Origin of the sequence: Pantoea sp. B65, from assembly GCF_047308185.1 — a bacterium.
Taxonomy (GTDB): Bacteria; Pseudomonadota; Gammaproteobacteria; order Enterobacterales; family Enterobacteriaceae; genus Erwinia.
In genome coordinates this window covers 1-57,671 of sequence record NZ_JAHXPU010000041.1, presented here as the reverse complement: position 1 = coordinate 57,671, position 57,671 = coordinate 1, and the positions used below count along the sequence as shown (strand labels likewise).

General features: G+C 51.7%; 52 protein-coding genes, 1 tRNA gene, 1 other RNA gene and 2 pseudogenes (1 of these 56 running past the window's edge). 38 read left to right on the top strand and 18 right to left on the bottom strand.

The window, feature by feature from the left end; genetic code table 11:
* Both efeB and phoH read left to right on the top strand, forming a co-directional pair.
* Positions 1 to 66: the final stretch of an iron uptake transporter deferrochelatase/peroxidase subunit gene (gene efeB, locus JWF83_RS20650; protein ID WP_413652287.1), read on the top strand. The gene continues 1,218 nt to the left of window position 1, outside the view; the window shows 66 of its 1,284 coding nt (coding positions 1,219-1,284); its start codon lies off the left edge, out of view; its stop codon occupies positions 64 to 66.
* A 578-nt stretch (positions 67 to 644) separates the two neighbouring features.
* A complete protein-coding gene (gene phoH / locus JWF83_RS20645; protein WP_017800028.1) occupies positions 645 to 1,433 on the top strand; it encodes a phosphate starvation-inducible protein PhoH in 789 nt (262 codons plus the stop codon).
* A gap of 256 nt (positions 1,434 to 1,689) precedes the next feature.
* Here the strand turns inward: phoH and JWF83_RS20640 are convergent.
* Together JWF83_RS20640 and JWF83_RS20635 are read right to left on the bottom strand one after the other, a co-directional pair.
* Positions 1,690 to 1,828, bottom strand: a non-coding RNA gene (locus JWF83_RS20640) — RtT sRNA.
* Positions 1,829 to 1,875: 47 nt separating this feature from the next.
* A tRNA-Ser gene (locus JWF83_RS20635) sits at positions 1,876 to 1,963 on the bottom strand.
* A 280-nt stretch (positions 1,964 to 2,243) separates the two neighbouring features.
* Between JWF83_RS20635 and JWF83_RS20630 the strand changes: the two genes are divergently transcribed.
* From JWF83_RS20630 to arsC, 3 genes are read left to right on the top strand one after another with little or no spacing between them, the layout of a single operon-like run.
* Positions 2,244 to 2,594, top strand: coding sequence for a metalloregulator ArsR/SmtB family transcription factor (locus JWF83_RS20630; RefSeq protein WP_413652285.1), 351 nt, complete (start codon positions 2,244 to 2,246; stop codon positions 2,592 to 2,594).
* Positions 2,595 to 2,646: 52 nt separating this feature from the next.
* Entirely contained in the window at positions 2,647 to 3,936 is a 1,290-nt protein-coding gene (locus JWF83_RS20625; RefSeq protein ID WP_413652283.1) for an arsenic transporter, read from the top strand.
* Between the two features lie 20 nt (positions 3,937 to 3,956).
* Complete coding sequence (gene arsC / locus JWF83_RS20620; RefSeq protein WP_413652281.1) at positions 3,957 to 4,397, top strand: glutaredoxin-dependent arsenate reductase; 441 nt, start codon at positions 3,957 to 3,959, stop codon at positions 4,395 to 4,397.
* A 45-nt stretch (positions 4,398 to 4,442) separates the two neighbouring features.
* Here the strand turns inward: arsC and msrA are convergent, their stop codons facing one another.
* The 3 genes from msrA to JWF83_RS20605 form a co-directional block, all read right to left on the bottom strand.
* Positions 4,443 to 4,982 carry a peptide-methionine (S)-S-oxide reductase MsrA gene (gene msrA / locus JWF83_RS20615; RefSeq protein WP_413652280.1) on the bottom strand — a complete coding sequence of 180 codons (540 nt, stop codon included), beginning with the start codon at positions 4,980 to 4,982 and terminating at the stop codon, positions 4,443 to 4,445.
* Between the two features lie 116 nt (positions 4,983 to 5,098).
* Entirely contained in the window at positions 5,099 to 5,434 is a 336-nt protein-coding gene (locus JWF83_RS20610; RefSeq protein ID WP_413652279.1) for a nuclear transport factor 2 family protein, read from the bottom strand.
* Between the two features lie 43 nt (positions 5,435 to 5,477).
* Positions 5,478 to 6,374, bottom strand: a complete 897-nt coding sequence (locus JWF83_RS20605) for a LysR family transcriptional regulator (RefSeq protein WP_413652278.1) — start codon at positions 6,372 to 6,374, stop codon at positions 5,478 to 5,480.
* 102 nt (positions 6,375 to 6,476) lie between these two features.
* On the opposite strand from JWF83_RS20605, the gene JWF83_RS20600 reads away from it, so the two are divergent.
* A complete protein-coding gene (locus tag JWF83_RS20600; protein ID WP_413652277.1) occupies positions 6,477 to 7,016 on the top strand; it encodes an N-acetyltransferase family protein in 540 nt (179 codons plus the stop codon).
* 1 nt (position 7,017) lies between these two features.
* Here JWF83_RS20600 and JWF83_RS20595 read toward each other — a convergent pair whose 3' ends face one another.
* On the bottom strand, positions 7,018 to 7,581 hold the full coding sequence (locus JWF83_RS20595) for a flavin reductase family protein (RefSeq protein ID WP_413652276.1): 564 nt from the start codon (positions 7,579 to 7,581) through the stop codon (positions 7,018 to 7,020).
* Positions 7,582 to 7,762: 181 nt separating this feature from the next.
* On the opposite strand from JWF83_RS20595, the gene JWF83_RS20590 reads away from it, so the two are divergent.
* The 3 genes from JWF83_RS20590 (at position 7,763) to umuC (ending at position 10,324) form a co-directional block, all read left to right on the top strand.
* Entirely contained in the window at positions 7,763 to 8,323 is a 561-nt protein-coding gene (locus JWF83_RS20590; RefSeq protein ID WP_413652275.1) for a GNAT family N-acetyltransferase, read from the top strand.
* 109 nt (positions 8,324 to 8,432) lie between these two features.
* Positions 8,433 to 8,852 carry a translesion error-prone DNA polymerase V autoproteolytic subunit gene (umuD, locus tag JWF83_RS20585; protein WP_413652274.1) on the top strand — a complete coding sequence of 140 codons (420 nt, stop codon included), beginning with the start codon at positions 8,433 to 8,435 and terminating at the stop codon, positions 8,850 to 8,852.
* A gap of 206 nt (positions 8,853 to 9,058) precedes the next feature.
* On the top strand, positions 9,059 to 10,324 hold the full coding sequence (gene umuC / locus JWF83_RS20580) for a translesion error-prone DNA polymerase V subunit UmuC (RefSeq protein ID WP_413652273.1): 1,266 nt from the start codon (positions 9,059 to 9,061) through the stop codon (positions 10,322 to 10,324).
* Positions 10,325 to 10,336: 12 nt separating this feature from the next.
* Here the strand turns inward: umuC and JWF83_RS20575 are convergent, their stop codons facing one another.
* Entirely contained in the window at positions 10,337 to 11,209 is an 873-nt protein-coding gene (locus JWF83_RS20575; RefSeq protein WP_413652272.1) for a LysR family transcriptional regulator, read from the bottom strand.
* A 123-nt stretch (positions 11,210 to 11,332) separates the two neighbouring features.
* Between JWF83_RS20575 and JWF83_RS20570 the strand changes: the two genes are divergently transcribed.
* Positions 11,333 to 12,397 (top strand): alkene reductase, encoded by a 1,065-nt coding sequence (locus JWF83_RS20570; RefSeq protein ID WP_413652271.1) that lies wholly within the window; start codon positions 11,333 to 11,335, stop codon positions 12,395 to 12,397.
* An 85-nt stretch (positions 12,398 to 12,482) separates the two neighbouring features.
* Positions 12,483 to 13,178 carry a DUF2461 domain-containing protein gene (locus JWF83_RS20565; protein WP_413652478.1) on the top strand — a complete coding sequence of 232 codons (696 nt, stop codon included), beginning with the start codon at positions 12,483 to 12,485 and terminating at the stop codon, positions 13,176 to 13,178.
* Positions 13,179 to 13,257: 79 nt separating this feature from the next.
* Here JWF83_RS20565 and JWF83_RS20560 read toward each other — a convergent pair whose 3' ends face one another.
* Positions 13,258 to 15,417 carry a TonB-dependent siderophore receptor gene (locus JWF83_RS20560; protein ID WP_413652477.1) on the bottom strand — a complete coding sequence of 720 codons (2,160 nt, stop codon included), beginning with the start codon at positions 15,415 to 15,417 and terminating at the stop codon, positions 13,258 to 13,260.
* Positions 15,418 to 15,800: 383 nt separating this feature from the next.
* Here JWF83_RS20560 and JWF83_RS20555 point away from each other — a divergent pair, with 383 nt between their 5' ends.
* From JWF83_RS20555 to JWF83_RS20540, 4 genes are read left to right on the top strand one after another with little or no spacing between them, the layout of a single operon-like run.
* Positions 15,801 to 16,751 carry a siderophore ABC transporter substrate-binding protein gene (locus tag JWF83_RS20555; protein ID WP_413652270.1) on the top strand — a complete coding sequence of 317 codons (951 nt, stop codon included), beginning with the start codon at positions 15,801 to 15,803 and terminating at the stop codon, positions 16,749 to 16,751.
* A 9-nt stretch (positions 16,752 to 16,760) separates the two neighbouring features.
* Positions 16,761 to 17,720, top strand: a complete 960-nt coding sequence (locus JWF83_RS20550) for an ABC transporter permease (protein WP_413652269.1) — start codon at positions 16,761 to 16,763, stop codon at positions 17,718 to 17,720.
* Entirely contained in the window at positions 17,710 to 18,714 is a 1,005-nt protein-coding gene (locus JWF83_RS20545; protein WP_413652268.1) for an iron chelate uptake ABC transporter family permease subunit, read from the top strand. Before JWF83_RS20550 ends, JWF83_RS20545 begins: the two co-directional genes overlap by 11 nt.
* Positions 18,711 to 19,469 (top strand): ABC transporter ATP-binding protein, encoded by a 759-nt coding sequence (locus tag JWF83_RS20540; protein WP_413652267.1) that lies wholly within the window; start codon positions 18,711 to 18,713, stop codon positions 19,467 to 19,469. Before JWF83_RS20545 ends, JWF83_RS20540 begins: the two co-directional genes overlap by 4 nt.
* A gap of 65 nt (positions 19,470 to 19,534) precedes the next feature.
* Here JWF83_RS20540 and JWF83_RS20535 read toward each other — a convergent pair whose 3' ends face one another.
* A complete protein-coding gene (locus tag JWF83_RS20535; RefSeq protein ID WP_413652266.1) occupies positions 19,535 to 20,137 on the bottom strand; it encodes a glutathione S-transferase in 603 nt (200 codons plus the stop codon).
* 650 nt (positions 20,138 to 20,787) lie between these two features.
* Between JWF83_RS20535 and otsB the strand changes: the two genes are divergently transcribed.
* Positions 20,788 to 21,594: a trehalose-phosphatase gene (otsB, locus tag JWF83_RS20530; protein WP_413652265.1), complete on the top strand. Its 807-nt coding sequence runs from the start codon at positions 20,788 to 20,790 to the stop codon at positions 21,592 to 21,594.
* Positions 21,569 to 23,008 (top strand): alpha,alpha-trehalose-phosphate synthase, encoded by a 1,440-nt coding sequence (gene otsA, locus JWF83_RS20525; protein WP_413652264.1) that lies wholly within the window; start codon positions 21,569 to 21,571, stop codon positions 23,006 to 23,008. Before otsB ends, otsA begins: the two co-directional genes overlap by 26 nt.
* Positions 23,009 to 23,113: 105 nt before the next feature.
* Here the strand turns inward: otsA and uspC are convergent, their stop codons facing one another.
* Positions 23,114 to 23,533 (bottom strand): universal stress protein UspC, encoded by a 420-nt coding sequence (gene uspC, locus JWF83_RS20520; protein ID WP_413652263.1) that lies wholly within the window; start codon positions 23,531 to 23,533, stop codon positions 23,114 to 23,116.
* Positions 23,534 to 24,473: 940 nt separating this feature from the next.
* Between uspC and flhD the strand changes: the two genes are divergently transcribed.
* The 15 genes from flhD to flhE all read left to right on the top strand — a co-directional run bounded on the left by flhD (position 24,474) and on the right by flhE (position 40,698).
* Positions 24,474 to 24,827 (top strand): flagellar transcriptional regulator FlhD, encoded by a 354-nt coding sequence (gene flhD / locus JWF83_RS20515; protein WP_413652262.1) that lies wholly within the window; start codon positions 24,474 to 24,476, stop codon positions 24,825 to 24,827.
* Positions 24,827 to 25,405: a flagellar transcriptional regulator FlhC gene (flhC, locus tag JWF83_RS20510; RefSeq protein ID WP_413652261.1), complete on the top strand. Its 579-nt coding sequence runs from the start codon at positions 24,827 to 24,829 to the stop codon at positions 25,403 to 25,405. The genes flhD and flhC overlap by 1 nt, the downstream gene beginning before the upstream one ends.
* A 137-nt stretch (positions 25,406 to 25,542) precedes the next feature.
* Positions 25,543 to 26,430: a flagellar motor stator protein MotA gene (motA, locus tag JWF83_RS20505; RefSeq protein WP_413652260.1), complete on the top strand. Its 888-nt coding sequence runs from the start codon at positions 25,543 to 25,545 to the stop codon at positions 26,428 to 26,430.
* Positions 26,427 to 27,458, top strand: a complete 1,032-nt coding sequence (motB, locus tag JWF83_RS20500) for a flagellar motor protein MotB (RefSeq protein WP_413652259.1) — start codon at positions 26,427 to 26,429, stop codon at positions 27,456 to 27,458. Before motA ends, motB begins: the two co-directional genes overlap by 4 nt.
* Before the next feature lie 10 nt (positions 27,459 to 27,468).
* Complete coding sequence (cheA, locus tag JWF83_RS20495) at positions 27,469 to 29,472, top strand: chemotaxis protein CheA (RefSeq protein WP_413652475.1); 2,004 nt, start codon at positions 27,469 to 27,471, stop codon at positions 29,470 to 29,472.
* Positions 29,473 to 29,496: 24 nt separating this feature from the next.
* Entirely contained in the window at positions 29,497 to 29,994 is a 498-nt protein-coding gene (gene cheW, locus JWF83_RS20490) for a chemotaxis protein CheW (RefSeq protein ID WP_413652258.1), read from the top strand.
* A gap of 160 nt (positions 29,995 to 30,154) precedes the next feature.
* Positions 30,155 to 31,807, top strand: a complete 1,653-nt coding sequence (locus JWF83_RS20485; RefSeq protein WP_413652257.1) for a methyl-accepting chemotaxis protein — start codon at positions 30,155 to 30,157, stop codon at positions 31,805 to 31,807.
* Positions 31,808 to 31,918: 111 nt separating this feature from the next.
* Complete coding sequence (locus tag JWF83_RS20480; RefSeq protein ID WP_413652256.1) at positions 31,919 to 33,598, top strand: methyl-accepting chemotaxis protein; 1,680 nt, start codon at positions 31,919 to 31,921, stop codon at positions 33,596 to 33,598.
* Positions 33,599 to 33,883: 285 nt separating this feature from the next.
* Positions 33,884 to 34,759, top strand: coding sequence for a protein-glutamate O-methyltransferase CheR (gene cheR / locus JWF83_RS20475; protein ID WP_413652255.1), 876 nt, complete (start codon positions 33,884 to 33,886; stop codon positions 34,757 to 34,759).
* Positions 34,756 to 35,805: a protein-glutamate methylesterase/protein-glutamine glutaminase gene (locus JWF83_RS20470; protein WP_413652254.1), complete on the top strand. Its 1,050-nt coding sequence runs from the start codon at positions 34,756 to 34,758 to the stop codon at positions 35,803 to 35,805. The genes cheR and JWF83_RS20470 overlap by 4 nt, the downstream gene beginning before the upstream one ends.
* Before the next feature lie 41 nt (positions 35,806 to 35,846).
* On the top strand, positions 35,847 to 36,236 hold the full coding sequence (cheY, locus tag JWF83_RS20465) for a chemotaxis response regulator CheY (RefSeq protein WP_413652253.1): 390 nt from the start codon (positions 35,847 to 35,849) through the stop codon (positions 36,234 to 36,236).
* A 9-nt stretch (positions 36,237 to 36,245) separates the two neighbouring features.
* A complete protein-coding gene (gene cheZ, locus JWF83_RS20460) occupies positions 36,246 to 36,890 on the top strand; it encodes a protein phosphatase CheZ (protein ID WP_413652252.1) in 645 nt (214 codons plus the stop codon).
* A 184-nt stretch (positions 36,891 to 37,074) separates the two neighbouring features.
* Complete coding sequence (gene flhB / locus JWF83_RS20455; protein WP_413652251.1) at positions 37,075 to 38,226, top strand: flagellar biosynthesis protein FlhB; 1,152 nt, start codon at positions 37,075 to 37,077, stop codon at positions 38,224 to 38,226.
* Complete coding sequence (gene flhA, locus JWF83_RS20450) at positions 38,219 to 40,306, top strand: flagellar biosynthesis protein FlhA (protein WP_413652250.1); 2,088 nt, start codon at positions 38,219 to 38,221, stop codon at positions 40,304 to 40,306. The genes flhB and flhA overlap by 8 nt, the downstream gene beginning before the upstream one ends.
* The gene (gene flhE, locus JWF83_RS20445; RefSeq protein WP_413652249.1) at positions 40,303 to 40,698 is read left to right on the top strand and encodes a flagellar protein FlhE; all 396 of its coding nucleotides are present in this window, start codon (positions 40,303 to 40,305) and stop codon (positions 40,696 to 40,698) included. The genes flhA and flhE overlap by 4 nt, the downstream gene beginning before the upstream one ends.
* 51 nt (positions 40,699 to 40,749) lie before the next feature.
* Here the strand turns inward: flhE and argS are convergent, their stop codons facing one another.
* A complete protein-coding gene (gene argS / locus JWF83_RS20440) occupies positions 40,750 to 42,480 on the bottom strand; it encodes an arginine--tRNA ligase (protein WP_413652248.1) in 1,731 nt (576 codons plus the stop codon).
* Between the two features lie 648 nt (positions 42,481 to 43,128).
* Between argS and JWF83_RS20435 the strand changes: the two genes are divergently transcribed.
* On the top strand, positions 43,129 to 43,695 hold the full coding sequence (locus JWF83_RS20435; RefSeq protein ID WP_413652247.1) for a VOC family protein: 567 nt from the start codon (positions 43,129 to 43,131) through the stop codon (positions 43,693 to 43,695).
* Here JWF83_RS20435 and JWF83_RS20430 read toward each other — a convergent pair.
* The gene (locus JWF83_RS20430) at positions 43,692 to 44,834 is read right to left on the bottom strand and encodes a MalY/PatB family protein (protein ID WP_413652246.1); all 1,143 of its coding nucleotides are present in this window, start codon (positions 44,832 to 44,834) and stop codon (positions 43,692 to 43,694) included. The two genes, JWF83_RS20435 and JWF83_RS20430, sit on opposite strands and share 4 nt — an antisense overlap.
* Before the next feature lie 87 nt (positions 44,835 to 44,921).
* On the opposite strand from JWF83_RS20430, the gene cutC reads away from it, so the two are divergent.
* Positions 44,922 to 45,674, top strand: coding sequence for a copper homeostasis protein CutC (gene cutC, locus JWF83_RS20425; RefSeq protein WP_413652245.1), 753 nt, complete (start codon positions 44,922 to 44,924; stop codon positions 45,672 to 45,674).
* 436 nt (positions 45,675 to 46,110) lie between these two features.
* On the opposite strand, the pseudogene JWF83_RS20420 reads toward cutC, so the two are convergent.
* The 4 genes and pseudogenes from JWF83_RS20420 to JWF83_RS20405 form a co-directional block, all read right to left on the bottom strand.
* Positions 46,111 to 46,389: pseudogene (locus JWF83_RS20420) on the bottom strand (integrase core domain-containing protein); the annotation flags it as partial.
* Between the two features lie 29 nt (positions 46,390 to 46,418).
* The gene (locus JWF83_RS20415) at positions 46,419 to 47,687 is read right to left on the bottom strand and encodes a carbohydrate porin (RefSeq protein WP_413652244.1); all 1,269 of its coding nucleotides are present in this window, start codon (positions 47,685 to 47,687) and stop codon (positions 46,419 to 46,421) included.
* 84 nt (positions 47,688 to 47,771) lie between these two features.
* Positions 47,772 to 48,998: an MFS transporter gene (locus JWF83_RS20410; RefSeq protein ID WP_413652243.1), complete on the bottom strand. Its 1,227-nt coding sequence runs from the start codon at positions 48,996 to 48,998 to the stop codon at positions 47,772 to 47,774.
* 10 nt (positions 48,999 to 49,008) lie between these two features.
* Positions 49,009 to 51,855, bottom strand: coding sequence for a family 78 glycoside hydrolase catalytic domain (locus tag JWF83_RS20405; protein WP_413652242.1), 2,847 nt, complete (start codon positions 51,853 to 51,855; stop codon positions 49,009 to 49,011).
* A gap of 523 nt (positions 51,856 to 52,378) precedes the next feature.
* Here JWF83_RS20405 and JWF83_RS20400 point away from each other — a divergent pair.
* A complete protein-coding gene (locus JWF83_RS20400; protein ID WP_413652241.1) occupies positions 52,379 to 53,416 on the top strand; it encodes an AraC family transcriptional regulator in 1,038 nt (345 codons plus the stop codon).
* A 524-nt stretch (positions 53,417 to 53,940) separates the two neighbouring features.
* Complete coding sequence (locus tag JWF83_RS20395; RefSeq protein ID WP_413652240.1) at positions 53,941 to 54,849, top strand: Rpn family recombination-promoting nuclease/putative transposase; 909 nt, start codon at positions 53,941 to 53,943, stop codon at positions 54,847 to 54,849.
* A gap of 604 nt (positions 54,850 to 55,453) precedes the next feature.
* On the opposite strand, the gene JWF83_RS20390 is transcribed toward JWF83_RS20395, so the two are convergent.
* Positions 55,454 to 55,612, bottom strand: a complete 159-nt coding sequence (locus JWF83_RS20390; RefSeq protein ID WP_413652239.1) for a hypothetical protein — start codon at positions 55,610 to 55,612, stop codon at positions 55,454 to 55,456.
* A 127-nt stretch (positions 55,613 to 55,739) separates the two neighbouring features.
* Between JWF83_RS20390 and JWF83_RS20385 the strand changes: the two genes are divergently transcribed.
* Positions 55,740 to 56,588 (top strand): hypothetical protein, encoded by an 849-nt coding sequence (locus JWF83_RS20385; RefSeq protein WP_413652238.1) that lies wholly within the window; start codon positions 55,740 to 55,742, stop codon positions 56,586 to 56,588.
* 45 nt (positions 56,589 to 56,633) lie between these two features.
* The gene (locus JWF83_RS20380; protein WP_413652237.1) at positions 56,634 to 57,257 is read left to right on the top strand and encodes a LysE family translocator; all 624 of its coding nucleotides are present in this window, start codon (positions 56,634 to 56,636) and stop codon (positions 57,255 to 57,257) included.
* Positions 57,258 to 57,368: 111 nt separating this feature from the next.
* On the opposite strand, the pseudogene JWF83_RS20375 reads toward JWF83_RS20380, so the two are convergent.
* Positions 57,369 to 57,671 (bottom strand): annotated as a pseudogene (locus JWF83_RS20375) (transposase); the annotation flags it as partial.

Below are 57,671 nucleotides of genomic sequence, written 5' to 3'. Positions count from 1 at the left end.
TTTTTCGCCTTACCTGGGGTGGCTGACGATAAACATTATCTGGCACAAGCGTTACTTGAAGCCTGATACTTCCTCTGGCCGCCGCTTGCTGTCCGAAGCGGCGGCTGGTTTTTAGCCTAAATTTACCTTAATGTGCCTGCCGTCATTATTTGATACGAATTGCCTGCTTCACTCTCCTGCCTGCCAGAAATTAAAACTATTTGTTTTATAAAGAAAAAATTATTTAAGCTCTAATTACAATATTGTAATGGTGCTTTTTTCCTCGATGGGAAGTAAAAATAATGTTGCAATCTGGTGGAGGTTTGATGCACCTTAATCTTAGCGGTAGTCAGATATGTTCAGGTTTTACTATGGAGATCGCGAATGGAAAAAGCAGTATCAGGACAATTAGGTCTTAACGCGTATTTCATCGCTTTTCCTCGCGAGGGCATCTCTTCCTCAACAATATTTTCTTCTCTTTTCTGTTTCCACAGGCTCATTCAAACCGACAGGCGTTTTCCGGTGCGTAATACGCTTCGGCCTCTGTACGCACTTTTTCAATGGCTATTCAAGGCTTAAAAGGAAGCCACGACCTCTAAAGCGTTCACGTAATCGCTGCTCTGACTCAGAGAAGCGGGAAATGAAACCAACTGTAAGGTGCCACTATGGGAAGACAGAAAGCAGTGATCAAAGCTCGTCGTGAAGCAAAACGTGTGCTTCGTAGCGATTCACGCAGTCACCGTCAGCGTGAAGAAGAATCGGTCACCTCGCTGGTGCAGATGGGTGGGCTGGATTCTATCGGCATGGCGCGTGATACGCGCGACCATTCCCCGATCGAAGCCAGAAATGAAGCTCAGGCGCACTATCTCAATGCCATAGAAAAGAAACAACTGATCTTCGCTACCGGCGAAGCCGGCTGCGGTAAAACCTGGATCAGTGCCGCCAAAGCGGCTGAGGCCCTGATACATAAGGATGTTGACAGGATTATTGTTACGCGCCCGGTATTACAAGCGGATGAGGATTTGGGATTCCTGCCCGGGGATATCTCTGAGAAGTTCGCCCCCTATTTCCGGCCAGTGTATGACGTTCTGGTTAAACGTCTGGGTTCTTCCTTTATGCAGTACTGCCTGCGACCTGAAATCGGTAAGGTCGAAATCGCGCCCTTTGCTTATATGCGCGGACGCACCTTTGAAAACGCCGTGGTGATCCTTGATGAGGCGCAAAATGTCACCGCCGCCCAGATGAAGATGTTTCTGACCCGCCTTGGTGAAAACGTGACGGTCATTGTCAACGGTGATATTACCCAGTGTGATTTGCCGTCCCATGTGCAGTCGGGCCTCAGCGATGCCTTAGCGCGCTTCGAGGAAGACGAGATGATTGGTATCGTACGTTTTGGTAAAGATGACTGTGTGCGCTCGATGCTCTGTCAGCGCACGCTACATGCTTATAGTTAGTTGAGTTAGTCTGTAGCCGCAAGCCCGGACGTAAGTCCGGGCTTTTTTATGTTTCCGGCCAGGGCGGCATAAATGCCGCCCCTACGAAAGAATATCGCTCCCTGGTGTAGGGGAGCCATTAATGGCTCCCCTACACCAGGGAGCCATTAATGGCTCCCGTCCCGATGGTTTGCACCTTAGCTACGGGACCAATATCGTTCGGGGAATATAAAAAACAAAAAAGCCCGAACCTGAGTTCGAGCTCTTATGCAGAATGTGGCGGTGAGAGAGGTATCACTCGGCACATCCATGTGCCTCGCCCTGCGGGCAGCCTGCGGCTGTGCAAAACGGCAATCCTGCCGTTTTGTCGAACCCCCGAGGTCGAGGGTTCTCACCCCTCTCTCGTTCGGGGAATATAAAAACAAAAAAGCCCGAACCTGAGTTCGAGCTCTTATGCAGAATGTGGCGGTGAGAGAGGGGTTCGAACCCTCGATACGTTGCCGTATACACACTTTCCAGGCGTGCTCCTTCAGCCACTCGGACACCTCACCGTATTTTTTCGCGTTATCCTCCGTAGAGGGCAACGGGGCGCTACTATAGGGAGTCGGCGCGGTACGGTCAAGCAGATTTTTTCCCTTTTGTTATATTCGGTTAAGGCGTAACCATTCACCTTTTTTAATCCGTACTGTTCTGCTGGCATACCACCTGATTAGCCTGTTGCGCAGGCAGGTGGCGTTTGTCGACTATCCATTAGTCATATTCGTTTTTTCATATATGTTGTTGACAGTATCGCCACCGCAGTTAACATAGTGCCAGAATTAAGGAGTGACCATGAGCCCGTTAAGTCCGCTGCAACTGTTCAAGTATCTGTCCGATGAGACCCGACTCAATATGGTGCTGCTGCTGCGTGCCACCGGCGAGCTGTGTGTCTGTGATATCGCGGCGGCGTTGCAGCTTCCTCAGCCTAAAATATCCCGTCACCTTGCCATGCTCAGGGAAGGCGGGGTGTTAGTTGATCGCCGCCAGGGTAAGTGGATCTATTACCAGCTCTCTGCACATCTGCCTGCCTGGGCCGCCACACTGATTGAACAAACCTGGCAAAGTCAGTCTGAACAGGTCGCCACGCTGATTAAAGTACTGCATGACTGCTGTTGCGCCAGCGGCGGAAAATCCGTCTGTTGATAAAAAATTTAACTAAACATATTCGAAAATTCATATGTGTAAGGAGGCGGTAATGTGGATGGCTGTGGCAATCTTTGTTCTGACGCTGGTGTTAGTGATCTGGCAACCACGCGGGTTAAATATCGGCTGGAGCGCGATGATCGGCGCTGGCCTGGCGCTGCTGAGCGGTGTGGTGCAGCCCGCAGATATTCCGCAGGTGTGGCAGATTGTCTGGAACGCCACCGCAACCTTTATCGCAGTGATTATTATCAGTCTGCTGCTTGATGAGTCGGGATTTTTTGAATGGGCGGCGCTGCATGTCGCGCGTTGGGGGAAAGGCCATGGCCGGCTGTTATTTAGCTGGATTATTCTGCTGGGAGCGGCGGTTGCGGCACTGTTTGCCAATGATGGCGCCGCGCTGATTTTAACACCGATTGTGATCGCCATGCTGCTGGCATTAGGCTACAGCCGTGGCGCCACGCTGGCTTTTGTGATGGCGGCAGGGTTTATCGCCGATGCCTCCAGCCTGCCGCTGGTGGTGTCGAACCTGGTCAATATTGTTTCGGCAGACTTTTTCCGGCTGGGTTTTAACGACTATGCCGCGGTGATGATCCCGGTGGACCTGGTGACGATTATTGCGACGCTGGCAGTGCTGCATCTGTTCTTTGCTAAATCGATTCCACTGCGCTATCAGCCAGAGAAGCTGAAAGCGCCACAGCTGGCAATCCGTGATGCGCGAACCTTTAAAGCCGGCTGGTGGGTACTGATTTTGCTACTGGTCGGTTTTTTCGCGCTGGAGCCGCTTGGCGTACCGGTTAGCCTGGTGGCTGCCGTCGCCGCGCTGATTTTGCTGACGGTGGCGCGTCAGGGTAAAGTGATCAATACGGCAAAAGTTCTGCGTGAAGCTCCCTGGCAAATCGTGGTGTTCTCTTTAGGGATGTATCTGGTGGTCTACGGGCTGCGCAATGCCGGCCTGACTGACTATCTTGCCACGGTACTTAATCGTCTGGCCGGGCAGGGGTTATGGGTCGCCACGCTGGGAACCGGTTTCCTGAGTGCGCTGCTCTCGTCGATAATGAACAATATGCCGACGGTACTGATTGGCGCGCTCTCTATTGATGCCAGCCAGGCAAGCGGGGTGGTGAAACAGGCGATGATCTATGCCAATGTAATTGGCTGCGATCTGGGGCCGAAGATCACGCCGATTGGCAGCCTGGCGACGCTGCTCTGGCTGCATGTGCTGGCGCAAAAAAACATCTCGGTTTCATGGGGCTACTATTTCCGGGTCGGCATTGTGATAACCGTGCCGGTACTGTTTATCACGCTGCTGGCGCTGGCTATCCGCCTGTCGGTAACGGCATAACCCTCTCGCAGGAGTCTCTAATGAGCGATATCACTATTTATCACAATCCCGACTGCGGCACCTCGCGTAATACGCTGGCGCTGATCCGTAATAGCGGCGTTGAGCCGACGATAGTTCTCTATCTGCAAAACCCGCCTTCACGGCAGCAGCTGACTGAGCTGATTGCCGCCATGGGGATCAGCGTACGTGCTTTGCTGCGGACTAATGTGGAACCTTATCAGCAACTCGGGCTGGCAGAAGACCGTTTCAGCGATGCGCAATTGATCGATCTGATGCTGGCGCAGCCAATACTGATGAACCGACCGGTGGTGGTAACGCCACTTGGCACCAGACTGTGTCGTCCTTCGGAAGTGGTGCTGGAGATTCTGCCCGCGCCACAACAGGGCGCGTTCAGTAAAGAGGATGGTGAAGCGCTAATCGATGCGCGGGGGCAGCGGATCGACGTGGCGGGTAAACCCTGAGTGCTCTGCACGATATAACCGCGCAGAGCACTGCGCGGCGGGGGGTTACTGCTTCAGGGACTTCACCCGATTAGCATAGCTCTTGCGCAGCTTCTGCAATTTCGGTGGAATGACCGCCATACAGTAGCCATTCTGCTGGCCGCGACCACTCCAGTAATCCTGATGGTAGTTTTCCGCCGGATACCATTCACCGCTTTCGATGGTGGTTACCACCGGCTGTTGATGGTCCTGCTGCGCGCGCTGAATCGCGGCCTCCGCTTCCTGGCGCTGGGCATCGCTGGTCGGGAAAATCGCCGAGCGATACTGGGTACCAATATCGTTACCCTGACGATTCAGCTGTGTCGGATCATGGGTGGCAAAGCTGATATCCAGCAGGTCGCCATAACTCAGCTGTTGCGGATTGAAACCGATGCGGATGCCTTCCGCATGGCCGGTTTTTCCGCTGCAGACTTCTTCATAGGTTGGATTGACGGTGTGGCCACCGATATAACCGCTTTCCACGGTTTCCACACCGATCACATCTTTAAATACCGCTTCGGTACACCAGAAACAGCCACCGGCAATAATTGCGTATTCACTCGCCATGGTAAAACTCCTGCCTGTTAATTTATATCCTGATGGCTTCAGGATAAGTGGTTTGCCAGTTGTCTTATCTTATTGTAGTCACAACTGTAAGCCGACAACCAGCGCACGGGGTGCGATCAGGCAAACCAGAACCATGCATCGGTAATCAGCTGGTTTTCTACGGCAAAGATCGCGATGCTTTCGATGGGTTGTTCATTGATGCCATAAATCAGTTCGTGATCGAAAACTTTATTGCCAAGTACCGTACGTGATAACACTTCGGCACGCAGTGCCGGATTATTAAAGCGATGGTTGGCGTAGAACTCGCGCAGTGCGGCTTTGCCCGTCGACGAGGGGGCATCCGCTGGCATCCGCCAGGCGGTGAAGTCCTCACTAAAGCAGGCGAGAAACGCCTCCAGATCGTGGGCGTTATAGGCTATGAACTGCTTCTCTACCGGTGTAATCACAGACATCTTCAACGCTTCTCCCAGATAATTTTATCGATAAATCAACCCATTATTTACCTACTGGCTGACGCGTGTCCAGGCCAGCCAGCAGCTTTATCATTCCGCGGCTCAGCGGCTTATCCTGACGCATCACGCTACCGAGGGTGCGCGTCAGTGGCGGATGCAGCGAATGCACCGACAATCCCTGACGTTGTGTCGCCGTGCTCACCGCCATGCGCGGGACGATGCTGTAACCCAGACCGGCAATCACCATCTGTTTAATCGCTTCAATATTACCCAGTTCCATCACCGGTTTCACGCGGTGGCCCGACTGTGCAAACCACTGATCGATTAACGCGCGGGTACCGCTGCCGGACTCAAAAATAATTACCGGCAGCGGGTGCAGGTGGTCCGCATCAGGGGCGGCACAACTGCTGGTGTCGCTCTGTGCAAAGATCGCCACCAGTTCATCCTGCATCAGTGGGGCAATCGCCACGTTTTTACCCGTTGCCGGCAGCGTGACCAGACCGATATCCACGCGATTGTCTTCAACGGCGCTCACCATCTGCCGGGTATTGCCGGTGGTAACCGCAATGGTCAGTAGCGGATAATCATGATGCAACTGGCGCAAAATCGCTGGCAGCAGATGAATACAGGCCGTGGCGCCGGTACCGATGGTAATAGTGCCGCTAATTTCCTGCGCATGGCTGGCAACCGACTGCCTGGCTGAGGCGATCGCCAGCTCAATATTTTCGCTATGTTCCAGCAGCGACTGACCGGCGGCAGTCGCTTTAATCCCTTTGCCTGTACGCTCCACCAGCCGGGCCTGGAAATAGTGCTCAAGCTGTCTGACCTGCAAACTCACCGCCGGTTGTGACAGCGCGAGTTGCTGCGCCGCGGCAGAAAAGCTGCCTCTGGCAATCACCAGCCTGAAGGTCGCCAGCTGTTCAAGGTTCAGCATTGCCATCAATTAACTCTTCCTTATACTCTTGATAAGTTTTAGCCGCTAAGACTCTGCCCCTGACTGGGTTAACCTCAGGACCGGTCAAACTACCGGGAAAATAACACCGTGAATATTATCGATGCCAGTGAACGCCATATTTCTGCCATTCAGGCCATTTATGCCCATCATGTCAAGACCGGGCTGGGCAGCTTTGAAACACAACCGCCCTCTGCGGAAGAGATCGCCAGCCGGATGGCGAAAGTGCGTCAGCAAGGGTTAATCTGGCTGGTGGCGGAAACAGACAACGGTGTGATGGGATATTGTTATCTGTCATTTTACCGTCCGCGCCATGCCTATCGTTACACACTGGAAGATTCGGTGTATATCGATCCTGACTATCAGGGACGCGGCGTGGGGAAGGCGTTATTGCGGCATGCGCTGGACTGGGCGCAGCAGCAGGGCTATCGCCAGATGATTGCCAATGTCGGCAACAGCGAAAATCACGGCTCACTGGGGTTACACCGCGCGCTGGGCTTCAGTGTGTGCGGCACGTTACGTTCGGTTGGCCTGAAGCACGGCCAGTGGCTGGATACGGTAATGCTGCAGCGCGCGCTGGGTGAAGGCGACAGCACACTGCCGGAGAATGCTGACGCGCTTAGCCGCTGACCTACAGCATGCCGGGGCGAAAGTCGGCGCTTTTATCCAGCAAGGTTGCGCCGGAAACATTGAAAATCCCGGCGCCGGTATAGTGCAGGGTTTGCGGATATTCCGGCTGGCGCCGGATATGGGCTTTTACCACTTCAAAAATAAAGAAGTTGTACTCCTCCACCAGCGCATCATCGTATAGCCGACATTCAAAGTTAGCGACACACTCGTCAATTAACGGCGCCTGTACGTTGCTGGCCGCGCGCGGCGTCAGGTTATTCGCCCTGAACTTATCGACCTGCGTGCCGCTGCTATTGCCGATAGCCACCACCTGATCGATCATATCCGCCGTCGGCAGATTAATCACACACTCACCGCTGGCGCGAATCAACTGATGGCTGTGGTTGATGGCGGAAATCATGCAGCCAACCAGCGACGGTGAAAATTCCATAATGGTGTGCCAGCCAAGGGTCATAATATCGTGCTCATCCTGCCACTGCGACGAGATCAGCACTATCGGGCCGGGTTCCAGATACTTTCTGACATTTTCTGGTGGAAAATCGATTTTTGCATCGCCGGTACTCATAGTGGCTCCTCCGGATTGCTCAGGTAAGCCTTAAGTGTGATAAACCTGTGGGAAATTGCCAGTAATGGCCGGCTTATATTCCGCACCGCCACTTTGCGTCAGCCGGTGAGGTCCAGCACACTTGCCTGCAGAGCGGGATTGACGTCATGATGTCGTTTCCCCCAACTGATAAGGATAGCGGATGGCTACGCCAGAGCTCGTGACTGACCGACTGATTTTACTCCCTTTAACGCCAGAGGATGCTGAGCAGATGCAGCAGATATTTCCGCGCTGGGAAATTGTCCGCCATCTGGCCGCCACGGTTCCCTGGCCGTTTCCTGATAACGGTGCGCAACGTTACGTCAATCAGGTGGCGCTACCGGCGGTAGCGGCGGGAACGGCCTGGTTCTGGTCAATCCGGCGTCAGGCGGATCCGGCGGTAATGATTGGTTTGATCTGTCTGTCTGATGATGCTGACAATAATCGCGGATTCTGGCTGGTACCGGAATGGCAGCGCCAGGGTTTGATGACGGAAGCCAGCCGGGCGGTTACCGATTTCTGGTTTAACACGCTGCAGCGCCCGCGGCTAAGGGCGCCGAAAGCCAGTGAGAATGACGGCTCAAGAAAGATCTCAACCAACAGCGGGATGCGGCTGTTTAGCCGCGGCAAAAAACAGTATGTCGCCGGGCTGCTGGATTCCGAGGTCTGGGAGATTACGCGCGAGGAGTGGCTGGCGCAGCAGAACCGTTCTGCGACTAACTAAATCTCCTGTGCAATCAGGCGGCTAGCGGGGTTCCGAAAAAATCCAGTTGTCACTGCCAGTGTGAATGATAATACTGTATATATATACAGATAATTTGCAGGGCAGTACGATGAATTTTTTACCCACCGCCGATATGCCGCAGCTTTTTCACCTGCCGCTGTTTCTGGAAAAAGTTGCCTGCGGTTTCCCGTCACCGGCGCAGGATTATGTCGAAAAACGTATCGATCTGAATGAGCTTTGCATCCGGCATCCCAGCGCCACCTATTTTGTCAAAGTGTCCGGTGACTCGATGATTGAAGCCGGTATCAGTGACGGCGATATGCTGGTGGTCGACAGCGCGCTGACCGCCTGGCATGGCTGTATTGTGGTGGCGGCAGTGGCAGGGGAGTTTACGGTAAAAAAGCTGTTGCTGAAGCCGCAGATCCAGTTAATGCCGATGAACCCGGCGTATGCGCCGATTATACCCGGCGCGGAAGAGCAGCTGGATGTGTTTGGCGTAGTGACGTTTGTGATTAAAAATACCGCTTAAGCGTAGTCACCGTCCGCGAACCTTTTCCCGTTGCGCACTCGATAGCTCACCGACAATCGATCTGAGTCGCGCCTATGAAGTATCAGCGTGAGCACCACGCTCAACCCGGCGCCTGCGCTTCCGATCGATAAGTTGCCGCCAGCGGCTGATTAGTGATACTGTATGCATATACAGTACTATATTTATACCGGGAACCCACAATAACCATGTATGCGCTGGTGGATGTTAACAGCTTCTATGCTTCCTGCGAGACGGTGTTTCGCCCGGATTTACGCGGTAAGCCGGTGGTGGTGCTGAGTAATAACGACGGCTGTGTGATTGCGCGCAGTGCGGAAGCGAAAGCGCTGGGGATCACCATGACCGCGCCTTATTTCAAACAGAAAGCGTTGTTTCAGCGTCATCAGGTCCATGTTTTCAGTTCCAATTACGCGTTGTATGCCGATATGAGCCAGCGGGTGATGACGATTCTGGAAGAGATGGCGCCGCTGGTGGAAGTCTATTCGATTGATGAGGCGTTCCTGAATCTGCACGGCGTCAGTCACTGTATGTCGCTGGCAGAGTTTGGTCAGCAGGTGCAGCAACGTATCTGGCGTGAAACCCATCTGCGGGTTGGCGTCGGCATTGCACCGACCAAGACTCTGGCCAAGCTGGCGAATCATGCCGCCAAGCTGTGGACCAAAACCGATGGCGTGCTGGATCTGTCGAATATCGATCGCCAGCGCAAGCTACTCAGTCTGGTCGATGTCGGCGATGTCTGGGGCGTCGGACGGCGCATCAGTAAAAAACTCCAGCTGCTGGGTATTGAAAGCGCGCTGCATCTGGCGGATGCGGCGCCGTGGTTTATCCGCAAAAACTTTAATGTGGTGCTGGAACGTACTGTGCGGGAGTTACGCGGCGAGTCCTGTCTCGAAACCGAGGAGTTCCCGCCCACCAGGCAGCAAATTCTCTGTAGCCGTTCTTTTAGCAGCCGCATCACTGACTATGCCGATATGCGTGAGGCGGTATGCGCCTATGCGGAGCGCGCCGCCGAAAAGCTGCGCGGCGAGCATCAGTATTGCCAGCAGATCTCGGTATTTTTGCGCACCAGTCCTCACGCCAGCGGAGAAACTTTTTATGGTAATCAGGCCAGCGGCAAGCTGCTGACGCCAACCAATGATACGCGCGATATTATCCGCATGGCCGTTGGCTGCCTTGATCGTATCTGGATCGATGGCCATCGCTATATGAAAGCCGGCGTGATGCTGGGGGACTTTTTCAGCCAGGGGGTGGCGCAGCTGAATCTGTTTGATGACTATCCGCCCCGTGCCGGTCAGGCGGCATTAATGCAGGTTATCGATGGCCTGAATCAGTCGGGAAGAGGGACCATATGGTTTGCCGGACAGGGGGTTCAGCGCGGCTGGGCGATGAAACGGGAGATGCTCTCCCCGGCCTACACCACCCGTTATGCCGATTTGCCGGTGGTGAAGTCATGAATAGTCATGCGTTTAGCGTTCCAGCCGTTCCTGCAGAAATTCAATAAAGCGCTGTGTTTTCGCCGGCAGCAGACGGCTTTCGGTAACGGCACAGACCGGGACCGATTCACCCTGCCATGCCGGAAGCACCGGACGTAACCGGCCACTGGCAAGGTCATCCGCCACCACCTCTTCCGGCAGCAGGACGATCCCCATATCCTGGATCGCCAGACTGCGGATCATACCGACACTGTTGATCACAAACCGGCTGCTGACCTCTACGGCGCTGGTTTGGGTTGGCGTATGCAGTTTCCAGTGAGTGGTTTTAAGTACCGTCAGACACTGATGCTGCGCCAGATCGGCGGGTTGCAGCGGCTTCCCGGCGCTGGCCAGATAACCTGGTGAAGCATAAAGAAACGCGGGTAGTCGTGCCAGAGTACGGGTAATCAGCTGCGAGTCCGGTGATTCGCCGATGCGAATGGCCACATCGAAAGGTTCACTGATCAGATCGACCCGCCGGGGCGTCAGGTCAAAATCGAAGGTGATCGCCGGGTAACGCCGGGCGAATTCGGCAATCAGCGGCGCCAGCCAGGTGACGGCGAAATCAACGGGAAATGAAGCGCGCAGCACACCGGCAGGCTGGGCAAGCATCTCTCCCAGCTGCTCATGCGCCAGTTTTGCCTCATCAACAATATGCCGGCAGCGCTCAAAATAGAGCCGTCCGGCTTCGGTTAGCACAATCTTGCGCGTGGTGCGGTGCAGCAGGCGCAGGCCAATCGCCTTTTCCAGTGCGCTGATGCGGCGTGACAGCGTCGAGTTGGGTATGCCGGTGGCATCGGCCGCGCGCCGAAAACTCATCACCTTCACTACCTCAACAAACAGCGCCATATCATCCAGCAATGCCATGATGATTATCCCATTAATGGATTAATTATTTCCATTATTGCATATTTATCCTGAATTTAAACTGGGCCATGATGCTTGCAGACCACATCACCTGTTTCCTGCCAGCTACTTAAGGAGCGCACTATGAGCCCGTTATTCACTTCTGTCCCTGTCGGACGTTACAATTTAGCCAATCGCCTGGTTATGGCGCCGATGACCCGCAGCCGCGCTGAGTACGATGGCACGCCGGGAGAACTGGCCGCTGAATATTATGCTCAGCGTGCCAGCATCGGGCTGATCGTCAGTGAAGGCACTCAGCCTTCAGATGACGGTCAGGGCTATCTGACCACGCCGGGTATCTATACTGATGCCCACGTGGCTGGCTGGAAAAAGATCACTTCTGCGGTACATCAGCAGGGCGGACGCATTTTTATTCAGCTGATGCATGCCGGGCGAATGTCGCATCCTGATAATACGCCGCATCATCGGCAGGGTGTCGCACCGTCGGCGATTGCCCCGGGAGCGCCGATGTTCACCGCCACCGGTATGCAGCCGATCCCGGTTCCGCGCGCGCTGACGCATGCCGAAATACAGCAGACCGTGGCTGATTTTCGTTTTGCCGCCCGGCGCGCGATAGAAGCGGGCGCTGATGGCGTTGAAATTCACGGCGCAAACGCCTATCTGATCCATCAGTTTATCGCCCCAAGCGCCAACACCCGCAGCGATGAGTACGGCGGGTCGCTGGAAAACCGTGCGCGCTTTGCCATTGAAGTGGCCAGCGCTATCGCTGACGAGATCGGCGCAGACCGCACCGCCATCCGTCTCTCTCCCGGCATGGCGATGTGGGGGATTGATGAAGGTAGCGAAGGCGCGGATCTCTATCGTTATCTGGTGGCGGAGCTCAACAAACTGGGGCTGGCATATCTGCATATTATGCACCAGGACAATGAACCGTTGCTGCACGACATCCGCCAGCAGTGGCAGCATCCGCTGATCCTGAATCGTCCGGGGCGTTCGCGCCAGCAGATTGGCGCCGATCTGGCAACCGGCCTGGCTGAGCTGGAAGCCTATGGCCAGATGGTGCTGGCGAATCCGGATTTTGTTACCCGCCTGCAGACCGGTGCCGGATTGAATGAGGCCGACCGCAATACTTTCTTTGGCGGCAACGCCCAGGGCTACACTGACTATCCGGCGTTAACCGCAGGCTGAAGTGACGAATAGTTTTAGGCGCGGATAATCAGGTTATGATAAGACGGATGGCTTAAGCACACTTTCGCGGGAGACCAACCGGATCATCATGGCTGAATTTAGTGGCATTACCCAGCGTGGCCTGACTTTCTTGCAACAGCTGGGTCAGAACAATAATAAGCAGTGGTTTGAGGAGCATCGCGCTATCTATGACGAAGAGTTGCTAAAACCGGTGCGTCAGCTGGTCGGCGATTTAGCGCAGGATATGCTGGTGATTGATGAGTTGTTTGAAGTGCGTCCGGCAATCGGCAAAACGATTTCGCGTATGCACCGCGATACGCGCTTTTCCCATGATAAGTCGCTGTATCGCAGCAATATCTGGCTGACCTTCAAACGATCACGCAATAACTGGACGGATGCCCCGACCTACTTTTTTGAGTTTGGCCCCGACTGGTGGCGTTACGGACTGGGCTACTATAGCGCCTCGCGTCTCACCATGAATCTGTTCAGAGAGCGGGTGACGCAGGAGCCCGCTGCTTTCCTCGCCATGGCGGACGCCATCCCGGCGAATTTCGCGCTGGACGGGGAAAGCTATAAGCGTGAGCTGGTGAAGGGGATGCAGCCGGAGCTGGCGCGGTGGTATAACAAAAAATCCTGGGCATTAATCAGCGAACAGCGTGAGATGGATTTGCTGTTTTCTCCGCAGCTGGTGGCGGTACTGGCCCGCGGTTTCCAGCGTCTGGCGCCGCTGTATGATTTTCTGATGCAGATAGAAGGGCAAAAACGAATGGCATCGCGCTGAAACCTGATCGTGCCGGCCTCACCGACGCCGCGGGAACGTTTAATCGCTCCCGCGGGCGGCTGCAGATCGCCGACGCGGGTCAGAATGACATCGTCATCCCCGCGTAGTAAGCCCGGCCGGATTCATTGTAGGTCGAGGCGCCTTCATTCTCACGATACAGGCGCTTATCAAACAGATTGCTGATACCGGCATTGAGGCGAAGATTTTTAATCACCTCGTAATTCGCCCCGATGCCCACTACGGAATAAGCCCCCAGCTGGTTAGTGGCCAGCGCGCCCACTTCATTACGGATTTCCGCATATTCACGCGGTTTCTGCCGTCCGTACAACGTCCAGTTGAGTTGGGTCGATAGCTTATCAGTGACCTGATAATCCAGCATGGTGTTAACCGTGTATTGCGGGATCACGGATAGCGGATTACCGCTGTCCTTATTCTCGGAGGTGATCATATAGGTGGCATTGGTACGCCAGTTAAGCTGATCTTTAACCAGCGGAATGACCAGATTTGCTTCAAGTCCTTCCACTAATGCCTTGCCGCCATTTTCCCAGCGCAGGATGTTATAACCGTTGGAAGCATAGCCAACCAGCCCGGTGCCTGACACGATTTTATTTTGGTAATCGTTACGGAAGTAAGTGATACCGGCATTAAATCCCTGCTGATTAAATTCGAGACCGATCTCTTTGTTGATACTGATTTCCGGGTCCAGATTGCTGTTGCCCATCAGGTAGCAACTTCCCGCCGCGATATTCTCCGGGCATCCGTTACCGCGGGTTGCCAGCAGATAGCCGTCGCTGGACTGATAAAGGTTCGGCGCCTTAAATACCCGGGCAATACCCGCTTTCAGTTTGAAATGCTCCCCCAATTCCTGCGACATATTCAGCGCCGGACTCCAGTTACTGCCGAACTGGCTGTGGTAATCAAAACGCAGCCCGGGGATCAGGTGGGTACCGGCTCTGGCTTCAATATTATCTTCAATATAGAGGGCGCTAAGTTCTGCGCTGTTTTTGGCGCTGCGACCGGCAGGATCGCCGGAAATATTACCGATGGTCACGCCACTGGCATCGGTAACCTGCATCGAAGCCGGGTCGTTAAGTTGTTCATGATTCCATTCGCTCCCGAGGGTAATGGTCTGCTCTAACCCCTTATCCAGCGGAATATTCACTTCACCTGAGGTTCTGAGATTCTGCAGACGACTGGTGTTGTACTGATCGCTATTAATCATCCCTTCAACACGTCCGGTAGAACCCTCCTGCAGGCGGGTATTATTGGTTTTCTCGTACCAGACCCCGACGCGTGACTGACCCCAATCCCAGATACCATTATGGGTTATGCCATAAGACTGACGATACATGCGGTTGGTTTCTTGTCCGTATAAGGTTTCCACCAGGCCATTGGGACTCAGGTTAGCATTACTGTATTGCGTATCACCGGCATAAATATTGCCCTGACGGCTGTAGCTCATATCGAAGTCGACAATCTGTGTGGGAGTGACCTTCCAGGAGAGCAGGGCATTGATATCTTTATTACGCACCCCTTCATTGCCCGCCGCATAGGAACCATTCTGCGCGGTATTGATATCCGCGGCATCGGCGTCGGTTTTATTGATATTGCCATACAGGCGCATGGTCAGCACTTCTCCGACCAGCGGGCCGTTCAGACTGAAATTAGCGCGTCGGGTCGCCCCCTCCTGGTCATCTTCCGGCTGATTAGTAAACAGCGAAAAAGTGCCGTGCCAGTCATTGGTCGGACGTTTGGTAATAATATTAATCACCCCGCCAGCGGCGCCGGAACCATAGCGCGCGGCGGCCGGGCCGCGCAGCACTTCAATCCGTTCCACCATTTCCGCAGGGACCCAGTTGGTATCGCCACGGGTGTCGCGTTCGCCACGCCAGCTGTAGCGCACCGAGTTGCGCGACAGGGTAGGGACGCCATCAATCAGGATCAGGGTGTTCTCCGGTCCCATACCACGAATATCTATCTGGCGATTGTTGCCACGGCTGCCGCTGGCGCTGTTGCCCGTCAGGTTGACCCCAGGCATTTTCCTGATGATATCCGAGAGATCATTGACCGGCGGCTCTTTGGCGATATCTTGCGCCGTGATTACCGACACCCCGGGTTGCTGCTTAAGTTGTTCCTCCGCGCGAACCTGAACCACCATCTCTGCCTGCTCTTCCGTCACCTCTGCAGCGGCATAGCCGCTACCCACTAACCCGGTGAGGAAGATTGCAAAAGGTTTCATATTGAAAGGCGTTGTGTAAATCACGGCGATTGTCCTTGATATTGTATGTAAATATTATGGAATAATTATGATAACGATAATTATTTTCATTTACATGCAATAGCAGAAACCTTCACACAATCTCCATGGTTGTACGAAAAACAGGCGGAAAGGTAAGTCTCTTAACGTTAACTTAATGAAATACAGCAGGTTAAATGTAAAGTTTTCTTTAGCAGGAGTAATGACAGAGATTGAATTTCTATTGTCTGCGTCCACGCAAGCGGGAACCCGCTGATTGGCGGTGTTTATTCTGCAAGGCGTTGGCGTATGATTGTGACAATTGGTAATAAGAATTATTAGTGTTTCAATTCGTGATTGCAGCAATTGACTTTTCAGGAGAGAAAATGAAATTACGTTTAGCGTTAACTTCGTCGCTGGTGGCTGCGACTTTTATTATCGGCGGTTGCGGCGCGGCAGCGGCTGAGGATAACAAAACGGCCGGTATCAGTATTGAACACGCACAGGGAACCACCCGGGTGCCGGTCAATCCGCGGCAGGTGATTATTCTCAACCCGGCAACGCTGGATATCGCCGATGCATTACAGATCCCGGTGGCCGGCGTACCACAGACCAGTACTCATCTGCCGCCTTTCCTGGCGAAGTATCAGGGAAAACCCTACCTGAATGCCGGAACCCTGTTTGAGCCTGACTATGAAGCGCTGAGCAACGCGAAACCTGATTTAATTATTGCCGGTGGTCGCGCGCATGATGCCTATGACAAGCTGAGTGAGATTGCGCCGACCATCGCGCTTGATATTGATAACCAGCATTTTGTCGAGAGTCTGTCACAGCGTACCGAACAGCTGGCGGCCATTTTTGGTAAACAGCCGCAGGCGAAAACCCTGCTGGATGGCTTCAGGCAGAAAATCGCCGCGCTTAAAGTGAAATCCGCTGATGCGGGTACGGCGATGGTGCTGATGATCAGCGGCGGTAAAATGTCGGCCTATACGCCAGGTTCGCGCTTTGGCTTTGTATTTGACGTGCTGGGTTTTAAACCGGCCGCCAGCTTTGCGCAAACCGGTCGCCACGGTAATGTCGTCTCTTCCGAATTTATTCTGCAGACCAATCCGCAGTGGCTGTTTGTGCTCGACCGCGATAATGCCATTGGCCGCAAAGAAGGGCAGTCCGCACAGCAGGTGCTGGATAACCCGTTGATCCGTAAAACCGCCGCATGGCAGAATAAACATATTGTTTATCTCGACTCCGCTTCGCTGTATATCGCCGGTGGGCTGCAAAGCTATAGCCAGCTGATGGATAACATCAGCAGTACGCTGGATCAGCAGAAAAAACCGTAACCTGCCGCAATGAAAAGCTTCTATTTTATTACCGGCCTGGCACTGCTGCTGGGCCTGATGATCGTGAGTCTGGGGATTGGGGTGGGGAATCTCACCCTGCACGGTTTCTGGTCCGATGCGGAAATGCGCGATATTTTTCTCATCAGCCGCGTGCCACGAACGCTGGCGCTGGTACTGGCCGGGAGTGCGATGAGCGTCGCCGGGCTGATTATGCAGATGCTGACGCAGAATCGTTTTGTGGAACCTTCGATTGCCGGCACCACCCAGTCCGCCAGCCTCGGCCTGCTGCTGGTGATGGTGTTTAGCCCGTCGGCGTCGGTACTGGTCAAAATGGTGGTGGCGACGTTGTTCGCTCTTGGCGGCACGGCGCTGTTTATGCTGCTGTTGCAACGTATGCGGATCAAGTCCGCGCTGATGGTGCCGCTGACCGGTATTATGCTCGGCGCGGTATTTAGCGCGGTCACGACCTTTCTGGCAATGGAATTTGATCTGCTGCAATCGCTGGGCAGCTGGGAGTCGGGGGATTTTTCCGGGATATTGCAGGGGCGCTATGAACTGCTGTGGATTGTCGGCGCGCTGACGTTACTGGCGATGCTGATTGCCGACCGTTTTACCGTTGCCGGGCTGGGACGCGATGTCGCCGTCAATGTGGGAATTCATTATCAGCGGGTCATGCTGACCGGTATGGCGATGATTGCGGTGATCTGTGGCGTGGTGGTGGTAGTGGTGGGCGTGCTGCCGTTTCTCGGATTAATTGTGCCGAATATAGTCAGTATGGCGATGGGTGACAACCTGCGGCGCTCGATTCCCTGGGTGGCGCTTTGCGGCGGCGCGCTGGTGGTGCTGTGCGATATTATCGGGCGTTTAATCAGCTATCCGTTTGAAATTCCCGCCAGCGTGATCCTTGGCGCTATTGGCGCCGTGGTTTTTCTGATCTTGATCCTCAGGAGTCAACGCCATGCCGGTTAACTCTCTATCTTCAGGCCGGACTGGCGGCGCTGTTGTTCGGCGCTTCAGCCTGCCGGCGCGGCGTTTGCTGCTACTGACGCTGCTGGCGTTGCTGGCCATCATCCTGTTTATGACCATCAATCTGCACGGCAATATTCGCTATATTTTGCTGCATCGCGGGCAGATACTGGCCACCATGCTGCTGGTGGCGTTCGCCTCCGGCGTGGCGACGCTGCTTTTTCAGACCGTAACCAATAATCGTATTCTGACTCCTGCGGTGATGGGGCTGGAGGCGCTGTTTATTCTGATCCAGACGGCAATGATCTTTTTTGTCGATGCCGATGGGCTGCGCGTATTGGGGATTACCGGCAAGTTTATCTGCGAGTCGCTGCTGTTATTGCTGTTTTCCCTGCTGCTGTATCGCTGGCTGTTACACCGCAACAGCGTCAACCTGCATCAGGTACTGCTGGTGGGGCTGGTATGCGGCACGCTGTTTCGCAGTCTTGCCAACCTGCTGCAACGCCTGCTATCACCTGGCGAGTTCGCCATTCTGCAAAGTCGTATCTTTGCCACCTTTACCCGCGCCGCGCCGGAAATTATCGCTTTAGCCGCCGCCATTGTGCTGCTGGTGGCGATGGTTATCTGGCGTATGCGTTTTACGCTGGATGTGCTGGCGTTGGGACGTAACAGTGCGCTTAATCTTGGCGTGGCTTATCCGCAGAAAGTGATGGTGATCCTGTTGCTGGTATCGGTACTGGTGGCGGTGTCCACCGCGCTGGTGGGGCCGCTGACTTTTCTCGGTCTGCTGGTGGTCAATCTCAGTTATCAGCTGATTGGTTCCCATCGTCACCGCTATCTGCTGCCTGGGGTGGTACTCACCGGCATTATTGCGCTGGTAGGCGGCCAGTTAATTCTTGAGCGCATATTTAATATGGCCGGTACGCTATCGGTAGTGATCGAATTTACCGGCGGCGCGCTGTTCCTTTACCTTTTGCTGAAAAAGGCGTCGTTGTGATTGAAATAAATGCGGTGGTGAAAAAATACTTCGATACCCCGGTACTGAATCAGGTAACGGAGAGCATTGCGCAAGGTGGGGTGACGTCAATTATCGGCGCCAACGGGGCGGGGAAGTCGACCCTGTTATCAGTGATGAGTCGTTTGCTGACGCCGGATGCCGGTAGCGTCAGTTTTAATGGTCTGGATGTGGCGAACACGCCAGGCGATAAGCTGGCCAGGATTCTGTCAGTGCTACGTCAGGAAAATCACTTTACCAGCCGCCTGACGGTACATGACCTGGTGGGATTTGGTCGTTATCCCTACAGTCGTGGGCGACTGACGGATGACGATCGCCGGCATATTGAAGCCGCGATGACGTTTCTCAATCTGTTGCCGCTGAAAGATCGCTATCTTGATGAGCTATCCGGTGGACAGCGCCAGCGTGCCTATGTGGCGATGGTGCTGTGCCAGGATACGCAGTATCTGCTGCTGGATGAACCGCTGAATAACCTCGATATGAAACACAGTGTGGCGATGATGAAACAACTGCGCCGCGCAGCGGATGAACTGCACAAAACCATTGTGCTGGTGATCCATGATATCAATTTCGCCTCGGCTTATTCAGACCATATTATTGCGATGAAAGAGGGCGAAGTGATCTACCGCGGAACCCCGCAACAGATTATGCAGCCGCAAATTATCGCAGCGATCTTTGATACTCAGGTGACCATTCAACAGATCAATAATCAGTATATCGCGGTGTATTATCGCTAATCCGCTGGCGTTAACCGGGAAGCGCGGTGGAACGCGGTCAGCGCCGCGCCACTGCCTGGATCAGTTTAAACCATCGGCAACGCGATAAACGGCGCGGTTTGCTCGGCCTGGTCGCTAAAGGTTGCGATCAGCGGGAAATGTTGCGTTTTGACCACTGCCGGCAGCATTAGCTGGATAAAGCTCCAGGCGACGGCGATCGAGACGCCGGCAATGCTGTTGATCTGCGGCGGCTGGTGCGCCAGTTTTTCCTCAATTATCGTCAGCGCGGAGAGCAGCTGCAGCTGAACGCGATCAAGCCATGGCTGATGCTGTTTTTCTACCGGACGCAACTGCCACTCGTAAACCATCTGCACCGCTTTCTCACAGGCCGCCAGCGCCAGACCGGTGAGGGTCAGGTCATACAGGCGCGCGGCGCCGGATGGCGCCATCAGGGACCCTTGCGCCGCAGGCAGGGTCTGCAGATAGTCGAGGATCAGGGTTGAATCCATCAGTTGCTGATTATCGTCGGTGATCAGCGTCGGTACTTTAACCACCGGATTAATCGCGCGCATATCCTCAAAGTCGCGAAAAACCGATAGCGGTTGATGTTCAAACGTAATGCCCAGCACCTTCATGCAGATAGCCACACGCCTGACATAGGGTGAGTCCAGCATACCAATCAGAATCATGATGTATTTCCGCCAGCGTTAAGAGAATCGGTAGATAGCTTGTTGTACACTAACTTCCGCGAAATTTGTTATGAAAAAACAGCATATAACCGGGCGCATAATCACAAAAATTTATGGCTGAGTAATCTGTCCGTTTTTTACCCGCTAAACCTGCGCCAGCGGGAATAAGCCGGGTGAATATACCCGGTTATATTTTCCCCAACAAAAAGTGGTTGCGGTTTTAATGTTCAGCCGCGTGTCGCATATTATCGCGCTGAATAATAATGTTATCCCGCTTAGCGGGTTTTATTTTTACCGGCAATGATTCGGATTGCTCTTAAATTCCTGCGAATCTGGCAGAAGCGGAATCAGCGTCTATACTGAATTGTGATGTTATGCGCAGTTTAGTCAGAGAAAATAAGTTACCAGGACGAAGGGCAAAGCGTTGGGACAAGAGAAATGCACCGTAGCACAATGATAATTACCCGGTAATCACTATCCCGCGGTCAATGACGACGGACCCTTCACTTTGTCAGTTAATCAATTATTCCCTTCGTTTGGACCCCAGCAGTAAGCACGTTTTCTGACGGTCATCACTGCCATAACAGATATTCACGTACCGGATATTCGCTGAATTCGCGACGTGAACCGATGCAGACAGGAGGAAAGGTGTGACCAGAGAATCCGATGTATTCCCTTCCATAGGTGGCGGCCTCTACGCGTTTTTCTTCGATGTCGATGGCACGCTGGCTGCCATTAAACCGCGCCCTGATGAGGTGTCGATCCCGGCGGCGGTACGTCATAACCTGCAAGCCATATCGACGCTGAGTCACGGTGCGCTGGCGCTCATCTCCGGCCGGCCGATCGCCCAGCTGGATGCGCTGGCCGCGCCATTACAGGTGCCGCTGGCGGGGGTTCATGGCGCTGAGCGCCGTGATGCCCGCGGCGAGCTGCACTGTCTTACGCTGCCCGCGCAGGTGGTCGCCGCACTCGACGCCATGCTGAATAGCAGTATGGCCAACTGGCCTGGCACTCAGCTGGAAACCAAAGGCATGGCGTTTGCGCTGCATTACCGTCAGGCAATGCAGTATGAAAGCCAGGTGTTGCAACTGGCAGAGTCAATGGTTGAGCGCTTCCCGATGCTGGCGCTCCAGCCGGGGAAATGCGTTGTGGAATTAAAACCGCAGGGAACCGATAAGAGCGCGGCAATCCGGGCCTTTATGCAGGAAGCGCCTTTTGCCGGACGTATTCCGGTATTTATTGGTGATGATTTGACTGATGAAGCTGGATTCCTGGTGGTGAACGCCATGCAGGGTTTATCAGTGAAAGTCGGTGAAGGTTCCAGCCATGCCCGTTATCGCCTGAAGGGCGTGGACGAGGTTTATGCCTGGCTGGAGCAGATGAAATTACAATTAGATCAAGACAAGACAACGTCGGTAAGGAGTAAAGGTTATGAGTCGCTTAGTGGTCGTATCTAACCGTATCGCTGTACCCGATGATTCGAAGGCCAGTGCTGGTGGTTTGGCAGTCGGTATTCTGGATGCGCTGAAAAAAACCGGTGGATTATGGTTTGGCTGGAATGGTGAAATCAGCACCATTACCGAAGAGGACGATGAGGAACAACTGGGGATCGTTAAACAGGATGGTATTACCTATGCGTCATTCAGCCTGAGCCAGAACGATTACGATCTCTATTACTGTCAGTTCTCCAATACGGTAGTGTGGCCCGCTTTCCACTACCGGCTGGATCTGGTGCAGTTCCAGCGTGAAGCCTGGGAAGGCTACTGCCGGGTTAACGAACTGCTGGCGCAGCGCCTGCAACCCTTAGTGGAGCCGGATGATATTCTGTGGATCCACGACTACCATCTGCTGCCGTTCGCCGCCGCCTGTCGTAAACTGGGCATGAAGAACCGTATCGGCTTCTTCCTGCATATTCCTTTTCCTACGCCGGAAATTTTCAACGCGTTGCCTCCGCATCAGGAACTGCTGGAAATGATGTGCGATTACGATCTGCTGGGTTTCCAGACGGAAAGTGACCGTACCGCCTTCCTCGAAAGTCTGACGTTGTTGACCCAGGTGCAAAACAAAGGGCCGAAGCGGCATCGGGCTTTTGGCAATACCTTCGCCACCGAGGTGTATCCGATCGGTATTGAGCCAGAAAGTATTAAAGAGATGGCAGAAGGACCGCTGCCGCCGAAAATGGCCGCCATGAAGCGTGAACTGGGTGATGCGAAAAATATTATCGCCTGTGAGCGTCTGGATTACTCGAAAGGGTTGCCGGAGCGTTTTCTGGCCTATGAAGCATTGCTGGAAAACTTTCCTCAGCATCGCGGCAATATCCGCTATTCGCAGATTGCGCCAACTTCCCGTGGTGATGTGCAGGCTTACCAGGATATTCGTCATCAGCTGGAAACCGAAGCGGGTCGCATTAACGGTAAATATGGCACGCTGGGCTGGACGCCGCTCTACTACCTTAACCAGCACTTTGACCGTCGTCTGCTGATGAAGATTTTCCGGCTGACCGATGTCGGGCTGGTGACGCCATTACGCGACGGGATGAATCTGGTGGCGAAGGAGTATGTCGCCTCGCAGGACCCGGACGATCCGGGGGTACTGGTGCTGTCGCGTTTTGCCGGTGCGGCGAATGAGCTGACCGCAGCGTTAATCGTCAACCCTTATGATCGTGATGAGGTGGCGGCGGCGCTGGACCGGGCGCTGACCATGCCACGAACCGAGCGCATTTCGCGTTACAATGACATGATGGCGGTATTGCGTAAAAACGATATCACTCACTGGCGCGAGAGCTTCCTGCAAGATCTGCAGTCGATTGCGTCCCGTGCTGACGATCACGAGGTGGCCAATAAGGTCGCCACCTTTCCGCGATTAGCCTGATATAAATAAAGGGTGTAGCAATACCGCCCGAAATAATATAGCCAAAGGAGCCATTTATGGCTCCTTTTTTATTATTACTGAGCGCTTAAAATTTTGGCATCGGTGCTACAACGGCACAATCAGCACGTCAATTTCGCTGCAATTGATCACCCGCCGCGCCGGGCTAAGTAAACGTTTAAAAAAGTGCTGGTTATGGTTGCCGCAGACCACCAGATCAATCTGGTGCTGGCGACAGTTGGCAATCAGGTGGTGACCCAGTTCGCCGCAGGCAATATGGCAATGAGATATCGGGTAATTTGCCCTGGCTTTCAGTTCAGCGATAAACAGCTGCAGCTCCTCATGCATGAGCTGGCGCGGGTTTTCGAGCATCGGCGCGGCAAAATGGTTATAGAGTTCAGGATCGGCAGCCAGAGTGATCAGACTTACTTTGCCGCCATCGGGGCGTACAATTGATACCGCCTTTGCTACCAGCAGATGGCTCTCTTCTGCCAGTGTAATCGCAACCAATGCGTGGTTGTAAGCCATTTTATCCTCCGCAACCTGACTGACTAAACAGCTGAAAAATCGCCAGAATATTTAAGTATCAACAAAGGTGAAAATGATGCTTGTTAGTTAAAATAGTACAAAAAACAGACTAAAAAAGGGATAAAATAAAAAAATCCACTTTTTAGCTAAAGAAAAATTCGGGTGGGCCGATAGTAATGACGAAATCCGTTCGAGATCGCGAAAACATTCAATTCCCTTATGTAACCTCCTGTTACATGCTTTACCGTCTCCTGAACGCTACTCTTAAAATGTTAACGAATCATTGCGCTACGCTGCGTAAACACTGCCGTTATCCCCGTTTTTAATCTGCTTATCGTGTAAATAGTTTCTGTGGGAAACTAATTTTTTACGCCGATGTTGTGGTGTTTGTTTGGTGTTTTGTGCTGATTTTTGTATTTTAATTAGATTTAAATGTTAATTTATAAGCAATTATCCGTGGTGTTATTTTAAAATGACTTAAAAGTAAGCATTTTTATTGGCTAATGAATCCCTTCGGGCTGAATTTGGCAAAAAATGGGGTAATTGGTTATTTTTTGTTCTAATCAAAAGCGTAACTGATGGGTTAGTCGAAAAGATTTGGCTTAAAAGTGTGATCTGTGTCACACTTTATCTAAAATTACCTGCTTCGCTCGTTGTATGTAGAAATCAGAGGGGATAGAGTTGCGTTGCTTTCAGAATATTCTTAAAAGATGAAGGCGCACTTCAGGGAAGATTGTTAAAACTCAGGCCAGAGTGAAGGCAAAATGGGTAAGACGACTCACTGAGGCAGTATCCGGCTAGAAACAGCATAGTTTCAGCTAACGTTTGGCTACAGCCACATGTTTTTGCCATCTTCAGATTTACCAAACCAGCAACCAGGGTAGCGGAATTTTATTCCGTGAACGTTAATGAAGTAGCGTCAGTCAGGATGGAAAAAATAATGGGTACATCAGAATTACTCAAACATATTTACGACATCAATTTGTCATATTTATTGCTCGCACAACGTTTAATTAACCAGGAAAAAGCCTCTGCAATGTTTCGCCTCGGGATCGATGAACCGATGGCTGATGCGTTGGCAAAATTAACCTTACCAGAAATGGTTAAACTGGCCGAAACCAATCAACTGGTATGCCAGTTCCGCTTTACCGACCACCAAACTATTAATCGTTTAACGCAGGAATCACGTGTGGATGATTTACAGCAAGTCCATACCGGTATCCTGTTATCCAGTCGTTTATTACGCGATGCTTCACCAAAAGTTGAAGATTTGCCGAAAAAGAGGGCTGGATAATGGTTGAGAAAAGTATTGTTCGTGAAGCCCGTGATATTCAACTGGCGATGGAGTTAATCTCGCTGGGTGCGCGCTTACAAATGCTGGAGAGCGAAACGCAGCTCAGTCGCGGGCGTCTGATCAAATTATATAAAGAGCTACGAGGCAGTCCACCACCTAAAGGCATGCTGCCATTCTCTACCGACTGGTTTATGACCTGGGAACAGAATATTCATGCCTCTATGTTTTGTAATGCCTGGCAGTTTTTACTGAAAAGCGGATTGTGCAACGGCGTGGAGGCGGTGATCAAAGCTTACCGTCTCTACCTGGAGCAGTGCCCTCATGCCGATGAAGTCCCGTTGCTGGCGCTGACTCGTGCCTGGACGCTGGTGCGCTTTGTCGAGAGCGGCATGCTGGAGTTGTCCAGCTGCAAATGTTGTAACGGCAGTTTTATTAATCATACGCATCAGCCGGTTGGCAGCTTTGTCTGCAGCCTGTGCCAGCCACCATCACGCGCGGTAAAAAGACGTAAACTTTCCACGGAGTCTGCCGATAGTATTCCACAACTGCTGGATGAACAGGTTAAACGCGCCGTTTAAGATTGTTCGAAACGTGGAATGACATCCAGCAGCGGTTTTTAACCGCTGCTTTTTTTTGCCCCACGTTTAACGAATAACACCTTCGGCTCTCTGGCTTAACTTACACCAACACGTTACTTGAGACGTAAGGATTTATTGTGCTGGTTATATTGGGATATTTGATGGTAACAGGCTGTGTGCTGGGGGGCTACATGATGGTCGGTGGTCATCTTGGCGCGCTGTACCAACCCTCAGAATTATTGATTATCGGCGGTGCAGGCATTGGTGCCTTTATTGTCGGCAATAATGGCAAATCAATAAAAGCCACAATGAAGGCCTTACCGTTATTGATGAAAGGCTCAAAATATAACAAAGCGGTCTATATGGACCTGATGGCGTTGTTATATCGCCTGATGGCGAAGTCGCGCCAGCAGGGCATGCTATCACTGGAAAGGGATATTGAAAGTCCACGTGAAAGTGAAATCTTTGCTAATTACCCGCGCATTGTTGCCGATAACCGTTTAGTAGACTTTATAACCGACTATCTGCGGCTAATGGTGAGTGGGAATATGAACGCATTTGAAATCGAAGCCCTGATGGATGAAGAGATTGAAACTTATGAGCATGAGTGTGATGTGCCTGCACAGGCGCTGGGTGCGGTAGGGGACTCGTTACCGGCATTCGGTATCGTTGCCGCGGTAATGGGCGTGGTACACGCGCTGGCGTCAGCGGATCGCCCGGCAGCGGAACTGGGCGCGTTAATTGCCAATGCGATGGTGGGTACCTTCCTTGGCATCCTGCTGGCATACGGTTTTATTTCGCCATTATCAGCAGTGCTGCGGCAGAAGTGTTCCGAAACCACCAAGATTCTACAGTGTATTAAGGTGACATTACTTTCAAGCCTGAATGGCTATGCGCCGCAGATTGCGGTGGAGTTTGGTCGTAAGACCCTTTACTCCACGGATCGACCGTCGTTTATTGAGCTGGAAGAGCATGTACGTAATGCCAAATCACCAGCGGCACAGACTTCGGACCAGGACGCATGAAAAATAGCAACCACCCGATTGTGCTGGTAAAGCGGCGCAACTCGAAAAAACATGAGGGTTCGCATGGGTCATGGAAAATCGCCTATGCCGACTTTATGACGGCGATGATGGCCTTTTTCCTGGTGATGTGGTTGCTGGCGATTTCTAACCCTAAGCAACTGGTACAAATTGCTGAATATTTCCGTACTCCACTTAAAGTGGCTCTGACCGGCGGACAGCGCAGTAGCGATAGCTCAAGTCCGATTCCTGGCGGCGGTGATGATCCGACCCAGCAGAAAGGGGAAGTAAGAAAAATGGTCGATCTGGACGCGGAGAAACGCAAGCTGGATGAAATCCGCCTGAACCGTCTGCGTGAAAAGCTTGACCAGTTGATTGAGGCTGACCCGCGTCTGCGCGCGTTGCGCCCACATCTTATTATTAACATGGTGGAGGAGGGGCTGCGTATTCAGATTATCGATAGTCAGAACCGCCCGATGTTTAAGACCGGCAGTGCGGACGTTGAGCCTTATATGCGCGATATCCTGCGGGCGATTGCGCCGATCCTCAACGATATTCCGAACCGCATCAGTCTGGCGGGACACACCGATGATTTCAAGTATGCCAATGGCGATCGCGGCTATAGCAACTGGGAACTGTCGGCGGACCGTGCCAACGCCTCACGCCGTGAACTGGCGATTGGCGGTCTGGATGGCAGCAAGATGCTGCGCGTGGTGGGCATGGCTGACACCATGAGACTGAAAAATCGCGATGGGCAGGATGCGGTAAACCGTCGTATTAGTTTGCTGGTATTGAATCATGATACCGAAGCGCAGATAGAAAAAGAGAACGCCGAAAGTGATGCAGTACAGATCAACGACGCAGACAGTATGAAACACGTTACCGCACCGGCTGAGCCGTCGGCCGCGGAATTAACACCAGACCCTAAACCTTCACAGGCCGCCCCGAACACGCAGCCGCAACCGGTAAGCACATTACCGGCCGCGCCTGCCAGTCCGTCGCAGCCTAATCGCGACTCACAGCCGAGGTGATAACGTGAGCATGGATATTAGCGATTTTTACCAAACGTTTTTCGATGAAGCCGACGAATTGCTGGCTGACATGGAACAACACCTGCTAGGACTTGATCCACAGGAGCCCGATTCGGAACAGCTAAACGCCATTTTCCGTGCGGCCCATTCGATTAAAGGCGGAGCGGGTACCTTTGGTTTCACTGTATTACAGGAAACCACGCATATTCTGGAGAACATTCTGGACGGTGCACGCCGCGGTGAAATGCAGCTCAGCACCGATATCATCAACCTGTTTTTGGAAACTAAAGATATTATGCAGGAACAGTTAGATGCCTATAAAACCGCTACGGAACCGAACGCTGAGACGTTTAAGTATATCTGTCAGGCGTTGCGCCAGCTGGCGCTGGAAGCGAAAGGCGAAGTTATTGAGCCAGCGAAAAAAGCCAGCGCTGCTGCAGAGCCTGTGGTGGTTGCTGCTGCCGGTGTGCGTCTGGCGCTGGTCGATCTGAAGCCGAATGAAGTCGATCTAATGCTGGAAGAGCTGGGTAACCTCGGCACGCTCAGTGATATTACCAAAGGACAGACTTCCGTAGAGGTGACGCTCGATTCATCGGTCGGTAAAGATGACATCGTTGCGGTGCTGTGTTTTGTCATCGACGAAGCCCAGATCAAATTTATGGATCAACCGGCGCCGGCAGCGGTCGCCGCGGTGGTCGAAGCGGCGCCGGCGGCGGTAGAAGCGGCTGACGTGGCGGAAGATGAGCCGCAACTGGCCACGGTCAGTGATATTACGCCAGTTGCCAAACGCGAAGCGAAAAAAGCCGCTCCGGCCCGCGGCAGCGAATCAAGCAGTATCCGCGTGGCGGTGGAGAAGGTCGATCAGCTGATCAACCTGGTCGGTGAGCTGGTGATTACCCAGTCGATGCTGGCGCAGCGTTCCAGCGAACTTGACCCGGTTAATCATGGTGAGTTGCTGAACAGCATGGGTCAGCTGGAGCGTAATGCCCGCGATCTGCAGGAATCGGTAATGTCGATTCGTATGATGCCGATGGAGTATGTGTTCAGCCGCTTCCCACGTCTGGTGCGTGATCTGGCCAGCAAACTGGGCAAAGAGGTGGAACTGACGCTACAGGGCAGCTCGACCGAACTGGATAAGAGTCTGATCGAGCGCATTATCGACCCGTTAACCCATCTGGTGCGTAACAGTCTCGATCACGGCATTGAATCGCCGGATAAACGTATGGCGGCGGGTAAAACGGCGGTCGGTAATCTGATCTTATCAGCGGAACATCAGGGCGGAAATATCTGCATTGAAGTGACCGATGATGGCGCCGGTCTGAACCGCGAACGTATTCTTGCCAAGGCGCACTCTTCGGGGATGCAGGTAAGCGATACGATGAGTGATGAAGAAGTCGGCATGCTGATTTTTGCCCCGGGCTTCTCGACCGCTGAGCAGGTCACCGATGTTTCCGGCCGCGGCGTGGGCATGGACGTGGTGAAACGGAACATCCAGGAGATGGGCGGCCACGTCGAAATCAGCTCCCGGCAGGGCAAAGGCACCACCATCCGCATTTTGCTGCCGCTGACGCTGGCGATCCTTGACGGTATGTCGGTACGAGTGGCGGAAGAGGTGTTTATTCTGCCACTGAATGCGGTGATGGAATCACTGCAGCCGCTGGCCGCAGATCTTCACCCGCTGGCGGGTGGTGAACGCGTGCTGGAGGTACGTGGCGAATATCTGCCACTGGTGGAAATGTGGAATGTATTTGAAGTTCAGGGCGCTAAAACTGAAGCGACGCAGGGCATCGTGGTGATCCTGCAGAGCGCCGGAAAACGCTATGCGTTGTTAGTTGATCAGCTCATTGGCCAGCACCAGGTGGTGGTCAAAAACCTTGAAAGCAACTATCGCAAAGTGCCGGGTATTTCAGCCGCCACCATCCTCGGTGATGGCAGCGTGGCGCTGATCGTAGACGTCTCGGCACTGCAATCTTTAAACCGAGAAAAGCGTGTGGCCGGCGGTGCCGCAGCCTAATTGTAACCGATTAAGGGTAGACTTATGACTGGATTGGCAAATGTCACTAAAATCACTGGCGAAAGCGTAGGCCAGGAGTTCCTGGTATTTACACTCGGTGATGAAGAGTATGGTATTGATATTCTGAAGGTGCAGGAGATCCGCGGTTACGATCAGGTAACGCGCATCGCTAACACCCCACAGTTTATTAAAGGTGTGACTAATCTGCGCGGCGTTATTGTGCCGATTATCGACCTGCGGATTAAATTCGACCAGCCTGATGTCGATTACAACGATAATACCGTGGTGATCGTCCTGAATCTGGAACGTCGTGTGGTGGGTATCGTGGTAGATGGCGTTTCTGACGTGCTGTCTCTGACGCAGGAGCAAATTCGTCCTTCGCCAGAATTCGCGGTCACCATGTCCACGGAATACCTCACCGGGCTGGGTGCGCTGGGTGAACGTATGCTTATTCTGGTTGACATCGAAAAACTGCTGAGCAGTGAAGAGATGGAACTGATGGATACGCTGCGTAGCGCATAATTGACAGATGCGGGGCCGGGGTTAACCGGCCCCGCATCTGTTTTTAATTGATAATAATTATAACTGTGCATATAAAAACATTTCCGAGCGCGAATAAACTCCCTCCATCGTTATAGCAATTAAATTGTTAACTTTCACTTAGCACATATCAAGGGCAAATATGTTTAAAAGTATCAAGGTGGTAACCAGCTTAATTCTGGTGCTTATGGTTTTTGGCGCCTTGCAGTTAGTCTCTGGTGGCCTGTTTTTTAGTGCGCTAAAAAACGATAAAGATAATTTCGCCGTAGCCCAAAATGCCAGTATGAATGTGGCGTTATTTACCGATGCATGGATTGCACTTAATCAGACGCGTATTACCCTTAACCGCGGTATGTTGCGTATGCAAAGTAATGATACCTCTTCGCTGGCGGTGTTAGCAGAGCAGGGGAAGAAACAGCTGGCGCAGGCAAAGCAGTATTATGCTGATTATAAATCTACCCCTGATACTCCGGGGCTGAATAAAAATCTGTCCGATGAGCTGGAACAGAACTTTAATATTTACAGCGGTGCGCTGGAACAGATGTTGGCCATGATGACCAATAATCAGCTGAAAGAGATGTTCGGCCTGAATGTTGAGCAGAAACAAAACGGCATGCAGGCCATTTATGGCAAATGGCGTGAAGCGCAGGCGGTACTGACTGCAGCCGGCGTGCAACAGAACCAGTCGGCTTATCAGCAGATGATGTGGATTCTGGGCAGTATTATGCTGCTGGTGGTGGCGGTGATTGTGGTGTGCTGGGTTGGTTTACAACGCATTTTACTGCAACCGTTGCAGCAGACTATCGTCCATATCAAACATATTGCTGCCGGTGATTTAACTCAGCCTATCGCAGTAGAAGGTCGCAGTGAAATGAGTCAGCTGGCGTCCAGCCTGCAGCATATGCAGCAGGAGCTGGTGCGTACGGTGAGTGATGTGCGTGATGGTTCCGACGCGATCTTCACCGGAGCGAGTGAAATTTCTGCCGGTAATAACGATCTCTCTGCCCGTACCGAAGAGCAGGCGGCATCGCTGGAAGAAACCGCCGCCAGTATGGAGCAACTGACGGCCACCGTGAAGCAGAACGCCGAAAACGCCCGTCAGGCGTCGCAACTGGCGCTCAGCGCCTCGGAAACCGCCCGCAAAGGTGGCCAGGTGGTGGATGGTGTGGTGAAAACCATGAGCGATATCGCCGGCAGTTCGAAGAAAATCGCCGATATCATCAGTGTTATCGATGGCATTGCCTTCCAGACCAATATTCTGGCGCTGAACGCGGCGGTAGAAGCGGCGCGCGCCGGTGAACAGGGCCGTGGTTTTGCGGTGGTGGCCGGCGAAGTGCGCAGTCTGGCGCAGCGCAGCGCCCAGGCGGCGAAAGAGATTAAGACCCTGATTGAAGACTCTGTCAGCCGGGTTAATACCGGCTCCACCCTGGTGGAAAGCGCCGGTTCAACCATGAATGATATCGTCGGCGCGGTAACGCGTGTCACCGATATTATGGGGGAGATCGCCTCGGCGTCGGATGAGCAGAGTCGTGGTATTGACCAGGTCGGACTGGCGGTAACGGAAATGGACCGCGTGACCCAGCAGAACGCCGCGCTGGTGGAACAGTCAGCCGCCGCCGCCGCCGCGCTGGAGCAGCAGGCCAGCCATTTAAGCCAGGCGGTGGCGGTATTTAAAGTGCGTGCGGAGAAGGCTATTGCCGATGCCCGCCGGCCAGCGCCGCGCTCTTTAGCCGCGCCGGCGGTGCAAAAAGCCGCCGCGCCAGCAACTTCAGAAGGTAACTGGGAAACATTTTAATTATTTGGGGGCAGTGTTGCTGCCCCCACCGTAAAGGTTCCCCTTGCGCTGCCGATAATCCCCTACAGAGAGCATTGTAATTCTGTTGATGGCAAAGTGATAAGGGAAAGCATGTTTAAGCGTATGAAAGTGGTGACCAGTCTTATTTTAGTACTGGCCATATTTGGCGCCCTGCAATTAATGTCTGGCGGGTTGTTTTTTCAGGCATTAAAAAGTGATAAAGCTAATTTCGCTCTTACCGAGCAACTCCGTCGCGAACAGACTAATCTGACCGCTTCATGGATAGCCTTAATTCAGACCCGTAATACCCTTAATCGCGCAGGTATGCGCTATATGCTCGATAATAATAAAATGGGCACCGGTACCGGGATGTCAGAATTATTAACGCTGGCGAAAACTCAGCTGGCGACGGCCGAACAACAGTACGCGCTCTATATTGGCGAATTGCCTGATGATGTTAAAACCCTCAGTCATGCGAAAGCCGTGACGGATAATTATCTGATTCTTCATGATGCCCTTGCTGAGCTGATTCGGATGTTGAGTAGCGGCGATATTAAAGGTTTTGTCGATCAACCGACACAGGGTTTTCAGAATGGTTTTGAAGCGGCTTATAACAGCTGGCTGAATAATACCGGCGATCTGTTTGCCCACGGGTCGGCACAAAATGATGCGGCTTATCAGCAGGCGATGTGGGTGCTCGGCATTGTGTTGCTGGCGCTGCTGGCGATAGTTGTGCTGGTGTGGCGCGGCATGCATCACATCCTGTTACGTCCACTGGATATCACCATTGATCATATCCGCCATATCGCCAGCGGCGATCTGACGCAGCCAATCGCGGTAGAAGGGCGCAGTGAAATGAGTCAGCTGGCCTCCAGTCTGCAGCATATGCAGCAGGAGCTGGTGAAAACGGTCAGCGATGTGCGTGACGGTTCCGACGCGATTTATACCGGCGCCAGCGAAATTTCCGCCGGCAACAATGATTTGTCGGCACGAACCGAAGAACAGGCGTCGTCGCTGGAACAGACCGCTGCCAGTATGGAGCAGCTGACGGCCACGGTGAAACAGAATGCCGAAAATGCCCGTCAGGCATCAAAGCTGGCGCTCAGTGCCTCAGAAACGGCGGAGAAGGGCGGCAAAGTGGTCGATGGCGTGGTGCGAACCATGAGTGATATTGCCGGCAGTTCGCGCAAAATCGCTGACATTATCAGCGTTATCGATGGCATTGCCTTCCAGACCAATATTCTGGCGCTGAACGCGGCGGTAGAAGCGGCGCGTGCCGGTGAACAGGGCCGTGGCTTTGCGGTGGTGGCAGGCGAAGTGCGTAGTCTGGCGCAGCGCAGCGCCCAGGCGGCGAAAGAAATTAAGACACTGATTGAAGAATCCGTTAATCGGGTCGATACCGGATCTGTACTGGTCGAAAGTGCTGGCGAAACGATGCACGACATTGTGAATGCCGTTACCCGCGTTACCGACATCATGGGCGAAATCGCCACGGCTTCTGATGAGCAGAGCCGGGGTATCGACCAGATTGGCCTGGCGGTGACCGAGATGGACCGGGTTACTCAGCAGAATGCTTCACTGGTTGAACAGTCGGCGGCAGCGGCTGGTGCGCTGGAAGAACAGGCCAGCAGACTGTCGCAGGCAGTCGCGGTGTTCAGAATTCGTAAAGAAATTTCTGATCGCGCCGTTAACATAAATATAGCAAATAAAACCGCTCCGGTTGCCGCGCTGGCTGCTTCATCGCCAAAAGCGGGCAATAAGGGTTCTGACAGTAACTGGGAAACTTTCTGACAAGGTATTTGCGCCGCCCGTAGCGGGCGGCACGGGTCGCCCAGACGGTCAGTTATCGGGATAAGGTCAGGCAACAGAACGTCGCGCTGGAATAGGAAGCGGCATCTGTCACCGAAGCGCCGAAAAGGTATGCCGCGCTGCTCAGCACCGCTGTAACGCGAGTTTTTCTCGCTGCTGAAGCAGACGCCATATTTTTCCGGTTGTCGCTGGTGACCTCCAGGGAAGTAACGCAAGGAAGTGGCATCGTATTAACCCTTTAATCAGCCTTTTGCTGGGTGGCCTTAGATGAAAAAATCGACGTTGCAGGCAGCGCCCGAAAACGCCACGCTGCTGTCCCAAATGGTACAGCGTCTGCCGCTATCGGATACGCATTTCCGTCGTATCAGCCAGCTAATATATCAACGTGCTGGCATCGTACTCGCCGATCACAAACGTGAGATGGTTTACAACCGTTTGGTTCGTCGCCTGCGTACGCTTGATATTGATGACTTTGGTGCTTATCTGGCGTTGCTGGAACACGACCCTAATAGCGCGGAGTGGCAGGCGTTTGTTAATGCGCTCACCACTAACCTGACGGCTTTTTTTCGTGAAGCGCACCATTTCCCGATTTTGGCGGAACATGCGAAACAGCGTACCGGAAACTTTAGTGTCTGGAGTACCGCGGCATCAACCGGTGAAGAACCGTATTCGATAGCGATGACTCTGGCGGAAACGCTGGGGACCGGACCAGGGAAGTTTCAGATCCATGCCACCGATATTGATACGCAGGTACTGGAAAAGGCGCTGGCAGGGGTCTATCGCCAGGAAGAGCTGCGTACTTTATCGCCGCAGCAGATGCAGCGCTTTTTCCTGCGCGGCACCGGGCCTCATGCCGGTATGGTCAGAGCTCGTCCGGAACTGTCGAATCTGGTGACTTTTGCCCAACTTAATCTGCTGGCACCGGAGTGGTCGCTACCCGGACCTTTCGATGTCATTTTCTGCCGTAACGTAATGATCTACTTCGATAAAGAAACACAAGAAAAGATCCTGCGGCGTTTTGTTCCGTTGCTGAAACCTGGTGGCCTGCTGTTCGCGGGGCATTCGGAAAACTTCAGCCAGATAAGTAAAGAGTTCTATCTGCGCGGACAGACAGTCTATGGGCTGACTAAGGAAAGAAAATGAGCAAAATCACAGTCATGTGCGTTGATGACTCAGCGCTAATGCGGCAGTTAATGACGGAGATTATTAACAGCCACCCGGATATGGAAATGGTGGCAACGGCACCGGACCCTCTGGCCGCGCGCGATTTGATCAAGCAATACAATCCACAGGTTTTAACGCTGGATGTCGAGATGCCGCGTATGGATGGTCTTGATTTTCTGGAAAAGTTAATGCGTTTACGTCCGATGCCGGTGGTGATGGTGTCATCGCTGACCGGAAAAGGTTCCGAAGTGACGCTGCGGGCACTGGAACTGGGCGCGGTAGATTTTGTTACCAAGCCGCAGCTGGGCATCCGCGAAGGCATGCTGGCGTATAGCCAGATGATTGCCGATAAAGTGCGCGCCGCCGCCCGCGCCAAACTGCATGTTCGTATGAGTGATGTGCCACTGGTAATGCTGAAAGCGGGTCCGTTGCTCAGTAGTGAGAAGTTAATTGCCATTGGCGCATCAACTGGTGGCACTGAGGCGATCCGTCATGTGTTACAGCCACTGCCCGCCACCAGCCCGGCGTTGCTGATAACCCAGCATATGCCGCCGGGTTTCACCCGCTCTTTTGCCGAGCGGCTGAACAAGCTGTGCCAGATTACGGTGAAGGAAGCGGAAGACGGCGAGCGTATTTTACCAGGGCACGCCTATATCGCCCCAGGGGCCATGCATATGGAACTGACGCGTAGCGGCGCTAACTATCAGGTGAAACTGAATGAAGGCCCGCCGGTCAATCGTCATAAACCGTCGGTCGACGTGTTATTCCACTCGGTGGCGCAGTATGCCGGACGTAATGCGGTGGGAGTGATCCTCACCGGCATGGGTAACGATGGCGCAGTAGGCTTAAAGGCCATGCATCAGGCGGGGGCATGGACCATTGCTCAGAACGAAGCAAGTTGTGTGGTTTTCGGTATGCCGCGTGAGGCTATTGCGCACGGGGCGGCCAGTGAGGTGGTGGATCTCCACCAGATCAGCCAGCACATGTTGGCAAAAATTAGCGCCGGACAGGCATTACGCATCTAACCAAAGCCCGTCCCGCGGGTCGAGATAACACAGGAGTTGATATGGTTGATAAAAACATGCGCTTTTTGGTGGTTGACGATTTCAATACGATGCGTCGTATTGTACGCAACTTACTCAAAGAGCTTGGCTTTAATAATGTCGAAGAAGCAGAGGACGGTGCAGATGCGCTGAATAAACTGCGGGCGGGCGTTTTTGATTTCGTTATTTCCGACTGGAATATGCCGAATATGGACGGGCTTGAATTATTGCAAACCATTCGCGCTGATAGTGCGATGGGGAAGTTACCGGTACTTATGGTAACGGCAGAGGCCAAAAAAGAGAACATTGTCGCGGCTGCGCAGGCGGGTGCCAGTGGCTATGTAGTTAAACCTTTTACTGCAGCAACCCTGGAAGAGAAGTTAGGTAAAATCTTCGAAAAACTGGGTATGTAAGGAGACGTGATGAGCGAACTTCCGAAACCAAGCACCAACCCGGCACCTGCCCAAGATATCATTGCGCAGATTGGCTCACTGACACGTATGTTACGTGACAGTCTGCGTGAACTGGGTCTTGATAAAGCGATTGCCGAAGCAGCGGAAGCGATTCCGGACGCCCGTGATCGTCTCGACTATGTAGTACAAATGACAGCACAGGCTGCGGAGCGCGCCCTGAACTGTGTGGAGGCTTCACAACCTCGCCAGACGGAGTTAGAGAATGGCGCCAAAGATCTAAAGGGGCGCTGGGATGAGTGGTTTGAAAATCCCATTGAGCTTTCCGACGCGCGCTCACTGGTTTCGGATACCCGTAGCTATCTGGAAATCGTGCCGGTCCATACCTCGTTTACCAATGCGCAGCTGATGGAAATCATGATGGCGCAGGACTTCCAGGACCTGACGGGCCAGGTAATCAAGCGCATGATGGATGTGGTGCAGGAGATTGAACGTCAACTGCTGATGGTGTTGATTGATAACATGCCGGAAGGTAGTCAGCGCACGAAGAAAGAGAGCACTACTCTGCTAAACGGCCCGCAGATACATAGCGATGCGCCGGGTGTGGTTGCCAATCAGGATCAGGTTGACGATCTGCTGGATAGCCTCGGATTTTAATGTTGCGTGAAGTTATGGGACGCAGTAATGCGCCCCTCTAAACAGAGGCCGCAGTACTGCGGCCCCTGTTATTATTTTTCCCATCCGTAAAATAACCGCTATTTTCTTTCTCTACTCCCGCCATCAGACCGGCGCGGTTTTGGCATGCTGGTACCTGAAATTCCGCATATAGAGGTTAGCTGCCGTGTCTCAAGACAGCGATGAGGAAAAAACAGAATCCGCCACACCCCACCGAATAGAAAAAGCGCGTGAGGAGGGGCAGATCCCGCGTTCGCGCGAGCTGACCTCATTATTAATGCTACTCATTGGTCTGATGATCCTCTGGCTGGGTGGTGAGCTAATGGCGCGCCAGCTGTCAACGATGATTTCGACCGGTTTGCATTTCGATCATCGTATTATTAGTGATGATAAACAGATTATTCGTCAGGTTAGTACGTTATTAGGACAGGCAGTCTGGGCGCTGTTACCGATAATGGCAGGTTTGGTGATAGTGGCGATTGCGGCGCCAATGCTGTTGGGCGGCGTGGTAATTAGCGGGAAGGCGATTAAGTTTGATTTTAGCAAAATGAATCCGCTGACAGGGCTGGGACGGATGGTGAGCGCCCAGGCCTGGACGGAACTACTGAAAGCGATTCTGAAGGCGATTCTGGTCGGTAGCGTGACCGGTTGCTATTTGTGGAGCAACTGGCCGGATATGTTGCGTTTACTTAACGAATCACCGATTGCAGCGCTGCATCATGCACTGAATATTATTGCCGTTTGCGGACTGTTTATTTTGTTGGGGTTGGTGCCGATGGTGGCTTATGACGTTACATGGCAGCTATACAGCTACTTTAAAGGCTTGCGTATGTCACGTCAGGACATCCGCGACGAATTTAAACAGCAAGAGGGCGACCCGCATATTAAGGGGCGGATTCGCCAGCAAATGCGTGCAGCGGCACAACGCCGCATGATGTCCGATGTACCGAAAGCGGATGTGATTGTGACTAACCCGACCCACTATTCGGTGGCGCTGCAGTATGACGAAAAGAAAATGAGTGCGCCGAAAGTGCTGGCAAAGGGGGCGGGTGATATTGCTCTGCGTATCCGTGAGATTGGACAGGAAAACCGTATTCCGATTTTGGAGGCACCGCCACTGGCACGTGCGCTCTATCGACACAGTGAAATTGGTCAACATATACCCGGCGCGCTGTACGCAGCCGTCGCAGAAGTACTGGCATGGGTATGGCAACTGCGCCGTTGGAAAGTACAAGGCGGTCTGATGCCGAAGAAACCTGAACGTTTGCCGGTGCCGGATGCACTGGACTTTGCTGGAGAGAATAAAACTGATGGCTAATTTGGCCGCTTTACTACGGTTACCGGGCAACTTCAAAGATACGCAGTGGCAGGTGCTGGCTGGGCCGGTGCTGATCCTGATGATTCTGTCGATGATGGTACTGCCATTACCGGCATTTATCCTTGACCTGTTGTTTACCTTTAATATCGCCTTGTCGATTATGGTCCTGCTGGTGGCAATGTTTACCCAGCGTACGCTGGATTTTGCCGCCTTCCCGACCATTCTGCTGTTTTCGACCTTACTGCGTCTGGCGCTGAACGTTGCCTCTACCCGTATCATTCTAATGGAAGGGCATACCGGCGGAGCCGCGGCGGGACAGGTGGTGGAAGCCTTTGGCCACTTCCTGGTCGGCGGCAACTTCGCCATCGGTATTGTGGTATTTATTATCCTCGTACTTATCAACTTTATGGTTATCACCAAAGGTGCCGGACGTATCGCCGAAGTGGGCGCGCGTTTTGTGCTGGACGGGATGCCCGGTAAGCAGATGGCCATCGACGCCGACTTAAACGCCGGTCTGATTGGTGAAGATGAAGCCAAAAAGCGCCGTTCTGATGTCACCCAGGAAGCTGATTTCTACGGTTCGATGGATGGTGCCAGTAAGTTTGTCCGTGGTGATGCCATCGCTGGCATTATGATCATGGTGATCAACGTAATCGGTGGTCTGATCGTCGGTGTGATGCAGCACAGTATGGCGCTGGGCCATGCGGCCGAGACCTACACGTTGCTGACCATCGGTGACGGGCTGGTGGCGCAGATCCCGGCACTGGTGATCTCCACGGCCGCCGGTGTGATTGTTACCCGCGTCAGTACTGACCAGGACGTGGGTGAGCAGATGGTCACTCAGCTGTTCAATAATCCACGGGTGATGATGTTAAGCGCCGGGGTATTGGGTCTGCTGGGGCTGGTGCCCGGCATGCCGAACTTTGTGTTTTTATTGTTTACCGGTGCACTGCTGGGGCTGGCATGGTATATGCGCGGCAAAGAGATGAAGCCGAAAGCGGCACCGCAGACCACAACAATGAAACCGAAAGAAACGGCGACGGCGACTGAGGCATCCTGGACCGATGTGCAGCTGGAAGATTCGCTGGGGATGGAAGTGGGCTATCGGCTGATCCCGATGGTGGATTTTCAGCAGGATGGCGAGCTGCTGGGACGCATTCGCAGCATCCGTAAAAAATTCGCCCAGGAAGTCGGCTTTTTGCCGCCGGTGGTGCATATTCGCGACAATATGGAACTGCCGCCCGCCCGTTACCGTATTTTAATGAAAGGGGTTGAAATCGGTAGTGGTGATGCCTATCCGGGGCGCTGGATGGCGATTAACCCGGGAACGGCCGCCGGAACTCTGCCGGGTGAAGCGACTGTCGATCCGGCGTTTGGTCTGGCCGCGGTGTGGATCGAAAGTGCGTTAAAAGAGCAGGCGCAGATTCAGGGCTTTACCGTGGTGGAAGCCAGTACCGTGGTCGCGACCCATCTTAACCATCTGCTCGGACAATATTCCAGCGAGCTGTTTGGCCGTCAGGAAGCACAGCAACTGTTGGATCGCGTCACCCAGGAGATGCCGAAACTGACGGAAGATTTGATTCCGGGAGTGGTAAGCCTGACGATGCTGCATAAAGTGCTGCAAAATCTGTTGACCGAGCGGGTTTCGATTCGTGATATGCGCACCATTATTGAAACGCTGGCGGAACATGCGCCAGTACAGACCGACCCGACTGAGCTGACCTCGGTGGTGCGTGTAGCGCTGGGCCGCGCTATCACCCAGCAGTGGTTTCCGGGTAACGGTGAAGTTCAGGTTATCGGACTGGATACCACCCTGGAGCGGCTGTTACTGCAGGCGTTGCAGGGAGGGGGCGGGCTGGAACCCGGGCTGGCGGACCGTCTGCTGGTTCAGGCGCAGCAGGCGTTGCAACGGCAGGAGATCCTTGGTGCGCCGCCAGTGCTACTGGTCAATCATCCGTTACGTGCTTTACTGGCGCGCTTTTTGCGCCGCAATCTGCCACAGTTAATGATCTTGTCTAATATGGAACTGACCGATAACCGGCAGATTCGCATGACCGCAACGATTGGTGGTTCGTCATGATCAGGCTGCTGACAGCGATAATGCTGTGGTTACCGACGCTGGCGCTGGCGGCTTCCGGGGCCTGGAGCGCCAGTGATACTGGTGCCTCTTTAAGCCTTCGCGGCATGACGGTGCGTTCGCGGCCGCTGTCACCGCCGCAGCCTGTCAGTGGCGCGATGACCGAGGTTCACTGGCGTTATATGCTGACCGGGCCAATTCCCGCAGGATTGCAGGCGAAATTATGTGCAGTCGACCGCTGTATCGCGCTTGAAGGCAGTAGCGGTGTCACCCGCGGTTTATCTAACGTTGCCGCGGGTGAAAGTCTACGTTTTGTTTTTTACGCCCAGGGAAAAGGACGGTTGTTCCCCGTAGTCAGGGTATTGAGTAATCAGGTTACGGTAAACTACAAATAAAAAGGTCGACACCAGCCGACCTTTTTATCTGCGTTACATCCCGGAGTCTGATTACATCCGTTCGACGGTTTCAATGCCCAGTGTATCCAGACCCTGCTTCAGCGTCTTCGCGGTTAACAGCGCCAGCTGCAGGCGGCTCTGCCGGGTGGCTTCATCGTCAGCGGTTAAAATCGGGCAGTGCTCATAGAAGCCGGAGAACAGACCGGCCAGATCGTAGAGATAGGCGCACATCACGTGCGGCATACCATCGCGCGCCACCTGAGTGATGGTTTCTTCAAACTGCAGCAGGCGGGCTGCCAGCGCCGCTTCGCGATCTTCAGTAATATTCACCTTGCCGGTCAGACCGGATAACTCAATCCCCGCTTTACGGAATACCGACAGCACACGGGTATAGGCATACTGCATATAGGGCGCGGTATTGCCTTCAAACGCGAGCATATTGTCCCAGTCGAAGATGTAATCAGTGGTGCGGCTTTTCGACAGGTCGGCGTATTTTACCGCGCCGATACCGACGCTATTGGCCAGAGCCTTCAGCTCGTCCGCGGGCATATCCGGGTTTTTTCCGGCGACCAGGGTGGTGGCGCGCTCAACCGCTTCATCCAGCAGGTCGGAAAGCTTAATGGTTCCACCGGCGCGGGTTTTAAATGGACGCCCGTCTTTACCCAGCATCATGCCAAACATATGGTGCTCAAGAGGCACAGACTGCGGTACATAACCGGCTTTACGTACGATGGTCCATGCCTGCATCAGATGCTGATGCTGGCGTGAGTCGATAAAGTACAGTACGCGGTCGGCATGCAGGGTTTCATAACGATATTTCGCGCAGGCGATATCGGTGGTGGTGTAGAGGTAGCCGCCATCCTTTTTCTGGATGATCACGCCCATCGGTTCGCCCTCCTTGTTTTTAAACTCATCAAGGAAAACGACCGTCGCGCCTTCGCTCTCTACCGCCAGTCCCTTTGCCTTCAGGTCGGCAACAATGCCCGGCAGCATATCGTTGTACAGGCTCTCGCCCATAACATCTTTACGGGTTAGCGTAACATTCAGACGATCATAAACCAGCTGGTTTTGCGTCATGGTGATATCGACCAGTTTCTTCCACATCGCACGGCAATACTCATCGCCACCCTGCAGCTTTACCACATAGTTACGTGCACGCACGGCAAAGTCTTCGTCTTCATCGTAGGTCTTTTTCGCTTCGCGGTAGAAGGCTTCGAGGTCGGAGAGCGCAATATCACCATGCTGCTCATTCTGCTGCTTCTCCAGATAAGCGATCAGCATACCAAACTGGGTGCCCCAGTCGCCGACGTGGTTGGCGCGGATCACTTTATGGCCGAGAAACTCCAGCGTACGGGCGGCAGCGTCACCGATAATGGTGGAGCGCACATGACCCACATGCATCTCTTTCGCCACATTCGGCGCCGAGTAGTCGATAACCACTGTCTGCGGCTCTACCGGCGTGACGCCCAGGCGCGGTGCGCTGAGCGCGGCATCAACCTGCTGCGACAGCCACTGACGATCGAGGAAAATATTGATAAAGCCAGGACCGGCAATTTCGACTTTGCTGGCAATTCCGTTCAGATCGAGATGTTGCAACACCTGTTCTGCCAGTTGTCGCGGTTGCTGGTTCAGTTTTTTTGCCACGGACATAATGCCGTTAGCCTGATAATCACCAAACTGAACTTTCGCCGACTGACGGACCTGAGGTTCGCAATCTGCGGCGGCGCCTACCGCAATCATCGCCTGACTGACTTTTTCTGAAAGGAGAGCCTGAATATTCACCGAGTTACCTTTATAAGCTTAAAAAGGCCCGTCTGTGGGCAGATCGAGCCGTCGTCATCGCCTCGCCTGACAGCCTGTGCTGCTGCTGTACAATGGCGCTGCGGAAATAGAAGAGGAAAAGTATACTGTATTTGTTATATGGCGTCAGTAGCAGGAGGTAGGGTGGAAACATTGCTGCAGATGTTTCCCCCAGAAAATGCGGAAGTTTAACGCCGACGAAGATGTCGGAGATGACGATGGGGATTGCTCACCGTTTTTTCACTACGCACCTTCCAGTGGCGGGTAATAGCAAAGCCCATCAGCGCGATTAGGATTGCAACAACGATTAACATAAGCATAAAGCTGTTCCTTGTGTGATGGTCAGTCAAATCTATAAGAAACACTGCTGGGCTGCAATTAAGGCAAATGCAATTAGGAATATCCTTATTGGGTAAATAAAATTAAAGTAAAACAGAAGGTTAAGAATGGCTTTATAAATTTTTTTTTGGTGCTGTACCGCCATAAACTGGATGCGAAATCTACAAATTAACCTTATCCATAAGGAAGTTTTACAGCGGGGTAATATTTTGCAGTGTTAACTGGCCCCCGGGCGCCGTTATCACTGAGCGGTAACTATTAATAAAACTACTTAAATCTGAGGGGAAACCGGTGTCGGCGTGGAAATGTGTAGAAAATTTAAATGATCTTGTCAGCGATTTAGCACGCTTTGAACAAGCGCTAAACCAACTGGCGCAGGTTCTGGGGCTGTCGCTGGCTGAACTGGCAGCCGATCATATTGCTGTTCGCTGCCATCAAAACACCACTGCAGCACGATGGAAACAGGGTTTATCACAAGTTGGCGAACTTTTTTCGGAAAAGATGATTAATGGCCGCCCAATCTGCCTGTTCGCTCTCGCGCAGCCGCTGCAGGTCGGGCCATGGCAGATTAGCGTAATTGAACTGCCGTGGCCTGGCCAGACACTTTACCGCCATGAAGGCTGGGAACATGTCGAGATTGTGCTGCGCGGCGATGTCGCGACGCTGGGAGCGCGAGCGCTGGCTTTGCTTTCTGATGAAGGTTTAGCCCGGCGTGATATTTCGATTAAAACCAGTTCGCCGCAGGGCGAGCAGGAGCGCCTGCCTAATCCGACACTGGCGGTAACCGACGGCAAAGTCACTATCAAATTCCATCCGTGGAGTCTGCAGGAGATTGTGGCCAGCGAGCAGGGGGCTTAAAGTGTGCTGACGGCCCGCTCCATACGGCTGAGAGCTTCATGCAGCGTGGCGCGGGTACAGCCGAAATTAAAGCGCACAAACGCATCGTCACCGAAATCGCGGCCGGGAGAGAAGCCGAGCCCGTGCTGTTCAAACCAGATTGCCGGGCTGGCGACCGCCAGCTTTCCGGCATCAATCCAGCCAAGGTAGGTACCTTCCGGCGCCACCATCGATAAGCCTTCGATGGCATTGACGCGCGCCACCAGTTGATTGCGGTTTTCGCGCAGATAGTGCAGTTGTGCATCAAGCCATGGCTGACCATCGCGCCAGGCGGCGGTGGCTGCCACCAGCGCCAGGATATCGACGTCTGGCACAATACCTTTGCGCTGCTGATTAAAGCGCTGGCGCAGTTCCCGATCGGGAATAATCGCCAGCGAGGCGCCCAGCCCGGCAATATTAAAGGTTTTCGAGGGTGAGATTAGCGTGACCGAGCGGCGGGCCGCGTCTTCGCTCAGGCTGGCAAACGGAATATGTTGTACGCCTGGCTCCAGCAATAAGTCACAGTGGATCTCATCGGAACAGACAATCAGCTGGTGGCGTTGTGCAAATGCCAGCTGTGCTTCCAGCTCTTCGCGACGGTAGACGGTGCCGCCAGGATTTTGCGGATTACACAGCATCAGCAATTTTTCGCTGCCGCGCATCTGCGGGGCGGCAGCTTCAAGATCCATTAACCAGCGGCCCTGTTCAAGACGCATTTGCAGATTCAGCTGGCTACGCCCGGCCAGTTTCGCCGCCTGGCGGAACGGTGGGTAGATCGGCGTTGGGGCGATAGTGCCTTCACCGGCGGCGGTAAAGGCACGCACACAGAGATTTAGGCCGCTGACAATGCCGGGCAGAAACACCAGCCACTCCGCTTCAACCTGCCAGTCGTAACGTTCAGCCATACGCTGAATAACAATATTAATCAATTCGTGCGGTGTGTCGCCATAGCCAAATACACCGTGTGCAATGCGTTGTTGCAGCGCGGAAATAATACAGTCCGGCGAACGGAAATCGGTGTCGGCGACCCACAGCGGCAGCACATCGCGATCACCATATTTGTGCCATTTAACACTATCGCTGTGACGTCGGTCTATCCATTGATCAAAATTGAATGCCATGATTATTATTCCCGATAAGATAACCCGCAAAACCAGCCTAACTGAGAATCTGAGAACCAGCCAGCAGTCATTAAACAGGAGGATGTGATGACTAAATTGGAAGTATGCTGCTACGGAGTAGACTGCGCAATCACTGCAGAGCAATCCGGCGCTGACCGCATTGAACTCTGCGCCGCCCCGAAAGAGGGGGGGTTAACGCCGTCTTTTGGCAGCCTGAAAGTCGCACGTGAGCTGGTATCGATCCCTGTACATCCGATTGTGCGTCCTCGTGGCGGCGATTTTTGTTACTCCGCCAGTGAGTTTTCCACTATGAAATCCGATGTGGCGGCAATTCGCGAGCTGGGTTTCCCGGGAGTGGTTGTTGGCATGCTGGATGAAGATGCCCATATTGATTTGAGCAAAATGCGGCAGATTATGGCGTTGTGCGGTGATATGGCGGTCACCTTCCACCGCGCTTTTGACCTGTGCCATAGTCCGAAACGTGCATTACAGGAGTTGACCACCCTCGGCGTCGCGCGCATTCTGACATCAGGCCAGCAACAAAGCGCTGAAAGCGGAATTGCATTACTTAAGGAACTAACCCATAGCAGTGAGGGTCCAATCATTATGGCCGGTGCAGGGGTTCGATTAAGCAATCTGCAAAAGTTTCTCGACGTGGGTATCGCAGAGCTGCACAGCTCGGCCAGCCGTCTGGTTGCTTCCCCAATGCGCTATCGTAAAGCCGGTGTTTCCATGTGTTCTGATGCCGATACCGATGAATTCAGCCGTTACTGTGTCGATGGCGATGTGGTGGAAGCGATGAAAGGGATCATTAATATGAATGCCGTACGTGTAGCCTGATATCACAACCGATTTTGCCGCGCAGCACGCCGTTCGAAAGACGTGATGTTTGCAAGTACCAGGCCCCAACATTTTGTTGGGGCTTTTTTTCTTTATATCAGTTAGTTACGGAATTGATGGGTGCCCAGGGGGATCCCGGTAACGGGTTTATTTCAGGCTTTTTCCGCTGTCGCTGGCTTCAACCCGCAATACTTCTCACAAATCTGAGCCAACTGCACGGATCAATAAGAACATGGGATTCAAAGTCGCCTCCCTAATGTTTCAGCTTCGCTTACCGCCGCTGTGATTTGTCGTGGTATGGAAGCGCCCGAAGTAAAACGGCTTAAGTCACTTAAAGAAGAGAGCGCTCGCCTCCGGAAGCTGCTTGCTGACGGCGGTGACCCTGGTCCAAAATCAATGCAGTGCTAAATAAGAGATCTTCGTCTTTCTGAAGATTTCGGATAAATTCAGCCGGAGTCATGTCATTTAATGATGAATGCGTTCTCTCATGATTATATTCCCTGCGCCAGTTGTCGAGTTTGTCCTGCGCGTCCTCCAGAGAAAGGAACCAGTAAATGTCCAGGCATTCATCCCGCAGGCTGCCGTTAAATGATTCAATAAATGGGTTGTCTGTCGGTTTTCCGGGGCGCGAGAAATCCATTGTCACGCCGTGACCATACGCCCATTTATCCAGACTTTTCGAGATAAACTCACTGCCGTTATCCGTCTGAATGCGTGCCAGCGGCGGTAATCGCCGGTTTATCTCTAAAAGCCAAACAGTTTGTCAAACTTAATCATGCCGAGTAATCCGAAGGCGTAACCATCCTGAGGTACATGCTGGCGGTCATAAGAGTTGAACCTTGAGCTGGTATCCCATGAGAACTGTATGTAAGGGCTAAGGATAATTTCTGGTGTTATCATTAGGTTGGCATCAAGTTGCAGGGCGTTTTGATTGCGGCCGGCAGTATAATTGTAGATACCGTTATTAACAAATGAATCATGAATCTCGCGATTTTGATCACTGGTAAGTCGATGAGTTTTCAGCGAAATACCATAACTGTCGTCAGGTCGGAAAGTAAAAGGAGACCCAATGTTTAACCCAACTATATTGGTATACGATAAGCCGATGGTGCTTGATTGATCAAAGGTATGAGCGAACGATTCCACTAGCGCCACGTTTGGTATATTAAAGAAGGCGTTGACACTTTTGCCCTGATAAATTTCTTTCCTGGCACCAATATAAAAACCAGACGTGCCATCATGTTTTTTGCCTGTTCTGGGATTGGTTTGTTGTTCGGTCGAGTGATACAGCATTAACTCCAGAGAATTACGCGTATCGTTATAGGTGAGATTTGACAACCAGAGCATGGCGCTGGAGTCTTCTTTCCATTCCCAGCCATTTTTAAAAGGGTAGCCCGTAACAATATTCCATCCTCCGACCTGGGCAGACCAGTTTGCATCGAAGTTATATTGGCTACGCCCCCCCCATGATGAGTAAAACAATGAAGGAATTAAGGGGCTGGTGCAGCTATAAAACAGATTGCATACCGGTGTGGCAAAATAAGTTAATGCTGCACTTTTCCCTATTTCAAAGTCCAGCTTTTTATTTAAAGGACTATATTCCAGAGTGAGTTTCTGCAAACGCGTTCGCTTAGGTGCATAAGGCACGGGGTCGCCATGTATCGAGTCGCCAACCATCATGCCGTAGCTAACATTTGTGGTATTGAGCACAATGTACTGCTCGAAATGTAATTTGAAATCTTCCAGCCCGGCCAGTTTCTCCAGGTCAACATTAGCGCCATAAACTAAAGTATACAGATTATAACTCATGCCAGTGATCTGCCCCAGCGTTGGATTTTCCAGGTGAAATGCCGTTGCATATAGCACCGGATCAATCCCGTAATCACGCACGGGTTGCCAGTCAAGTGAATTACTATTTCCACGTGCGGTATGATTAAATAAAAGCATCAATAATAGAAAGGAACATACTGATCGACTACCCAGGTGTTGCAGGATTACAGAGAATGAAAACATAGAGTATCACCCTAATATTTAATTATATATCGGATTTTAACTAAGGTCAGTCATGAATTTTTTGCTTTTATAATGATTTTATTTTTAACGTTCGAGCTTATGTAATTTTTCGTGATTTTGCTTTTTGTGGTTGCTATGATTCTTTAAACATATCTTTTCAAATCGGCTGAATAATAGAATGAACGCACCACATAATGCCATTAGACTGGAAACTATTAATGCAAGTCTCGGCGTTTCCTGACCGGTCAGTGCGGCCAGATTATTGATAATTAACGGTGAAGTAAATCCGGCAACGGAAGTGAATATAGAAAAAACCGCTATCGCCATTGGCATAGATTTTATCGGGACAAGCGTTGAAATTAAGAAAGGCGCACGGGCCATAAACAGACTTAAACTAAACCCGGTAATGAAACTTCCTGTTAATACCATCGGGGGAGATTTGATAAGTGTCGTTAACCCCATGCCACATCCCAGCACCAGAAAAGCCATCATTAATGTTCCCGAAGCGGTTATTTTAGAAATATGACCGAAAAGAAGCCCTGAAATTAAACCGCTGATGAGTAACAATGCCGATGCATGACTGGCCGTGGTGATGTCGCCGATTTTTTCCGTCGTCAGATATAAAGCAATATTATTCGGAAACGCATTATAGGCCAGTAAAAAAATGAACGCACACAAGCCGATAATAAAAACCCTTGAGGGTATTCCCGGAAGTGAAGGGCTGTTTTCCGGGGACATTGGGGCCTCATTATACACCGCACTGTTTAGTGGTAAGCACAAACAGATGATGAACAGCAGCGGCAAAGTGATAAGATACGCCAGATAGTTATACTCCCAGCCATATTCAGCCAGTTTTCCCCCCGTGACGGTGAGTATTACTGCGCCAATACTGACAAAGGCTGTCATTTGACCGAATATCACGCCACGTTCCTCGCCTGAAAAATTTTCCGAGATGATACTGGGGGTGATGGTCATAATCGTACCGACGCCGAACCCCAACACCGTGGCGCAGCCCAGTAAGAAATAAAAACTTGTATGAAAAAAGAAGGGAGTAATTCCACCCAGTGTAATCAACATAATACCGATAATCGCCAATGTCTTTTTAGGTATCCGGGCGGTTATGCGGCCAACCACCAATGCCGCAACAAGGCTCGAAAGGCTGGGTGCAGAAAGTAACATTTGCACCATAGAGGAGCTGAACTGCGAGAAAGTAGCAGATATATTAGCCAGCGAGGGGGCTATTGCCAGCGCGGACATCAATAATCCTGACATGCAAAATATAGCTATTTTGGTTTTAATTTTCTGATTCATAATTCCGACCTCAGTTAAATTCTTCTGCATAAGGGTAGGAAAATTGATATTTCCCTGAACCCGTGGATACAATAACATCCTCAGCATTCTGCCAGGAGTTTTCTATACCGTGCGCCTGTCTGATATTTGCGCCGTTACAATACACATCTACCAGATTGGCTGCCGGGAGAATTATTTTTGCCGTGGTGTTAGCCGGTATTTCAATATTTAGTAATAGCTTTTTTTCTGTCTTCAGCCATGCGGATTCGATAGCGCCGTATACCGAATTATAAGAAGCTTTAACATATTCCAGCGTAGAGTCAGGATGTGGCTGTATAACGATCTCTTTGTAGCCAGGATGCGCAAAGTTAATGCCTGCCATATATCGATATAGCCAGTCGCCTACGCAACCAAAGGCGCAATGGTTATAGGATACATTCGTTCTTTTTCCATCGGGTTTGATGGCGCTCCAGCTTTCCCATAACGTCGTCGCACCATTGTCAATCTGGTATAACCAGGATGGGCATGATCGTTGATACAGCAGTCGGCTGGCAATGTCATATCGACCATTTTCACATAAAACATCCATCAGAAAAGGCACGGAAACAAACCCTGTATCTAACCGGTAGTCATTATCTGCAATCAACTTAATCAGATTGTTAAAAAAGGCGGTTTTTAAATGCAGTGGGATCATATTGAGTTTAAGCGCTAAAACGTGCACTCCCTGATAATTTGCGACGATATGCGCGTCATTATCAAGATAGGTTGCAGCAAAAGATGTTCTTATTTTTTCAGATAACGCCAGATATTTCGTTTCTGTATTACTGTCGCCGAGCACATTGGCCACTTTCGCGACAATATCCGATGAGTAGGCGAAAAAGCAGCTTGCTGTGACTTCCTTCGTAGATAAGGCGCAATCAATCATGCCCTCTTGCTGGTTCTCTTTAGAAAGGAAGCTGGGAATTAGCCAGTCGCCAAAATGAAAACCGGTGTTCCAAAGATATTTCTGTCGTTCTTTTTGTTCTTCACTTAAATCAGCAGGAAGGTTTTCCGGGAGGTTATTCGCAGCTTCCGTTTCAATATAATGCATCCATTTCAGCATCATAGGGTAATTTTCCTGTAACACTCTCTTATCCCCATAGATGGAGTAAAGTGTCCAGGGCAAAATGGTGCATACGTCTCCCCAGCCCGCTGAGGTGTGGCTTCCTTCAAACAATATTTCCCCCATAGTCTGGTAGCCTTTCCAGTAAGGCACCAGCATTGGCACCTGACCATCAGGCCGCTGTTCAATTTGTACATTGCGCAACCATCGGGTAAGGAAAGGATTCATATCCATATTAAAAGCAGCTGTAGGTGCATAGACCCAAATATCACCGCTCCAACCGGCACGTTCTCTTTGTGGGCAATCCATCGGGATAGAAAACATATTCCCGGCCTGGCTCCATAAAATATTATGCTGAAGTTGATTCAGATCTTTATCTGAACATTCAAAGTGGCCGCTAATATTCAAATCACTACCAAGCACAATGGCTGAGACATCTTGTGGTTTCAGTTCTGCGGGATAACCACTGATTTTCGCGTAACGGAAGCCATGAAAGGTAAATCTTGGTTCGTAAATTTCGTTGCCTGTTCCTTTCATTATATAGATGTCTTTTTGCTGTTTGTTTCTTCCCATAATGTTATTGAGGAAATTACCTTCTTCATCCAGAATTTCACTGTGCTCGATGACGACTCTGGTGCCTTTTTCCCCGGACAAGCGAATACGTACCCGGCCTGCAATGTTTTGCCCGAAATCGACAATACGTTCGCCCCTGGGTGAAGTAATGATTTTTTTTGCCTGCATTTCTTTTATGGAACGTACAGGCTCTCCATATTCAGCGACGAGATTATCATAGCCATACAGGTCGTTAGTAATTACCGGCTGCCAGTTTTTATCGTCAAAGCCAGCCCGACTCCAGTCGTTGATTTCCATGCGCGCATCATACATTTCTCCGATAAATATATCCGAATAGAGAAAAGGGCCGGTTGTACTTTTAAAACTTTCGTCTGAATAAATGACCTGCTGTGTGCCATCCTGATATTCAATCTCCATCTGTAGCAACAAACCCAGCTTGTCGCCATAATTCATATTGGTTCCCGGTCCGCCGATGCGCCCGGCATACCATCCATCCGCCAGAATAATACCAATGGCGTTACTTCTCCCTACCTCCAGACAGTCTGTAATATCGTAGGTCTGATACTCAAGATAATTGTCGTAAGCAGTAGCGCCTGGAGAGAACTGAGAATAGCTAACTTTCCTGCCATTAATTTCCACATCATAGATAGCATGCGCTGTTGCATACAACCGCGCCCGCGTAATAGTCTTGTCAACCAGAAATTCTTTGCGGATGAACTGGCAAGGATTGAGGGATGAATAGTCTTTGGTGTCATGCTTATGGACCGACTCGAACATCTCTTCAATATGACTGATAAGATCTGGTTGCGAGGGTCGCTGTACTGGTTCTATCCATTTTGCAGACCAGCAATCTTTGGAAAGAAATGCGAATTCAAAAAAAGCTGGTTCGCTCCAGTCAGATACATGCCCCTGGTTATCCCAGACTTTTATTTTCCAGTAGTAACGCTTTTTTGAGACGAAACTCGTATTATATAACTCCACACAAATCGATTGTGAGGACAGCACTTTTCCTGAGTCATAAAGCCATCTCTCATCTTTCCCTTCAGTAATAAAAACAACTAACTGATAAGCCGTTTGCAGTACGGCATAGAGGGAAGATTCAATTTTCCAGTTTAATCGGGGAGATGAAATATCAAGTCCCAGTGGATTGGTCATATATTCGCATTGTAATGATCCTACCGCCAGAGGCGAGTTCGATTCCATCAGTTCCTCTCTAGTCTTTTATTATTTAATGATAAAATTATTCTCCGCCTATTATTCTGTTTCATAGGGATGAAAACTATGTCGTGGCGAGGTTTTTTTCTGTCCAAAATAATCGGGGGAATGATGTTTTTTTGTGATGCGGGTCAAATTCAATTATCAGGTGTTGATTTTTTTATCAAAAAATTCAGTATGTTAGATTTTTAATCGGCTGGAGTATTTCAGTTCATTATAAGGTCTTATGCTTTTTTATAAACCACGCAGACACAGGTTGCGGGTTACCCAATTAAGTAATCTTGTCGATTTCACTCAGTCATTATTGCATCATGAATAAATAATTGTGAACTTCATCAATGTTTAGTTATGCTAAAAGTGCTTTTCTGACATAATGAAATTAGTAGATTTTATTTTGAATTAAATCATCATTTACACAAATTTATGTATTAAAGGATCTGATTGGATTTTCGAATTGCCAGTAAAATTAATTGGTTTTTTTGTGGCAGAGATGTGACATCGGGGGCTAAAAATGCGTAAGGCTATGCTTCATAAAAAACTTTGTGATTTATCAGAATTAGAGATTTTTCTGGCTGAAAATCCAAAGGAAGCGGAGTTGGAATTTATTAAAAAAAGAGGGCGTTTTACCATTCAAAATAATGAGGTGATGCAGGATGATGCCTTGATTAATATGCGAAGGCATCCCAGATTTTTGCATGTTCCTGAACACAAACATGACTATATAGAAATGATGTATGTCTATCAGGGGAATCTCAAACAGCGGGTGGAGCAATCTATAGTTACTTTAAAAGAAGGAGATATTTTTTTACTTAACAGAAATATCTTTCATGAGGTTTTTCCCGCCGGTCAGGATGATATTTCTCTGAATATCTGTATTAAGCCAAAGTTCTTTTATTATCTGTTCTCGTTTATTGATAAAAATAATGTAATCAGCCAGCTTATTACATCAGCTATGTATGATGGGTATATTGAAGGATCCTATCTGCATTGCTCAGCTGCAGGTAATGTGAAAGTCAAAGAAATCATGCTCGAGATAGTCGATGAGTTTTATATCAACAGCGCAAGTTCTGAAGCGAAATTAAAAATGCTTATTGGTCTTCTGTTTATTGAATTGTTGCAGAATCTCTCTAAATTAAATGCATACACTGTGGCCAGTCAGGATGCCAGACTGGCTACTAATATACTGGATATTATTGACACTCATTTTATGGATGTCAGCCTGCAATCTATTGCCGTTATCACTCAACATCCACAGTGTAAAATAACGCGCGTCCTGAAAGAGCACACCGGCATGACGTTCAAGCAGCTATTACAGGAAAAGAGACTGGAAAAGGCGGCGGAAATGCTCACGAATACTTGCGCAACTATAGAGGAAATTATTAGTGCGGTAGGGTATGATAACGCCTCCTACTTCTACAAAATTTTTAAAAATAAATTTGGCGTTAGTCTCAATTCTTTCAGAAAAAATCACGAAGCCGTTTTCAATTCAGATTACGTCCATCCGGTTTTGGCTCAGTTGCCGCGATCCGGGAGGACGCCATTGAAATGAAATATTATTGTGAGTTTGTTGCGTCTGCTATCAGTATATTTTACTGGGCTATACCTTAGCACTGTTAAGAACATTACTGGCTTTTCTTCTTTATCAATCGAGAATGTCTGTCATACAACGTCGTTGAACAGTATTTGCAGACGCTTTACCCGGACGTGCTCTATTCTCTGCAAAATTTTGGAGCTTTAACCATAACAGGTCGGGTGATTGTATTTTGTCACGCAGGATGGTTGATCGCAGGCTCTGCGCCGCTTTGCGGAAATAGCCGTTGCCTTAGGGTGGCGCCCGCGGCGCTATCTTCCAGGCGACAGCGCAGACGCAACTCCGGCACCAGCCAGCGCGCAAAGTCGCTGAAGCTCGAAGGCGATAACTGTAAATATCACGCACGGTACTGCCATTCACTTGTGAACAGTAGATTTAACGGACTTCCAGGTGGTGCCCGGACTGAAAATTGATCATATTTTAATCTCCGGCCGGAAGTGATAGAGTCCGCGCATGTCAACCCGGATGACAGGAGCTACGGAATGGGGGCCACTTCCACACCGCATGATGCGGTATTCAAACAGTTTCTCACTTCCCCTGACACCGCCAGGGATTTCCTGCAGATCCATCTGCCACCGGCACTGTTGCAGGGCTGCAAACTCGACACCCTGCATCTGGAGCCATGCAGTTTTATTGAGGAGGATTTGCGGGCGTTCTATTCGGATGTGCTGTATTCACTGCAGACCGACAGCGGGGAAGGCTATGTCTACTGCCTGATTGAGCATCAGAGTTCACCCGACAAAAATATGACCTTCCGGCTGATGCGTTACGCTATCGCGGCGATGCAGCGTCATCTTGATGCCGGGCATGAGCGTCTGCCGCTGGTGATCCCGGTGCTGTTTTATCACGGTGCGACAAGCCCCTATCCGTACTCCATGAACTGGCTGCAGGCTTTCGACGATCCTGAACGGGCGGCCCGCGTTTACGGCAGTGATTTCCCGCTGGTGGATATCACGGTGATCCCCGACCGGGAGATCCTGACACACCGGGGCATGGCGCTGCTGGAATACCTGCAGAAACACTGCCGCCAGCGCGATCTGATGCTGATGCTGCAGCCGCTGGCAACGCTGATAAACAGTGGTTACACTACAACAGAACAGCTGATTGCGGCGGTAAACTATATGCTGCAGGTGGGTGAAACGGCTGATCCGCAATCATTTATGCGTGCCCTGGCAGAGCGCACGGGCCAACATGAGGAACTGATGATGACGGCTGCAGAAAAGCTTGAGCAGAAAGGTCTGGAGAAAGGTCTCGAGAAAGGTCGCAAGGAAGGCATTAAGGAAGGCATTATGGAAGTTGCCCGTAAAATGCTGTCAGAAGGTCTGGATAGCCGTAATATCATGAAAATGACAGGGCTGACGGAAGATGAACTGAGACAGATTCGCCGGTAACCGGTGATACTTATTGATTCTCGCAAAGGGCATTGCCCATTTTTTGCAGCAAGACAACCCGGAGCCGGAACGGGTTTTTTTTGATAAACAGCCAGAAATAATATGATTAAAATCATCGCCCCTGATGCGCAGATGAAGCAATAAAGGTATTACGGTGCGGTAATTTTATGCCCGAAAAAAGGTGCCCTGGTGATTTACCGGGCACCTTTTGTATTGAAGAAAACTCAGTCACCTTTGTGCAAATCTTCCTGACGGGCATTTTTCAATTTTCTGTGTGTATACAAACCGCCATAAATAAAACCTAACAGGAACGCAGCGGGGAAAACTAATAAGATAATGGCTACCGGGCTCATTTTTGAGTTTTAAGACTCCCTCTAATTGACGTGGTGATTATCCATTTTTACCCGGAATCACTCAAGAGCTGAAGAACTGAACTGACCCTGATAATGGCTTACTCCAGGCATCAGTCAAACCCTGCCTCACGATAACGCCCTCGTCTGGAGGCGCCGGTGGTGGGTGCGCTGCGCCACCATCATTCTGCACAGAGATTTTTATGCCCGCCACACCATAAAAAAACCGGCGCATGGCCGGTTAAGTGTTCAAGTCATTCAGGTAAAGTGCCTTCAGATTTACCACTGGTATTGAGTTTGGCAGAGGAGCAACCCATCATTTGCCATTCAATTAAATTATCGGCAGTGCGACGCAAAGCTTTATAAAAAAACAGCACTGCTGGCAGTTTTTGCTCCACTGAGCGGATCTGCATAATATTTAACCGCCGGAAAAGTGACAAAAGGTCAAAAAAAACAATTGCCCGCACAGTATGGGCGTGTAACCAGGCGCATTTACATTTATCTTAATTGTCAGGGTATTTCAGGCGCGCGGGGAGCAGGATGAACAGAACGACTGCGGGGTGTCTTACAGTGCTGATATGCTGCGGCTTGCTGAGTGTGACCGCCAGCGCCGGTGAGACGTGTCCGGCATACAGTAAAGCGGTAAACGACAGTAACGCGATTATTATGCTGGGCGGCACCGCGAGAGGGCCGATTAAGCAAGTGGTGGTTGGCGAGTTCGGCAAAGATGTCGATCTGCAAAAGCGTCTGCTGGGCCAGTTTGACCGCTGCGGAAATCTGATGATTGCAGACAGCAGCTATGACAAAAATGAAGGCAATGTGCTGCTGAAAATGGAGCAGCATGTGGTGCGTATTCCCAATGGCTGGCAGGCTGAGTATGCGGTTTCCGTCCAGGTGAAGCAGCAGGATAAAATGGTTGAGGTGAATAACAAGCAGGGCACGATCAACTATCAGCTGGGCAAAAATGGCAATATCACCAGCTCGACCGATGTATTTACCATTATGGGAGTTAAGGGCTTTACCGAGACGACCTACAGCCATGATAAGCATTTGCGTCTGCTGAAAAGTGTGGCGCGCGGCAGCGATAATTTGAGTAATGGCGAGTATCGCTACCAGTGGAACGACAAAGGCAATTTGCTCAGCACCACCTCAGAGCGAAGCAAAGAGACCTATAAATACGATAAGCAGAATCGCGAGCTCGGTCTGCATAGTGTCGCCAGTACGGCGGTCAGTACCATCACCACCATTGATGAGTGTCAGTCCTGGGATGATATCGGTAACTGTACGCTGAGCTACGCCCGTGAAACGGAAGTGTCCGACCGGACCACCACCAAACGCAATCTCAGCACGGCCTATCGCTTCGAGTATTGGGAAGCAGAAACCAGGTAAATGTGCAGGTCAAATGATAATTTTTATTAACCGGAGGCGTGGGCTATGACAGCATCGCTGTTGTCGTTTTTTATTGCCATTACCATCCTGACACTTACCCCGGGTTTCGATACCGCGCTGGTGCTGCGTACCTCTGCCGCCAGCGGCTGGAAAAAAGCGCTGGTGACCGCCCTGGGGATTAATGTCGGCTGTCTGTTGTGGGGCGTGGCGGTAGGTTTTGGCCTGGGGGCGCTGCTGCTGGCGTCGGAAATGGCGTATAACCTGCTGAAGCTGCTGGGGGCCGCTTATTTGTTATGGCTGGGTATCGGATTGCTGCTGAAACCCCGCAGCGAGTTTATCGCTGACCCCGGCGGTAGCAGCAAAAGTCGCGGCTATGCCAGCTTCTTTAGCAAAGGGGTGATGGGCAATCTGCTGAATCCAAAAGTCGGCGTGTTCTATGTCTCATTTTTGCCGCAGTTTATCCCGGCCGGCGCTTCAGTGGCGTTATGGAGTTGCGGCATGGCAATGGCGCATGTGGCGATCGGTATCATGTGGAATTGTGTGCTGATTGCATCAACCCACTATTTTGCCGCAAAGCTGCGTAAACCGGCCGTAATGAAGTTTATGGACCGGCTGACCGGCTGTGTGTTTATCGGATTTGCCGCCAGACTGGCGCTGGCGAAGCGCTGAAGCAAAACGTTGATAGCTCCCGCCCTGATGGTGTAAGTCTCTGACAAGGGCGGCATAAATGTACAACCGCCACATGGGTTACAGATCTGACCGGCCACATGGGTAACACATTTAGGTCGGGTCGATCCGGATGATACTCTGCTCAACTCTGTCGTAGTAAGCAAGTATCATCCGGTCGAACAGGATCGCGTCCAGTCCGTCATCCACCTCCAGAACCCTTACGTACTCCCCCTGTAGCGCTTCGCTCAGGAACAGCCCTCCACCGATTTTTATCGCCCCCTTCGGTGACACCAGACAGAGCGCTGAGCTTTCCGGATACTCCACATCCGGCACTTTTCCGTCCCAGATTCGTAATGAAGGGACCCATACCGATGAGGGCGGTTGCCCGCCATGCGCCTCATGTGGCCTCTCATG

Bases quoted from the DNA above. Each gene is read 5' to 3' on its own strand.
- phoH (WP_017800028.1), top strand. From the start codon at position 645: ATGGGAAGACAGAAAGCAGTGATCAAAGCTCGTCGTGAAGCAAAACGT.
- JWF83_RS20630 (WP_413652285.1), top strand. From the start codon at position 2,244: ATGAGCCCGTTAAGTCCGCTGCAACTGTTCAAGTATCTGTCCGATGAG.
- JWF83_RS20625 (WP_413652283.1), top strand. From the start codon at position 2,647: ATGTGGATGGCTGTGGCAATCTTTGTTCTGACGCTGGTGTTAGTGATC.
- arsC (WP_413652281.1), top strand. From the start codon at position 3,957: ATGAGCGATATCACTATTTATCACAATCCCGACTGCGGCACCTCGCGT.
- msrA (WP_413652280.1), bottom strand. From the start codon at position 4,982: ATGGCGAGTGAATACGCAATTATTGCCGGTGGCTGTTTCTGGTGTACC.
- JWF83_RS20610 (WP_413652279.1), bottom strand. From the start codon at position 5,434: ATGTCTGTGATTACACCGGTAGAGAAGCAGTTCATAGCCTATAACGCC.
- JWF83_RS20605 (WP_413652278.1), bottom strand. From the start codon at position 6,374: ATGGCAATGCTGAACCTTGAACAGCTGGCGACCTTCAGGCTGGTGATT.
- JWF83_RS20595 (WP_413652276.1), bottom strand. From the start codon at position 7,581: ATGAGTACCGGCGATGCAAAAATCGATTTTCCACCAGAAAATGTCAGA.
- JWF83_RS20590 (WP_413652275.1), top strand. From the start codon at position 7,763: ATGGCTACGCCAGAGCTCGTGACTGACCGACTGATTTTACTCCCTTTA.
- umuD (WP_413652274.1), top strand. From the start codon at position 8,433: ATGAATTTTTTACCCACCGCCGATATGCCGCAGCTTTTTCACCTGCCG.
- umuC (WP_413652273.1), top strand. From the start codon at position 9,059: ATGTATGCGCTGGTGGATGTTAACAGCTTCTATGCTTCCTGCGAGACG.
- JWF83_RS20575 (WP_413652272.1), bottom strand. From the start codon at position 11,209: ATGGCATTGCTGGATGATATGGCGCTGTTTGTTGAGGTAGTGAAGGTG.
- JWF83_RS20570 (WP_413652271.1), top strand. From the start codon at position 11,333: ATGAGCCCGTTATTCACTTCTGTCCCTGTCGGACGTTACAATTTAGCC.
- JWF83_RS20560 (WP_413652477.1), bottom strand. From the start codon at position 15,417: ATGAAACCTTTTGCAATCTTCCTCACCGGGTTAGTGGGTAGCGGCTAT.
- JWF83_RS20555 (WP_413652270.1), top strand. From the start codon at position 15,801: ATGAAATTACGTTTAGCGTTAACTTCGTCGCTGGTGGCTGCGACTTTT.
- JWF83_RS20550 (WP_413652269.1), top strand. From the start codon at position 16,761: ATGAAAAGCTTCTATTTTATTACCGGCCTGGCACTGCTGCTGGGCCTG.
- JWF83_RS20545 (WP_413652268.1), top strand. From the start codon at position 17,710: ATGCCGGTTAACTCTCTATCTTCAGGCCGGACTGGCGGCGCTGTTGTT.
- JWF83_RS20535 (WP_413652266.1), bottom strand. From the start codon at position 20,137: ATGATTCTGATTGGTATGCTGGACTCACCCTATGTCAGGCGTGTGGCT.
- otsA (WP_413652264.1), top strand. From the start codon at position 21,569: ATGAGTCGCTTAGTGGTCGTATCTAACCGTATCGCTGTACCCGATGAT.
- uspC (WP_413652263.1), bottom strand. From the start codon at position 23,533: ATGGCTTACAACCACGCATTGGTTGCGATTACACTGGCAGAAGAGAGC.
- flhD (WP_413652262.1), top strand. From the start codon at position 24,474: ATGGGTACATCAGAATTACTCAAACATATTTACGACATCAATTTGTCA.
- flhC (WP_413652261.1), top strand. From the start codon at position 24,827: ATGGTTGAGAAAAGTATTGTTCGTGAAGCCCGTGATATTCAACTGGCG.
- motB (WP_413652259.1), top strand. From the start codon at position 26,427: ATGAAAAATAGCAACCACCCGATTGTGCTGGTAAAGCGGCGCAACTCG.
- cheA (WP_413652475.1), top strand. From the start codon at position 27,469: ATGGATATTAGCGATTTTTACCAAACGTTTTTCGATGAAGCCGACGAA.
- cheW (WP_413652258.1), top strand. From the start codon at position 29,497: ATGACTGGATTGGCAAATGTCACTAAAATCACTGGCGAAAGCGTAGGC.
- JWF83_RS20485 (WP_413652257.1), top strand. From the start codon at position 30,155: ATGTTTAAAAGTATCAAGGTGGTAACCAGCTTAATTCTGGTGCTTATG.
- JWF83_RS20480 (WP_413652256.1), top strand. From the start codon at position 31,919: ATGTTTAAGCGTATGAAAGTGGTGACCAGTCTTATTTTAGTACTGGCC.
- cheR (WP_413652255.1), top strand. From the start codon at position 33,884: ATGAAAAAATCGACGTTGCAGGCAGCGCCCGAAAACGCCACGCTGCTG.
- JWF83_RS20470 (WP_413652254.1), top strand. From the start codon at position 34,756: ATGAGCAAAATCACAGTCATGTGCGTTGATGACTCAGCGCTAATGCGG.
- cheY (WP_413652253.1), top strand. From the start codon at position 35,847: ATGGTTGATAAAAACATGCGCTTTTTGGTGGTTGACGATTTCAATACG.
- cheZ (WP_413652252.1), top strand. From the start codon at position 36,246: ATGAGCGAACTTCCGAAACCAAGCACCAACCCGGCACCTGCCCAAGAT.
- flhA (WP_413652250.1), top strand. From the start codon at position 38,219: ATGGCTAATTTGGCCGCTTTACTACGGTTACCGGGCAACTTCAAAGAT.
- flhE (WP_413652249.1), top strand. From the start codon at position 40,303: ATGATCAGGCTGCTGACAGCGATAATGCTGTGGTTACCGACGCTGGCG.
- JWF83_RS20430 (WP_413652246.1), bottom strand. From the start codon at position 44,834: ATGGCATTCAATTTTGATCAATGGATAGACCGACGTCACAGCGATAGT.
- cutC (WP_413652245.1), top strand. From the start codon at position 44,922: ATGACTAAATTGGAAGTATGCTGCTACGGAGTAGACTGCGCAATCACT.
- JWF83_RS20415 (WP_413652244.1), bottom strand. From the start codon at position 47,687: ATGTTTTCATTCTCTGTAATCCTGCAACACCTGGGTAGTCGATCAGTA.
- JWF83_RS20410 (WP_413652243.1), bottom strand. From the start codon at position 48,998: ATGAATCAGAAAATTAAAACCAAAATAGCTATATTTTGCATGTCAGGA.
- JWF83_RS20405 (WP_413652242.1), bottom strand. From the start codon at position 51,855: ATGGAATCGAACTCGCCTCTGGCGGTAGGATCATTACAATGCGAATAT.
- JWF83_RS20400 (WP_413652241.1), top strand. From the start codon at position 52,379: ATGCGTAAGGCTATGCTTCATAAAAAACTTTGTGATTTATCAGAATTA.
- JWF83_RS20395 (WP_413652240.1), top strand. From the start codon at position 53,941: ATGGGGGCCACTTCCACACCGCATGATGCGGTATTCAAACAGTTTCTC.
- JWF83_RS20390 (WP_413652239.1), bottom strand. From the start codon at position 55,612: ATGCAGATCCGCTCAGTGGAGCAAAAACTGCCAGCAGTGCTGTTTTTT.
- JWF83_RS20385 (WP_413652238.1), top strand. From the start codon at position 55,740: ATGAACAGAACGACTGCGGGGTGTCTTACAGTGCTGATATGCTGCGGC.
- JWF83_RS20380 (WP_413652237.1), top strand. From the start codon at position 56,634: ATGACAGCATCGCTGTTGTCGTTTTTTATTGCCATTACCATCCTGACA.